We start from the raw sequence: 57,671 nt of genomic DNA, 5'->3' as shown, positions 1-57,671 counted from the left end.
TGCTTGGAAAAACTTAGGTGAAATTACTGGAGATACTCTAAATGAAGATATTATAGATAAAATATTTTCTGAATTCTGTTTAGGAAAGTAGGGGAAAAGATGAAATACTTAGCAGGAGAATTTGATGTAATAGTTATAGGAGCAGGACACGCTGGATGTGAAGCAGCATTAGCTACTGCAAGAATGGGATGTAAAACTTTAATTTGTACTATGAATTTAGATAGTGTTGCTCTTATGCCATGTAATCCTAATATAGGAGGTACTGCAAAAGGTCATTTAGTTCGAGAAATAGATGCATTAGGCGGGGAAATGGGAATAAATATAGATCATACTTTTATTCAATCTAGAATGCTAAATACATCTAAAGGTCCCGCAGTCCATTCATTAAGAGCTCAAGCTGATAAAAAAAGATATAGTGAAAGAATGAAACATATATTAGAAACTGAAGATAATGTTACATTAAGACAATTAGAAGTAGTAGAAATAGATGCTGAGGATGGTAAAGTAAAAGGTGTTTTAACTAAAAATGGAGGTTATTTTAAATCAAAAGCAATTATTTTATGTACAGGAACATATTTAAAAGGAAAAATAATAATTGGAGATATAAGTTACAGCAGTGGTCCAAGTGGTTTGTATCCTGCAAATGATTTATCTCAAAGTTTATTAGATTTAGGAATAGAACTTAGGAGATTTAAAACAGGAACTCCAGCTAGAGTAAATAAAAGATCTGTAGATTTTTCTAAAATGATAGAACAAGCAGGAGATAAAAAGATAATACCTTTTTCATTTACTAGTGGAAAGTTAGATAGAGATCAAATTTCATGTTATTTAACTTATACTAGCGAAGAAACTCGTAAAATAATACAAGAAAATATACATAGATCCCCCTTATATAATGGATCCATAGAAGGAATTGGTCCAAGATATTGTCCATCTATAGAAGATAAGGTAGTAAAATTCCCAGATAAAGAAAAGCATCAGATATTTATAGAACCAGAAGGTGAAAATACTGAGGAGCTTTATGTTGGTGGAATGTCAAGTTCACTACCTGAAGATGTACAAATAAAAATGTATAGGACTGTTCCAGGATTAGAAAATGTAGAAATTCTTAGAACTGCATATGCTATAGAGTATGATTGTATAGATCCTCAGCAGTTAAAATTAACATTAGAATTTAAGGATATAGAAGGATTATATGGAGCAGGCCAATTTAATGGTAGTTCAGGTTATGAAGAAGCGGCTGCTCAAGGTATTATGGCTGGAATTAATTCTGTTCTTAAGATTAAGGGATTAAATCCTGTAGTTTTAAAAAGATCTGAAGCATATATAGGGGTTCTTATTGATGATTTAATTACAAAGGGTACAAATGAACCTTATAGAATGATGACTTCAAGAGCAGAATATAGGTTATTATTAAGACAAGATAATGCAGATTTAAGATTAACAGAATTAGGTTATAAAGTTGGACTTGTTAAAGAAGATAGATATAAAAAATTTATAGAAAGAAAGAAAAATATAGATTTAGAGGTAGAAAGATTAAAAAACTCTCAAATTACAGGTAAAAAAGAAGTAAATGAATTTTTAATCTCAATGGGATCAGTGGAACTAAAAAAGCCTATTACTATGTATGAATTAATAAAAAGACCAGAATTAGACTATTATAAAATTGAAGCATTAGATAAATCTAGACCAGAACTAGAGGAAGATATAAAAGATGAAGTAAATATTATAGCTAAATATGAGGGATATATAAATAAACAATTAGAACAAGTAGAACAATTTAAAAAATATGAAAATAAATTAATACCTAAAGATATAAATTATGAAGATATAAAGGGATTAAGATTAGAGGCTATACAAAAATTAAATAATATAAGACCTTATAATATAGGTCAGGCATCTAGAATATCTGGAGTTTCTCCAGCAGATATATCTGTAATTTTAATTTATATGGAGAGAATAAAAAGACAAAATTAATAAGCCTTGGAGGTTATCTTATGGAGTATTTTGATATTTTAAAATCTTCTTGTAATGATGTTGATATAGAATTTAATGAAAAACAATACAATAGCTTTATTCTATATAAAAATTTAATTCAAGAATGGAATAATAAAATTAATTTAACAGCAATAATAGAAGATGAAGAAATAATAAAAAAGCATTTTATAGATTGTATAAAGATTTTTAAAGCATCTCCAATAAAAGATGCAAAAAATATAATAGATATAGGTACTGGTGCGGGTTTTCCAGGCATACCTATAAAAATATTAAGAGAAGATTTAGAGGTTACTTTATTAGATTCATTACAAAAAAGAGTTAATTTCTTAAATGAAGTAGTAACAAATTTAAAATTAGATAATATTGAATGTTTGCATGGTAGGGCAGAAGAGTTCGGAAGAGATAATATTTTAAGACAAGGATATGATGTAGCTGTTTCTAGAGCAGTAGCTAATTTAACGGTTTTAAGTGAATTTTGTATTCCTTTTGTAAAAAAAGGTGGATATTTTGTGGCTATGAAAGGTCCTTCAGTGGATGATGAAATAATTGAAGCTAAAAAGGCTATAGGAATATTAGGTGCTAAGATAGAAGATATAATTAAAATTAATATAGAAGGAACAGACTTAAATCATAATTTAGTTATATTAAAGAAAGTAAAAGATACTCCTAATACATATCCTAGAAAATCAGGTACAGCAAGAAAAAATCCTATAAAATAAATGTAAAAGAATGTCACATGAAAGCATGAAGAAAAAAGAGGAATTCTTATATTAATGAAGAAATCTAGAATGTAGATAAGTATATATTAGGAAGTTTAAGAGGGATGGTTTTTTTATGAATAAAATTATTAGTTATATTCCCACTAATGAAATAATTCCAAATACATATCAACCAAGAAAGTATTTTGATGAGGAAAGTATAGAAGAATTAGCTCAATCTATAAAAGTTTATGGAATAATACAGCCTTTATCTGTAAGACAGATAGATGATAAAAAGTATGAGCTAGTAGCAGGAGAAAGAAGACTAAGAGCTGCAAAGAAATTGGAACTATCAGAAGTCCCAGTTGTGGTTATTAATGTTTCAGATAGTGAATCTGCTGCCATTGCTTTACTTGAAAATTTACAGAGAGAGGATTTAAATTGTTTTGAAGAAGCAGAAGCTTATCATAATCTTATAAAGAAGCATTTTTATACGCAAGAAAAATTGGCTGGTGCAATAGGAAAGAAACAATCAACTATAGCTAATAAGATAAGATTATTAAAGTTACCAATTAAGGTAAGAGAAAAAATAATAGAAAATAATTTAACTGAAAGACATAGTAGAGCTCTATTACAAGTTGATGATGAGCATCTTCAATTGAAAATATTAGACATAGTTATAGAAAATAAATTAAATGTTAAAAAGACAGAAGAATTAATAAAGAAAGAAATTTTTAAAGAAACTGAGAAGGATTTAGCTAAGGACGGTAAAAAGAGAATTAAAGGTATTTTTACTCCAAGAGTATATATGAATACTGTAAAACAAGTTTTTGATAAGTATGGAGTAAAAGCTAAGTATAAGTCCAAAGATTTAGATGATAAAATACAAATTACTATAACTATACCTAAAAAATAGATGTTTCACGTGAAACATCTATTTTTTATAGTTAATTTTTTATAAAGTATCCATAAAGTACTTTAATTATTTAGCTTTAAAATATATAATTAATATAAGGTAAAATAAATATAGGGTGGTGAAGACTTGAAGGTAGTATGTATTTTTAATCAAAAGGGCGGAGTAGGAAAAACTACAACCAGTATAAATTTAACATCATATTTGGCCATGAATGGTTATAGAGTATTAAATATAGATATAGACCCTCAAGGTAATACTACGAGTGGTATGGGAATTGATAAAAGAGAGTTAAATTTATCAGTATATGATTTATTAGCATATGATGAAGTAACTATTAAGGATGTTATGAGAGAAAGTAAGCTTATAGAAAATTTCTATGTGATACCTTCAACCATGGAATTAGCTGGAGCAGAGGTAGAGTTAATTGATAAAGAAAATAGAGAGATGATATTACTAAATAAATTAAAGAATATTGAAGATGATTTTGATTATGTATTTATAGATTGCCCACCATCTTTAGGATTACTAACAATAAATGCGCTTACAGCTTCAGATAGTGTTTTAATTCCAATTCAATGTGAATTTTATGCATTAGAAGGAGTTGGACAACTAGTAAATACTATTCAGTTAGTTAAAAAGTCGCTTAATACTAATATAGATGTAGAAGGTGTAGTCTTATGTATGTATGATAATAGAACTAGACTATGTAATGAGGTAGCAGAGGAAGTAAAGAAATACTTTAAGGATAAGGTATATAATACAGTTATACCTAAAAATGTTAGATTAGCAGAAGCACCAAGTTTTGGACTTCCTATAATTTTATATGATAATAAATGCAAGGGTGCGGAGGCTTACGATAAATTATCAAAAGAATTTATAAAAAACCAAGGATAGGGGGAGAAAGTTATTTGAGTAAGAAGATGGGCTTAGGAAAAGGTTTAGGTGCATTAATACCAGAAGAAGACAATAAATCTTCTATAAAAACTGTATCTATAAATTTAATAAAACCTAATGAAGATCAGCCTAGAAAGAAATTTGATGAAGATAAAATATTACAGTTAGCTCAATCAGTAAAAAAGCATGGAATTATTCAACCTTTAATAGTTAATAAAAAAAATGATATATATATCATAGTTGCAGGAGAGAGAAGATGGAGAGCAGCTAAAATTGCAGGTATAAAGGAAGTACCTGTAGTTAATATGAACTTAGATAATAAAAATGTTTTAGAAATTTCATTAATAGAAAATATACAAAGACAAGACTTAAATTGCATTGAGGAAGCTAAGGCTTATAAGAAATTAATAGATAATTTTAAAATAACTCAAGAAAATTTAAGTGAAAGAATAGGGAAATCGAGAACTGCTATTTCTAATTGTATGAGATTAGTTAATTTAGATGAAAGAGTTCAAAGTTATTTAATTGATGAAGTTATAACAGAAGGTCACGGTAGGGCTTTATTGAGTATACAAGATAATGATTTACAATATGAAACAGCAAAAAAAATAATAGATGATTCGCTAAGTGTAAGAGAAACAGAAAAATTAATTAGAATATTAAACAAAGATTCAAATGAAAATAATAAAGAAAAAGATAATAAAGAAAAAGATAATAAAGAATTATCACCATATTACACAGATATAAAAAATAAATTAGAGAATGTGTTTAATACTAAGGTTAATTTAAAAAATAAAAAAAACAAAGGAAAAATTGAAATAGAATATTATTCACAGGACGATTTACAAAGGATATTAGAAATATTAAAAATATAATGTTTCACGTGAAACATTTATGGAGGAGAAAAGAAAATGACAAACGTAATAAATGCTATAAATACATATATACCATATATTCTTATTGGATTAGTTGCAAGTATAGTAATATTATTAATAATGCTTATATGTGTTATTTCTTCTTTAAATAAATTGAAACTTAAATATAAAAAGTTTATGAGAGGAACTAATAATACTAATATAGAAGAATTAATAAATAATTATTTAGATAAAATAGACAAGGCTAAGGAAGAAACAGAATATGTTAAAGAATTATATAGTGATTTAGATAAAAGAGTTAAAGGCTGCGTTCAAAAAGTTGCAATTGTTAGATATAGAGCCTTTGATGATGTAGGAAGTGATTTAAGTTATTCAATAGCTTTATTAGATAGTAATAATAATGGTGTTATACTTACTAGTATATTTGGTAGAAATGAAAGTACAACTTATGCTAAACCTGTAGATAAGGGAATTTCAAGATATGAATTATCAAGTGAAGAAAATCAAGTATTAGAAAATTGTATAAATAGTATTAAAGAATAGTAGAATAAAAACCTCCTTTTACGAAAATAATAAAATGTAAAAGGAGGTTTTTTTATGAATATTTTTGTATCAAGCAGTTTAGGCAATATTAAAGAGGAATTAAAAAAACGTGGTCACGAATTTTCTAAGGATAATGATAGTCCTTACGATGCTATAATATGTAATTTAAAAAATGAAGGATTACAAAGCAATAGTTTTCCTGATAATTTAAAAGATACAGGAACATTAATTATTGATGTTGGTGGAAAAAGTATAGAAGAAATAGAAAATATATTAGATAATAAAATTTATAGTTCTATATTTTAATTTATATATTTTTTACTTCTTTTTTACTATAATAATTGTTATGTTTACCACCAAAAGTTTTTATTATGGAATGATATATTCCTTTAGATATATATTCAGCTAAAGTCATAACAGTATAAAGGCGAGTATTTTGTAATACCATAAATTCTAAAGCACCAGACATGTTTACTATTCCAGTTATACTTAAGTCTCCGACAGGGGGTAAATTTTTATTTACTGCTGAACCAGGAAATATAGGTTTACAATCTATTATAATTTTACCTATGTTTTGTATATTACCTAAACATGCATCTATAGCAATTATATATGGGTTATTATATTTTGAATCAATTTCAGAAATAACATTAGATAAATTTTTAGCATGAACAGGATTTTCTAAATTACCATACAATTTCACTTTTTCCCTAATTAAAAATTTTAGTTTTTCACCTACTAATGGTCCTAAACTATCTCCTGTAGAACGATCACTGCCTATACAAATAATAATTATTTCTCTATTTCTTTTAATAGCAGGATATATTTCATTACAGATTAAGTCCCTTAATGTAGAAATAGTTTCAGGACAATTACAATCCAAAATTGTTTTATTAAGCATATTAAAACCTCCCATTAGGAATTATATCCATAGTAGGAGGTTTTATACTGTTATATCAAAAATTATATTGCGTCTGATTTTGAAAACACATTATAAAAGACTACAAAAAATATACAGAAGAACATACCAGAGAATCCATTAGCTTTTAGTCCTATGAAAATAGCAGCCAATACTGATACAGGATGTAGTCCTAATGAAGAAGACAATAATTTAGGTTCTAAAATTTGTCTTATTATAGAAATTGCAGCGAAAGCTATAAGTAATCCTATTCCTACTAGATAATTTTTATATATAAAAATATATATTAAAGCTAAAGGAATATATATAATACTTATACCTATTAAAGGAAGTATATCTGCTATAGCTGCTATTATACTTAATATTATAGAATATTTAATTTTAAATATTAAAAATACAAATAATGTTTCAATAAAGGTTATACCTATAAGAAACATATAAGATTTAATATAACTTATAAGCATTTTTTTTGCTTCTTCATATAATATAAAATATTTATTAAATTTTTCTTTTGATATAATTGAATCGATAGTGTTTTTATGATTACTTAAATCTTTAGTAAAAAAATAAGTACATAACAATGTAAATAAAACTACCATTAGTATATATGGTACAGAAGAAACTAAGCTTACTATTGAAGATGCTGCTTTACCTGTTAAAACTACTGCTAATTTAGAGATTTTAGAAAAGGAATTAGTTAAGGTTCTTTTTATAGAAGATGTAATAGAAGGATCTAATCCAACATAATACCCATAAAGTTTATTTACAAAATTAGTTATAGAATCTTCATTAGAGTATAAATAAGATTGAGTGTTTTTTCCAAGTTCTATAAGTTCTCTAACTAAAGAATTTATTCCAAAAGTTAATAATATAATTATTATAGAAAAAAATATAATTGTAACCATTAAGGATGCCGTAGAATTTTTAAAATTAAATTTTCTTACTAAATATTTAGTAGGTGATTTTAGTATCATAGCAAATATAAAAGCTAAAACAAAAGGTAGAGTATAAGGTAGTGTTTTGAAAAAAACTAAAAATGTAATAGTATATATTATAAAGAATATTATTAGTTTATCTAGTTTATTTAATATTAAATCCATAAAATAAAAAATCACATCCTATTAAGTAATTTATTCAAACTATATAAAGTGTAGTTTATATCTTTCATGTCATTAAAAGCACCAAAGCTAAATCTTAAGGTTCCTTGTGGAAAAGAGCCAATGGTTTTATGACCTAGAGGTGCACAATGAAGCCCTGTTCTAACCATAATTCCAAATTCGTCATCTAAAATAAAACCTAATTCTGAGTTATCTATTTTAGATGAGTTTATTGATATGGTAGCAGTTCTTAAAGAGGCATCTAAAGGACCATATATTTTTACTGATTCAATATTTAAAAGTCCTTCAATAAAATTTTTACATAGATATTCTTCTCTTTCTTTTATAGTGTTTATTCCTTCTTTATTTATATAGTTAATTCCCGCTAATAATCCAACAATACCAGGAGTATTCATAGTACCACTTTCAAATTTGTCAGGTAAAAAATCAGGTTGAATTGTGCTTTCAGATAAGCTGCCTGTACCACCTTCTATAAAGTTGGTTGCTTCATTATTCAAAATATCATCAATTATAAAACCACCAGTACCTTGAGGTCCAAGTAAAGATTTATGACCTGTAAATGCCAAAGCATTACAATTAAGTTTATTAAAATCTAAAGGTAGTATTCCTGCAGTTTGTGCAGAATCTATTATAAAATAAATATTTTTTTCTTTGCATATTTTACCTATTTTTTCCAGGGGCTGAATAGTTCCAACTATGTTAGAGGCGTGACTTAGAACTACAAGCCTAGTATTTTTTTTAATAGCATTTTTAAAGTCAGTTACGTTTAAAAGCCCTTCTTTTGAGCACTTTAATATGTCTAACTCTATTTTTCCGCTGTTTTTAAGAGATACGAGGGGCCTTAAAACTGAGTTATGATCCATAGAGGAAGTTATTACATGCCAACCTTGCTTTATTACTGATTTTATTAATATATTTAATGAACTAGTAATATTATGAGTGAAAATTACATTTTCTATTTTATTAAAATTGAACAAATTTATTATTTCACTTCTGCAGTTATATACTAGTCTATCCCCGATTAATGCATTAGTATAACCACCTCTTCCAGGACTAGCACCAATATTTTTCATGTAATCTAAGATGTCTTGATAAACTTTTTCAGGTTTGGGATATGTGGTAGCAGCATTATCTAAATAAATTTTCATAAAAAAATCCCCCTTATGTATTTATTAATATTTAATATTACATAATAGTAAATATACTTTAAACAATGCAAATAGTTATTTATTATTATAAACTAAACTCATATAATTGTATACGCACTTGCAAAGTTTTATAATTGTAATGTAAAATGGATTAAAGGTAGGTGATAAGCATGAAAACTTATGTAATAACATTTAATAATACTCATAATGCTATGGATGGAGAAGCGGTTTTAAAAGATAAAGGAATTAAGCTAAGAATCATACCAACCCCTACATATATTACCAAAAGTTGTGGTATAAGTATAAGAATAGATGACAAAGAATATGAAAAAGTAAAGCCTATTATGGACTCTAATGAAATAAACATAAAAAATGTTTATTTGAAGGAGGGGGGTAACTACGAATTAGTATTATAATGATGTCATTAAATTTTAAATTTGATTTATTTAATGAAGGAATAAGAATAGGAAATATAGTTATAAAACCTAAAATGATAGAGAATTTTATATCTTCAATTATAAAAATAATATTTATATTAGTTTTAATGTTTATTTTTATAAAAGTAGGTAATGGAATAATAACTAGATTTGTAAAAAGACAAAGAAAAATGAAATATTCTTTAGATGAAAAAAAAGCATTAACTATTGGAACTATATTAAAAAGTTTATTAAAATATAGTGTTTATTTTTTCGGGATAGTAAGTATATTTGAGGTTATATTTGGTGGAGTAGGATCTGTATTTGCAGGAGTAGGTGGAGTTGCATTAGGTTTTGGAGCTCAAAATTTAATTAAAGATGTAATAAGTGGCTTTTTTATTTTATTCGAAGAGCAATTTTCTGTAGGAGACTATATAAGTATAGATGATAAATCAGGTGTTGTAGATAAAATAGAATTAAGAGTTACTAGATTAAGAGATTTTAATGGTGATATACATATAATTCCTAATGGATTAATTACTAAAGTTACTAATCATACCAAGGGCAATATTAGATTTAAAGTGGAGATTAATATAGCATATGAAGAAAATATAGATAAAGCTATAAGTATAATAAATAGTGCATGTGATAGGTTTAAAATAGAAAATTCAGATATAATAGTAGAAGGACCTAAAGTGTATGGAGTTACCTCATTAGGAAGCAGTGGAGTGGGTGTTACTATATATGGAAAGACTACTCCTATGAATCAATGGTCGGCAGAAGTTAATTTAAGAAAGAATATATTAAATAAATTAAAAGAGGAAAACATAGAGATTCCATATAATAAATTAAATATAATAAAATAATAAAGGAGAGATAATATGCCTAAAGAGTTTGACTTAGGAGATGTAGTAGAAATGAAAAAGTCTCATCCTTGTGGAACTAATAGGTGGAAGATAATTAGGATGGGAGCAGATATAAAAATAAAGTGTTTGGGATGTAATAGAATAATTATGCTCCCAAGAAACACTTTTGAGAAAAGACTTAAAAATATATTAGAAAAAAGTGAATAATATAAATACATAAGAAAAGCTCTATTCTTTTGGAATAGAGTATTTTTTGTATGCTTATAATGAAAACAAATATATAAAATAGTTGCTATAAAAAACAAATATATGTGTACATGATTTAATACATACTGTGTTATTATTGGGGTATGAAAAAATAATATAAATTTACTATGCTTAAGAAAAGCATTTATAAATAGATGAGATACCAATAAGTTAATAATGAAATTATGGGGGTATTGTAATGAATAGTTTACCACAAGAATTTGAAGAGTTCAGTGATGCTCGAAGAAAAGGATTTGTAACAGTTAAAAATTTAAAAGATAAAGGAAAAAATGTAGTGGGAGTATTCTGTACTTATACTCCATGGGAGATAATAGCAGCTTCTGGAGCATTGCCAGTAGGTTTATGTGGAAAAAATGATGAAACTATACCTGATGCAGAAAAAGTATTACCAAGAAATTTATGTCCACTTATAAAATCTTCTTATGGTTTTGCTTTAACAGAAAAATGTCCATATACATATTTTTCAGATTTAATAGTAGGGGAAACAACTTGTGATGGGAAGAAAAAAATGTATGAATTTTTAAATGATATAAGACCTGTTCATGTAATGCAGTTACCACAAGTACAAAATACTAAGGATGCTTTTAACTTATGGAAAAATGAAATTGTAAGATTAAAGGAAACTCTAGAAAATAAATTTAATGTGGAAATAACAGAAGAAAAAATAAAGGAAATGATAAAAATAAGAAATGAGGAAAGAAAAGCATTAAAAGAATTTTACGAACTTGGGAAATTATGTCCTCCTCCAGTTACAGGACTTGAAATAATGAAAGTATTAACAGGTTCTGGATTTAAGTGGGATAAAAATGAAGAAATAAAATCTTTAAAATCTATGGTGATTAATGCTAAAGAGGATTATGAATTAGGAAGAAGAAAAGTATCAAAAAAAGATAAAAGAATATTAATAACTGGATGTCCTATGGGAGAAGGTGTACAAAAGATAATAGAATTAATAGAAGAAAATGGTGGGGTAGTAGTAGTTTATGAAAATTGTAGTGGAGTTAAAGAAATAGGAAAGTTGGTAGATGAAAATAAGAATCCAATAGATGCTTTAACTGAAAAATACTTAAGTATACCTTGTTCTTGTATGAGTCCTAACTATGATAGATTTGAATTGTTATCAGAACTTATAGATGATTATAAAGTAGATGGGGTGGTAGATGTAATATTACAAGCTTGTCATACTTATAATGTAGAGACTGCAGCAGTCAAAAAATTTATTAATGAAGAAAAAAATATTTCTTATATGAGTATAGAAACAGATTACTCACAAACAGATATAGGACAATTAAAAACAAGAATATCTGCATTTATTGAAATGTTATAAAATTGTTTGTTGATTTATATATTAGACTGTGATAAAATTATTAGATGTATGAATAATCCCTGCTGTACAAAGTACAGCCGTTAGTCCGAGGGGAGGAGGTGAACATAATGAGAAAATATGAAACTGTATTTATATTAAACCCATCATTAGATGAAGAAGGTTACAAAGCCAACGTTGAAAAATTCAAAGGTGTTATAGAAAACGCAGGTGGAACAATAGAAAATGTTGACTTATGGGGTAAAAGAAAGTTAGCTTATGAAATTAATAAAATTAATGAAGGTTACTATGTTTTAATTAATTTCTTAGCTGATACTGAATTACCAAAAGAATTAGATAGAGTATTTAGAATCACAGATACAGTTATGAGACACATGATCATAACATTAGAACAATAAGGTGGTGCTTTTGTTGAATAAGGTTGTTTTAATTGGAAGGTTAACTAAAGACCCAGAATTGAGATTCACCCCGGGAAATGGTACAGCTGTTGCTACTTTTACATTAGCGGTAGATAGAAGATTCCAAAGAGATGGTCAGAGGGAAGCAGATTTTATTCCTATAGTAGTATGGGGTAAACAAGCTGAATCTACGGCTAATTATATGAGTAAAGGAAAACTTGTAGCAGTTAACGGAAGAATTCAAACTAGAAGCTATGAGGCTAAAGACGGCACAAGAAGATATGTTACAGAGGTAATATCAGAAGAAATCCAATTTCTTGAATGGGGTAATAAAACCTCAACTGACTCACCATATGACAATATAGGAAGTTCGAATTATTCATCAGAAAGTAATCATAAAGATCAATCTTTCGATGATGATGTTATTCCAGTAGATGATGGAGACATCCCATTTTAGTTTAAAGGAGGGATAAACATGGGAGCTAGAGAAGGCGGAAGAAGACAAAGAAGACCTAAGAAAAAGGTATGTGCTTTTTGTATAGAAAAAGCTGGAGCTATAGATTATAAAGACATAAATAAGCTTAGAAAGTATGTAACAGATAGAGGAAAGATTCTACCAAGAAGAATTTCTGGAAACTGCGCTAAGCATCAAAGAGAATTAACAATAGCTATAAAAAGAGCAAGAAATATTGCTTTATTACCATTTACAACTGAGTAATATAAAATTTACATAAAAAGCTGATTACAATTTCGTAGTCAGCTTTTTTATTAGTATAATGTATAATATACATGTATATATTAAATAATGCAGGTATGACATATAAAACCAATTTAATATATAATTTTAATTATTTAACAGTTTTACTATCATTGCATAAATAATAAATTATAACTAAAATATAAGTATAGCTTAAAAGAGGGGATGTATGTTATATGAAAAAAAATAATTTTAATATAATGTATAATGTTAAAATTATAGAGGAACTAAAGGCGGAACTATTATGTATAATTGGTGATTTTTTCAAACTCTTAACAAAAGGTAGCAATGTAGCACATGAAGCTATATTAGATTGTATTTCCGGGGCAATTATGATCTTATATTTATTGTCAGAAAAATTAGGATATTCTTTTGTAGCAGTAGATGAAAATATGAAGAAAAAGTTAAAAGTAGGGATAATTGAAGAAGACCATATAGAAAAGGAAGGTAAGAGTTTAAGTAAATTATATAATTATTTAAAAGAAAAAGAATAGTGGAGGAAAATATGTATAATAGACAGGGAAAAACAAAGTCATTAGTGGAGGCAGGACTTACAGTTGCTTTAATGGTAGTATTGGTATTAGCTAATTTATATATACCGGTATTTGGGACAATAGTAAGCTTTATATTACCAATACCCATAACTGTTTTATATTTAAGACAAGACTGTAAAAATACTATATTATCTATAGTTTGTACTGGTGTAATAGTAAGTTTGTTGAATAATCCATTAATAGGAATAAGTACAACTATATCTTTTGGCATTATGGGAATTGTATTAGGATACTGTATAAAAAAAGATAAGAGTTTTTTAACAACAATAATATATTTGGCAATAGGATTTTTAATATCTACTATAATAAAATTTTCAATGTATTTTTTATTTGTAGATAGAAGAGGTATAATCGCTTTTATAAATGATTATATAAAAGTTTTAAACGAAACTATGGATATGTATAAACAAATTTATACAAAGGCAGGAGTACCTCAGGAAAAAATACAATATCTCGAGAAAAGTATGGCAATTTTTAAACCTGAATATATAGTTAAGTTTATACCTGGAGTTTTAATAGTAGCTTCATTTATATCTGGCTTTTTAAACTATATAATAACAAAGGCAATATTAAATAAGTTAGGATATAAAAATATAAAATCTCCAATACCATTTTCAAAAATATATATTAATGTTAGATTAGCTGCGATATTGTCAATAATATTGTTAATAGGAATATTACTTAATAGAAAAAATTTATCTATAGGAGATTATTTAATGGTCTCATCTCAAATAATTTTACAAATCCTATTTATTATAGATGGGTTATCTGTAGCAATCTATTATTTAAGAAATAAATTTAATATATCTAAAGGTCTTTTATTTGTAATAATATTATTTACTATGTTTTCAAATTTAAGTATCATATATATTTTTATAGGATTATTAGATATAGTAATGGATTTTAGAAAATTAGATCCCTACAGATTAAATAATAATAAAAATGGGGGACTATAAATGGATAATAAATATAAGAAATTTATTAATAGCAATAAGATACATATGCTAATAATAGCTTTGCTTATAGTTATTCTATTTCTATACAATCATATTAAAGTTGGTGTAATATCTATATTTTTATATTTAGTATTAGTATTATATAATTTAAAAACTATGAAATATAAAGAACAGCAATTTAGCGAGTTCATAGAAGAATTCTCCTTTAAAATGGATACAATCTTTAAAGGAGCTTTTACGAATATTCCTTTTCCCATGATAATTGTATCCAATACTGGTCAGATAATTTGGTATAATAAGGAGTTATCTAATATATTAGGAGAGGAAGTAATAGTTGGTCATATAAATGAAAAATTAAAGGGGTTTAATTTTAAGCAATCTATAGAAGGCAAAAAAAATGTTTTTGAGAAAATTAAATTTAAAAATAGATATTACAATATTTATACTAATGCTATATCGGATACTCATATAGACGACCAAATACTAATTTTATATTTTTATGATATTACAGATATATTGAATATAATGAATAACATAGAGGCAAAAAAAGAAGGAATTGTATTAATAGAAGTAGACAATTTTGATGATGTCATAACAGGATTAGATAATGATAAAAAGCCATTGCTTATTGCAGATATAGAAAGAAATATAAATAGTTTTGCTAAAGATATGAATGCAATGATAAAAAAATATGAACCCAATAAATATATATTATCATCACAAAATAAATATATACAAAAGCAAATGGAAAAAAAGTTTGATATATTAGATAAAATAAGGGATATAGATACAGGAAATAGAATATCTGCTACTTTAAGTATTGGTATAGGTAAAGATGCAGAAACCCCTATAGAAAATTATAATTATGCTGTGACAGCTAAAGAACTAGCTTTAGGTAGAGGTGGAGATCAAACTGTTGTAAAAGATAAAGAAAAGCTTTATTTCTATGGAGGAAAAACTAAGGAAGTAGAAAAAAGGACAAAAGTAAGAGCAAGAGTTATAGCCCATGCTTTAGTAAATTTAATCAATGAAAGTAGCAGGGTTTTTATAATGGGTCATATAAATGCTGATATAGATTGTGTAGGTTCAGCAGTAGGACTTCATAATATTATATTACAATTAAATAGAGAATGTAATATAATATTAAATAACATTAATAATAGCACTAAGTTTTTATTAGATAAAATAAAAAAAGAAGATGGTTATGAAAAAACTTTTATAGATAGTAAAAAGGCTAAAGAATTTGTAGACAAAAATAGTTTACTTATTATAGTTGATGCTCATAATAAAAGCCATGTTCAAGATATAAACTTAGTAGAAGAATTTAATAATATAGTTATAATAGACCATCATAGGCGAGCTACAGATTATATAGATAATGCTATCTTAAGCTATATAGAGCCGTATGCGTCATCTACTTCCGAGTTAGTATCGGAAATGATTCAATATATGGTTGAGAAACCTAATATATCGCCTATTATAGCAGAGGCATTATTAGCAGGAATATATGTAGATACCAAGAATTTTTATTTTAAGACAGGTGCTAGAACATTTGAGGCAGCTTCTTTCTTGAAAAAGCTAGGAGCAGATACTATCGATGTTAAAAAGATATTTTCAAGCGATTTAGATACTTATATAAAAAAGTTAGAAATAATAAAATCAGCTGAAATTAAAAATGAAATTGCTATAGCCATATGTCCACCTGATATTCAGGATAATGTACTAGCAGCTCAAGTAGCAGATGAACTTTTAAATATTACAGGTGTTCAAGCTTCTTTTGTTTTTGTAGAAATAAAGAATGAAATATTTATAAGTGGAAGGTCTCTTGGTAAATTAAATGTTCAATTAATATTAGAAATGTTAGGTGGGGGAGGTCATATGACTATGGCAGGAGCTAAAATGCAATCTATTAGATTACAAGATGCTATTAATAAACTTAAAAATGCCATAGGCAAATATTTACAGGAAGGTGAAGAATAATGAAGGTTATATTATTAAAAGATGTAAAGTCATTAGGTAAGAAGGGGGACTTAGTTAATGCTTCAGATGGATATGCAAGAAACTATTTAATACCTAAGAATATAGCGGAGGAAGCTACTGATTCCAACGTACATATATTAAACAATAAAAAAGAAGCTGAAAGAAGAAAAAAATTAAAAGAATTAGAAGAAGCACAAAAACTAGCTAATTCTTTAATGGGTAAAGAACTAAAATTTAAAGTTAAAACTGGTGAAAATGGAAGGCTTTTTGGATCAATAACATCAAAGGATTTATCAGATAAACTAAAACAACAATATAAAGTGAATATAGATAAGAAAAAAATAGTTTGTGAAACAATAAGGCAATTAGGAAATTATGATGCAGAATTAAAGGTTTATCCTGAGGTTTCAACTAAAATTAAAGTTGTAATTGAGGAGGAATAGGAGGAACATTGTGAAGTCTAAAATGTTAGATGAATTAGAACAAGAAGTGATTAACAATTTAGAGCAAGATACCGTAGAGAATATATCTTTAGATGTTCAAGTGGATATATTGTTTGAAATATTAAAAAAACTATTAAAAGATTCTATAATAAGGTCTAGAATAGTTAAATTTAAACTACAAAAATATATAGATAGTGATGATATATGTGAAAGACTTTATGCTATAAACAGGATAGCTAGTAATGGTGAAGGCGTCCAAATAATTCCTACAGAAAATAATGCTACACAAGTGTTAAAAGAGACTAGTGATTTGATTGTAGATATGTTAGCTAGAAGATACGTGGAAAATAATATTGAAAAAGAAGTAGAAAAGTTTTTAATAGATAAACAAGAAAAATATATAGAAGAAATCAAATTAAGTGTTATAAAAAAACAAAAGGGGTCTGAAAATACTAAGACATTAAATAAATATGAGGAATTAGAAAAATTAGATTCAAAGAAATTAAATAATGATATACAATATTTGCTAAGACCAAATTCTTTTTCTCAAATTATAGGCCAAGAGAGGGCTATAAAATCTCTTCTATCTAAGATATCATCACCATATCCACAACATATTATATTGTATGGGCCACCAGGGGTTGGTAAAACTTCTGCAGCTAGATTAGCTTTAGAAGAAGTTAAAAAATTAAAGTATACTCCTTTTGAGGATGAGGCTAAGTTTATAGAGGTAGATGGAGCAACTTTAAGATGGGATCCAAGAGAGATAACAAATCCGTTATTAGGATCTGTACATGATCCTATATATCAAGGATCAAAAAGAGATTTAGCAGAAACAGGGATACCTGAGCCTAAAGTAGGACTTGTAACAAAAGCTCATGGAGGAGTTTTATTTATAGATGAAATTGGAGAGTTAGATGATATGCTCCAAAATAAGCTTTTAAAGGTGCTAGAGGATAAAAGAGTAGAGTTTTCATCTTCTTATTATGATCCAGATGATGAGAATATTCCTAAGTATATAAAATATTTGTTTGAAAAAGGTGCACCAGCAGATTTTGTACTTATAGGAGCTACTACTAGGGAACCTTCAGAAATAAATCCAGCTTTAAGATCAAGATGTACAGAAGTATTTTTTGAACCATTGTCCTCCAAGGATATTGAAAATATAGTAGAAAATGCTGCTGAAAAATTAAATGTAGAACTTGAAGATGAAGTTCCAAACATTATAAGTAGATATACTATAGAAGGTAGAAAAGCAGTAAATATACTATCAGATGTATATGGTTATGCTTTATATAACGCAAAAGGCGAAAATAAAGATAATTTAAAGATAAGCACTAAGGATTTACAGGAAATTATATCTATAAATAGATTATCACCTTATGATACCCTAAAAGATAAAGAAGAATTACAAGTTGGACATATATATGGACTAGGAGTTAGTGGTTATATAGGTTCTACTATAGAAATAGAATCAGTTGTATTTAAATCAAGAGATAAAGGAAAAGGAACCATAAGATTTAATGAAACAGCTGGTAGTATGGCTAAAGATTCAGTGTTTAATGCGGCTTCTGTAATAAGAAAGATAACTAATAAAGATATATACGATTATGATATACATGTTAATGTAATTGGAGGCGGTAAGATAGATGGACCATCTGCAGGTACTGCTATAACCATGTGTATAATTAGTTCTTTATTAAACAAGCCTCTTAAACAAGATATAGCTATAACAGGTGAAATATCTCTTAAGGGAAATGTAAAACCAGTAGGAGGCATATTTGAAAAAATATATGGTGCTAGAAGAAAAGGTATAAAAACTGTTATAATACCTAAGGACAATTTAAAAGATGCGCCAGTGGATTTAAAAGATATAGAAATAATTGCGGTAGACAATATAGAAGAACTTAATAATATTGTATTTTAGTTTAAGAATGTTTTAAGGAGAGATGTTTTAATGGATGCACCTATAAAAAGTATGCCACAAAGTATTGATGCCGAACAAAATGTATTAGGTTCTATGATTATAGATAAAACTTCCATAGCAGATGCTGTGGAAGTTTTAAACACTGGAGATTTCTATAAAGATGCTCATAAAATTATTTTTGATGCTATAGTGGATTTATATCAAAAGGATGTAGCTGTAGATACTTTAACTCTTACAGAAAATCTTAGATCAAAAGAAAAATTAGAAGCAGCAGGCGGAATCACTTACATAACAGAATTATGTAGTTCAATAATTTCTACAGCTAATATAGAATCTTATATAAAAATAATAAAAGATAAATCTATATTAAGAAATCTTATAAAATCTTCTATGCAAATAATAGATGATTGCTATAGTAAGCAAGATAACGTAGAGAACGTTATAGATTCTGCAGAAAAGAAAGTGTTTGATATATCTAATAGAAATACTACCTCTGACTTTGAACCATTAAGCAATGTACTGGAAAGAGGATTTATACAAATAGAAAATTTATTTAAAAATAAAGGAGAAACAACGGGGGTGCCTTCTGGTTTTAGAGAATTAGATGCTAAAACTTCTGGATTTCAAAAATCTGATATGGTATTAATAGCAGCAAGACCTTCCATGGGAAAAACAACTTTTGCTTTAAATATAGCGGAGTATGCAGCACTTAGGGAAGGAAAAAGTGTAGCAATATTTTCTTTAGAAATGTCTAAAGAACAACTTTCCTATAAAATGCTCTGTTCTCAAGCAAATATAGATATGTTAAGACTTAGAACAGGAAATTTGGAAGATAAAGATTGGGAGAATATTGCTAGGGTTTCTGGGCCTTTGGCATCTGCTAAAATATTTATAGATGATACACCAGGTATATCTGTAATGGAAATGAGATCAAAGTGTAGAAGGTTAAAAATAGAGCATGGAATAGATATGATTGTAATAGATTATCTTCAGCTTATGTCAGGTAGTCGTGGATCTGAGAGTAGACAACAAGAAGTATCAGAAATATCAAGGTCTATTAAAGCATTAGCTAAAGAAATGAGTTGCCCTATTATAGCACTATCTCAGTTATCTCGTGCTCCAGAGGCAAGATCAGATCATAGGCCTATGCTATCTGATTTAAGAGAATCAGGCTCTATCGAGCAGGATGCAGATTTGGTTATGTTTTTATATAGAGATGAATATTATGATAAAGAAACAGAGGATAAAAATATAGCGGAATGTATTATAGCTAAGCAGAGAAATGGCCCTACAGGTACAGTGAAGCTTGCATGGATTGGTCAATACAGCAAATTTGGAAATTTAGATATAGTACATCAGGAATAAAAAAAATCTGGAGTTTAAAAATTCCAGATTTTTTTATTAACAAATTATTTATTGAATTTCTATTCTTTTAATATTAGAATTATTTTTTTCAAGTTTAGGTAAGTTTAGTTTTAAAACCCCATTGTTAAATTTAGCAGTTATATTAGTATCATCTACGTTGTGTATATAAAAGGTTCTTTTAAATTCTCCATATCTTCTTTCACGTTTTACATAATTTTGATTATTATTTTCAATAGAATCTTCTCGTTTAGCAGATATAGTTAAATAATTATTATTAAACTCTATATTTATGTCTTCTTTATTTATTCCAGGCAAATCACCCTCTATTAAATAAGAATCTTCTGTTTCTTTAAGATCTACTCTAAAATTAGTTTCAATGCTATTAGCATTTAATAATGAAAATAAATCATCATTAAAAATTTCGCTTAAAAATTCATCAAAAGCGTCATTTTTTCTTATTAATTTATTACTTCTTCTAAAAGGAACTATATCAAACATTTAAGTGACCTCCTTTATATATAATTTATTTATATAATAACATTAAGGTCAAAGAAAGTCAAGGTCAGTAATTAAATTTATTTATCAAGTTCCATTATTAATATTAAATATATTATATTTATAAATAAGTATAGGTATTGTTGAAATATCGTGAATACTATTTACAATAATACAAAAAATAATATTAATTTTTATTTATAATAGGATTAAGAAGGATTTATAAATAAAATATTGAAATTAATAATTAATATACTAATTGTTATATGGGAGAGGAGATAAGGAATGAACTATAGAAAAATATATGAAGAATGGTTAAGTAGTGCTTTCATTGATGAGGAAACTAAAAAAGAGCTTAAAAGTATAGAAAATGATGATAAAGAAATAGAAGATAGATTTTATAAAGAATTAGAATTTGGTACTGCTGGACTTAGGGGAAAGATAGGTGCAGGAGCAAATAGAATGAATGTATATAACATAGCGAAAGTAACACAAGGACTTTCTAATTACATAAAGGAAAAGGGGGAACAATACGTTAAAAGAGGAGTGGCTATAGCCTTTGATTGTAGACATTTTTCAAAAGAATTTGCTAAAACTGCAGCATTAGTTTTAAATGCTAATGGAATAAAAACTTATTTATTTGAAGATTTAAGGCCAACTCCAGAATTATCTTTTACTGTAAGAAGATTAAACACAGCAGCAGGAATAGTTGTAACTGCAAGTCATAACCCTAAAGAATATAACGGTTACAAAGTATATTGGGAGGATGGAGCACAAGTATTATCTCATATTGCTAATGGAATTACGGAAGAGATATTAAAGATACATAGTTTTAGTGAAGTAAAAAGTATTGAAGAAAATGAAGCCAAAAATTTAGGACTTTTAAAAATAATAGGAAAAGAATTAGATGATGAATATATAGAAAAAGTAAAAGGTTTAAGTATAAGAGATAATATAGACAAGGATATAAAAATAGTATATACACCTTTAAATGGAACAGGTAATATTCCCGTAAGGAGAGTTTTAAAAGAAAGAGGATTTAAAAATATAATAGTAGTACCGGAACAAGAAAACCCAGATCCAGATTTTAAAACAGTGGGATATCCAAATCCGGAAGATACTAGAGCTTTTAAATATGCAGAAAAGCTAGGTAAGAATGTAGGAGCAGAACTTTTAATAGCTACGGATCCAGATTGTGACAGATTAGCAATTGAAGTAAAAGATAAAAATGGAGATTATGTAGCTTTTAATGGAAATCAAACAGGAGCTATACTTATAAATTATATAGTAAGTAGTATGAAGGAAAAAGGAATATTACCTGAAGGATCTGCTATTGTTAAGTCTATTGTTACAGGGGACTTAGGAAAAGTTATAGCAAAAGACTATGGAGTAGAAACTTATGAAGCTCTTACAGGATTTAAAAATATATGCGGCAGAATTCCAGAACTTAAGGAAAAGAAAAAAGAATTTATATTTGGATATGAAGAAAGTATAGGATATGTAAGAGGTACATTTGTAAGAGATAAGGATGGAGTAAGTTCATCAATGCTTTTATGTGAAGCAGCTGCCTATTATAAGTCAAAGGGGAAAACTCTTTTAGACATACTAAATGAAATTTATAAAAAGTACGGATACTATAGAGAAAAACAAATATCTTTAATATTAGAGGGTATAGAAGGTAAAAATAGAATAAATAGAATGATGGAAGTTTATAGGGGAGATTTTCCAAGGGAAATTAAATCTTCTAAATTACAAAAGTATATAGACTTTGAAAGTAGAATAGAATACGATTTAAAAGATAATATGAAAAAGCCATGTCAAATTCCAAGATCTAACGTTCTAAAATTTTTCCTTGATGATGGAAGTTGGTATGCAGTTAGACCTTCAGGTACAGAACCAAAAATAAAGATATATATTTATACAAAGGGTAGTAATTTAAAGGAATCAGAAGAAAAAATAAAAGCAATTGAAGAGATTGTATTAGATAAGCTTAATTCAGTAAAATAATTCATTAAAAAAGAAATCTATAAAATTATAGATTTCTTTTTTGTAAATATGAAGAATAAAATTAATATGTAAGGAGTGTAATATTAATGAAGGGAATAATCGATAGATTTGAAGAGGAATTTGCTGTAGTAGAATTAGAAAGTGGAGAAACTATGAATATACCAATTAATAAAATGCCAAAGGGTATAAGGGAAGGAGTTGTAATAAACATATTTGGTAGAAGAATAAGTATAGATGAAAGTGAAACTAAAAAATTATCTAAGGATATAGATAAATTTATAGAAGATATGTGGGATGAATAAATAGTATACAATTTTGAAATACGAACTATATTAAGAATAATAACATAAATATTCGTAAAAACTATTGAAAACCTTATTTTATTTTGGTAATATAAAAAGGGAGGTGCTTTATGAATAATTATGATGTAATTATAGTAGGATCAGGTGCTAGTGGCATATTTGCAGCTTATGAAATTATTAGAATAAATCCGAATATTAATGTATTAATGATAGAAAAAGGACATAGATTAGAAAAAAGAAAATGTCCTATTAATGGTAAGGATATAAAGACATGTATTCACTGTAAAGTATGTAATATAATGAATGGTTATGGTGGAGCGGGAAGCTTATCTGACGGAAAGTACAATATAACTAATAATTTTGGTGGAGAATTATATAAATATGTAGGATCAGAAAAATCATTAGAACTTATGAATTATGTAGATGAGGTTTTATGCAAAATGGGTGGATCAGATGCTAAACTATATTCTACAGCTAATTCAAACTTAAAAAGGAAAGCCCTTCAGAGTGATTTACATTTATTAGATGCTAAGGTTAGACATTTAGGTACAGATAGAAATTTAAGTATACTAGGAAATATATATGATGTATTAAAAGATAAATTAAATATGAAATTTGATTGTGAAGTTTTAGATGTTAAGAAGAACGATAATGAATTTAGGGTATATACAAGTAATGGGGATTTTATAGGTGAGGATTTAATTTTAGCAACAGGTAGATCCGGATCTAAGTGGATTTCAAATGTGTGCAAAGATTTAGGAATAAAAACAGAAAGTAATAGAGTAGATATAGGTGTGAGGGTAGAGCTGCCAGCAGATATATTTTCACATATAACTGACGAGGTTTATGAAAGTAAGCTCGTATATAGAACAAAAAAGTATGGAGACTTAGTTAGAACATTTTGTATGAATCCTTATGGAGAAGTGGTAAGTGAAAATACTAATGGTATAGTAACGGTAAATGGTCATAGCTATTCTAGCGAGGATCTCCATACAGAAAATACAAATTTTGCTTTGTTAGTTTCTAATACATTCACAGAACCGTTTAAGGATAGTAATGAATATGGGGAATCTATAGCTAAATTAAGTAATATGTTGGGCGGGGGAGTATTAGTCCAAAGATTTGGGGATTTAGTAAAAGGTAGAAGAACTAATGAACATAGAATGTCTAAAAGTTTTACTAGGCCTACATTAAAGGCAACACCTGGAGATTTAAGTTTAGTTATTCCTAAGAGACAATTAGATGGAATAATAGAAATGATATATGCATTAGATAAAATAGCACCAGGTACTGCGAATGAAGATACTTTATTATATGGAGTTGAAGTTAAATTCTACAATTCAAATGTAGAAGTAGATAGTAATTTAGAAACAAATGTAAAAGGACTTTATGTTTTAGGAGATAGTTCGGGAGTAACTCATTCTTTATCTCAAGCATCAGCTAGTGGAGTATATGTAGGAAGATTATTGGGGGATAAATATAAATATAAAAACTAATAATAAAAGTATTGTAGTTTAATCTACAATACTTTTATTAAATTTTGCGAACGATATTAAAAAAATATATGGATATATTCGTATATTTTATTGATATTTTATTGTTCATTTGTTAATATAATAAATGTGCAAAAAATATTAATTAAGTATAATAAGTTTCTTAAGTGAAAGTGAGGAAAATATATGTCAGCATTTATAGTTTTAGGCGCTCAATGGGGCGATGAGGGAAAAGGAAAAATGACTGATTATTTGGCGGAAAAGGCAAACGTAGTAGTAAGATTTCAAGGTGGAAATAATGCAGGTCATACTGTAGTAGTAGGAGAAAAGGAATATAAGTTACATTTAATACCATCGGGTATACTTTATGAAGATAAGTTAAATGTAATAGGTAATGGTGTAGTTTTAGACCCGAAGGCTTTATTTGAAGAAATAAACTATTTAGAAGGCTTAGGTGTTAATATAACTCCTAATAACTTAATAATAAGTGATAGAGCTCAACTTATAATGCCTTATCATAAAGTACTAGATGGCATTAAGGAAAAAGCTAGAGGTAAGAGGGATATAGGTACTACAGGAAAAGGAATAGGTCCATGTTATACAGATAAAATGGAAAGAAGCGGTATAAGAGTATGTGATCTTATGCATGAAGATGTATTTAAAGAAAATTTAAAAGAAACTTTGGATATAAAAAATAAAATAATTACAGAAGTTTTTGGTGGAGAAGCATTAGATTTTGATAAAATATGTGAAGAGTACTTAGAATATGCTAAAAAAATGAAGCCTTTCGTTAAGGATATTTCTGTTATAGTAAATAAAAAAATAAAAGAAAATAAAGAGGTATTATTTGAAGGCGCTCAGGGTACACTACTTGATATAGATTATGGAACATATCCATATGTAACTTCTTCTAGTACTATAGCCGGGGGAGTTTGCATTGGAGCTGGTGTTGGCCCTACTGCTATCAATAGCGCAGTAGGAATTGCTAAAGCCTATACTACAAGAGTAGGTAAAGGACCATTCCCTACTGAATTATTTAATAATACTGGAAGTTGGATAAGAGAAAAGGGCCATGAATTTGGAGTAACTACTGGAAGAGCAAGAAGATGTGGATGGCTTGATTTAGTTATATTAAAAACTTCAGCTAGAATATCAGGACTTACGAGCTTTGCTGTAACAAAAATAGATACACTAGCAGGTCTTGAAAAAATAAAAATATGTGTAGGATATAAATTAAATGGAGAAATTATTGATTATGTTCCAGCAAGTCTTGAAGATTTAGCTAAGTGTGAACCTATATATGAAGAATTTGATGGTTGGGATGATGATATAGCTAATGCTAGAAGTTATAATGAACTTCCAGAAAATGCAAAAATATATTTAAGAAGAATAGAAGAGTTTACAGAAACAAAGGTTTCTATAGTATCTGTAGGACCAAAAAGAGATCAAACTATGATGGTAACAGACATATAGTTTAGTGAATATTTAAACTTTCCATATAACATCTTTTAAAACAACCGATTTGTTGATATAATAATATAAATAAATCTAAGAAAAAAGTGAGGTATAAGTTATGAAGATCACTAAAGATATGACTATAGGGGAAATAGTTAGAAATTTCGAAGGCGCAGCAGAAATATTAATGAGCTTTGGAATGGGATGCGTAGGTTGTCCTTCAGCACAAGCTGAAACTTTAGAAGAAGCAGCTATAGTTCATGGAATGGATATTAACGCATTATTAGAAGCATTAAACAAATAATTATAAATAAAAATCCCATGCATTTTACATGGGATTTTTATTTATAAACTTTAAAAAGGTTATTTTAATTTACTTTAGTTGTTGCTATGATATAACTATAAAATAATAAATTTTTAAATGGGGGAGATATATATGGATAGAGTAGTAACAGATAAAAAGTTTGATGTAAACTATCATGAAATAGATTATAAAAAAAGGGCATTGATTACTAGCATTATGAATTATTTCGAAGACGTTTCTATGGAGCAATCTGAAAAATTTGGTGTAGGGTTTGAGTATTTAAAAGATAAAGGAGTAGCCTGGGTATTATATAAATGGCATATAAAAGTAAAGAGATATCCAATATTTGGGGAAAAAATAGTATCTAGGACTATACCATTGTCATCTAGAAAATTTTATGCATATAGAAAATTTGAAATAATAGATTCTGAAGGTAATGTAATAATAGAAGGTGATTCAGTATGGCTTTTAATAGATACAAATAAAGGTAGGCCTATAAAAGTAACAAAAGACATGTTAGATGCGTATAAACTGGATGAGATAAAAAAGGAACCATTTAAAATACCTAAAATTAAGTTGCCAGAAGAGTTTTCTTATAGAAAAGAATTTGATGTAAGATATAGTGATATAGATACTAACTTACATGTTAATAACATAAAATATGTAGCTTGGATTATAGAAACTATACCTTTGGATATAGTTTTAAATTATAATTTATATGAGCTTAGTATATCTTATGAAAAGGAAGTTAAGTACGGTACTAGAGTTAATATATATACTGAATTAATTGAAGAAAATGAAAATAATATAGTTTGGGTACATAAAATAGAAAATGAAGAAGGAAAAAAATCTGCAGTAGCTAAAACTTATTGGCACAAATAATAAAAATCCCTTAAGGGATTTTTATTATTTACAAGCTGATTTAGAAGCTATATACCCAGATGCCCAAGCCCATTGGAGATTAAATCCTCCGCAGTCTCCATCTACATCAAGTATCTCACCACAAAAGAATAAATTTTTAACTTTTTTAGACTCTAAAGTTTTATAACATACTTCAGTGGTATCTATTCCACCAGCAGTAACTTGAGCATTACTGAAGGAATTTGTACCGATAACCTTAAATTTCCATTGTTTTAAATTTGTATAAATACTTTCTTTCTCTTTCCAACTTAACTCATAACAAGGTTTATGAATATTTTCTATACCAGAACACTTTAACAATATAGGTATTATTTTCTTATTAAGTATACCTATGAATGATTCATGTACGCTTCTATAAGAAAAGGTCCCCCAATGATTTTCTAAAAAGTTTTTTAACTTTTTTTCATTTAAGTTTGGAATAATATCTACATATATGTTCATATTTTTATTTTGGTTTCTTGATACTATACTGCTTAATTGAAGAATAGGTGGACCAGATATTCCGTAATCAGTAAATAGTATTTCTCCAAATTCTTCATGCACAGATTTATTATTAACATATAATTTTGCTAAACCATTGAATTTAACGCCAGACAAGGCTTTTAAATAGTTAAAATCTAATTTTATTTGTACTAAAGCAGGAGTCGGGTCTATGATATTATGTCCTAAAGAATTAGCTAATTTAAATCCAGAACCATCAGAACCACTTTTAGGTGAGGATTTACCACCACAAGCAATTATTAATTTGCCACATTCAAATGTCTCATTTGTAGAGGTTTTTATTTCAAATTTAGAATTAAAATTTTTTATATTAGTAACTTTATTATCTAAGTATATAGGAATATTTCTATCTTCTAATGCTAGTTTTAACATATCTACAACAGAAGAAGCTTGAAGGGACATAGGATACATTTTTCCATGCTCTAAAGTAATTAAAGGAAGTCCTATGGATTTGAAAAATTCTTCAGTATCATCTACAGTAAATGATTCTAAAGTATGATTAAAAAAATTATTATTATTACTGTGGTATCTTGAAGAATCAATAAATTTGTTAGATATATTACATCTACCGTTACCTGTAGCTAAAATCTTTTTTCCTATCCTATTGTTTGTTTCTATTATGGCTACATCTTTTCCCATATCTCTACAAGTTATGGCAGCCATAATACCAGAGGCACCTCCACCTATGACTATTATTTCATGATACACTTAAATCTCTCCTTGATATATATTTTATTCTTTATGTATTTTTATACTATAATTGTAAATTTTAACGTGATATAATTATTATAAGACTATTATTAAGGAAAATATTCTGTATTTAAAATTGTTCTTACGTTTATAATAAATATTATAATAAAAAAACTGAAAAAGGGGAATCTTTAAACACCCTTATGGAAAAATATGGGTGTTTAAAATAGTAAATAAAACTTAGGGGAGTGATTTTAAGTGTTTAAAATATATGCGGTATCTGACTCTATAGGCGAAACAGCAGAACAAGTAGCAAATGCTACTGCTTGCCAATTTGACGATTTAGTTAAAGTGGAAAGAGTTCCTTATATAAAGACTTTTGAAGATGTTAATGAATTTTTGGGAAAAATAAAAAATCCAAAGGAGGTATTAATTATATCTACTGTTGTTTTAGTTGATATAAGGGAATTCTTAGTGGAAAGATGTGTAGAGCGAGGAATTCATATTTCTAATGTATTAGGTCCATGTATAAGTTTGGTTTCTAGAATATTAAATGCAACCCCTGAATATAAACCGGGCGCTGTTTGGGATATGGATAGAAAATATTATAAAAAAATAGAAGCTATGGAGTTTGCTATAAGATATGATGATAGTAAGGATCATTCAGGCATAAAATATGCAGATGTAGTTCTTATAGGACTCTCTAGAACTTCAAAAACTCCTTTAAGTATATATTTAGCAAACAAGGGAATTAAGGCATTAAATGTTCCTCTAATGCCAGAAATACCTGTACCACAAGAATTATTTGAAATAGATAGAAAAAAAATTATAGGACTTACTATAGACCCAATACATTTAATGGATATAAGAAGGCATAGAATAGATAGCATGATGAGGTTTACAAAGGATATACAGTATGCTAATGGGGAGAGGGTTCTTAAAGAGCTAGAATATGCAGATAAAATTATGAGAAGGTTAAAGTGCAAGGTTATAGATGTAACAAAACGTGCCATAGAAGATACGGCTCTTATTGTTATGGAGAGTATAAATGTTTTATAAATAAAATTTAGGGAAAATGTTGATTTTTAAACATTTATAAATAAAAGTAAAAAAAATTTAAAAAAAGTGTTGACACTTTATTATTTTTAATGTATTATAGTCTATGTTAGGTCGCAAGAGAGACCAAACAGATGAAAAATATTTAATAAGGCCCCTTGGTCAAGCGGTTAAGACACCACCCTTTCACGGTGGTAACATGGGTTCGAATCCCGTAGGGGTCACCACATTTTTATGGGCGCATAGCTCAGCTGGGAGAGCATCTGCCTTACAAGCAGGGGGTCACAGGTTCGAGCCCTGTTGTGCCCACCATAAAAAGTGGCCCAGTGGCTCAGCTGGTTAGAGTGCCGGCCTGTCACGCCGGAGGTCGAGGGTTCGATCCCCTTCTGGGTCGCCAAATGCTGGCATGGCTCAATTGGCAGAGCAGCTGACTTGTAATCAGCAGGTTGTAGGTTCAAGTCCTATTGCCAGCTCCATTGTGTAATAAAAATGCTATATATAAGGCCCCTTGGTCAAGCGGTTAAGACACCACCCTTTCACGGTGGTAACATGGGTTCGAATCCCGTAGGGGTCACCAATTATTTTTTATGGGCGCATAGCTCAGCTGGGAGAGCATCTGCCTTACAAGCAGGGGGTCACAGGTTCGAGCCCTGTTGTGCCCACCATAAAAAATGGCCCAGTGGCTCAGTTGGTTAGAGTGCCGGCCTGTCACGCCGGAGGTCGAGGGTTCGAACCCCTTCTGGGTCGCCATTATTTTTTATATAGCTTAACAAAAAAATAGCTAATGTAATATTAGCTATAAAATAATATTAAAATGGTGAGAATGAGGCCCCTTGGTCAAGCGGTTAAGACACCACCCTTTCACGGTGGTAACATGGGTTCGAATCCCGTAGGGGTCACCATTTATTTTTTTATGGGCGCATAGCTCAGCTGGGAGAGCATCTGCCTTACAAGCAGGGGGTCACAGGTTCGAGCCCTGTTGTGCCCACCATAAAAAATGGCCCAGTGGCTCAGCTGGTTAGAGTGCCGGCCTGTCACGCCGGAGGTCGAGGGTTCGAACCCCTTCTGGGTCGCCATAAATGCTGGCATGGCTCAATTGGCAGAGCAGCTGACTTGTAATCAGCAGGTTGTAGGTTCAAGTCCTATTGCCAGCTCCAGTAGAGAAGACTATGTACTTTCAAAATTGATTGTACGTAGTCTTTTTAATTTTTATATCAGATAATATAAAAATAATAGGCCATTTAAGCCTATTATTAATTATTTTATGTTATTTTGTATTCTTATATCATCACAATAAAATTTACATAAAGTAAAATTACCTAATAACCTAGAAGAAATTCTTTCAGAATAATTTTTTAATATCATTTCTATACTATAATTTGTAGATATTATCATGTTTTTATTCATTAGTAATTTTTTATTTAAGAAATTAAAGAATTCTGACTTAGAAAATTCATTTATAGGTTCTGTACCCAAATCATCAATTATAATAAGATCACAGTTTAGGAGTATATCTTCTAAATTTTTATCATTATTAAATCGTATATGTTTTAGATTTTGTATTAGTTCATCAGCTGTTCTATAAACTACAAGTTTCCCTCTATCTAATAATTCCTTTGCTATGCAATGAGATAAAAATGTTTTTCCAGTACCAGAATTTCCAATAAACATAAAATTTTCATTATTATCTTCAAAGTTTTCAATAAATCCCCAAGATTTAGACACTATTTTTTCAATGTTTTTTCTTGGTGTATCGCTATGAAAGTCCATTTGTATATTAGGATAGTAGTCAAAATTGAAGTTGGCGAAGTTATTAGTTTTTAGTATATATTTTAAGTCAGAATTATCATAGTATAATTTTACTAATTTTTGTTTATAACATGGACATCTTTTATTGTTAATGTATCCAGTATCCTTACAATTAGGACAAGTGTAATGAAGTTCTAAATAATCTAAAGGATATCCTTTACTTACTAATAGTTCTGATTTTTTTATTCTTAATTCGGTTATAGATTTTTTTACTTTTTTTATATATTCTTTAGAACGAGTTGGATCTTTTAAAATATTCATAGACATTTCTAAACTCAATTTTGCTATTTTTGTTTCTATATCAGAGACTTCGGGTAAAATTTTAGCTATTTCCTGTTTTCTATTTTTTAAAGATATTGTTTCTTGATCTCTTATTTTTTCATATTGTTTTAGGATTTGTGATTCATATTTTTTAATCATTATTATCCCATCCTAATAATTTTTTTTCTAATTCTTCAAAGTTGTAGTTTCTTTGTTCAAAATCATTAAATTTATCTACAGATTTATTGTTGTTGTAGTTAGAGGATTTACCTTTTTTATAATTAGATTTCTTTTTATCTTTTACTACTATGTCTTCTAAAGTTTTTATTCCATCTTTATACCAACTAGTCAAAATGCCGTCAATATATCTAAAATCTGCTTTGTTAATTCTCTGGAAGCAAATATCGCAAGCTTTATATATTATATCTAAAGGGAATTTGTAAATATTAATCCACTTATCTAATATATCTTCCTGGGGTTTCATAATATCAGCATTTTTTATGCCTAAATAATTTAAAATTTTTCTTATATTAATCCACTTATCTTCATGTTTTTTTATGTACATTTGGGCCTCATCCACTGACTTTATACTAGCATCAAACCAGCATAAAGCTATTTTTTCTATATACCTCCAATCTGTTTTGCCTTTTGATACACAATACTGTATTAGTAGCAGAATTATTTCTGGAGTAAAGTTGTATTCTTTTAGCCATTGGATGTACATACTCATTTCTTTTGAAGATAAAGGCCTTCCCAATAATTTTTCTATATCTTGTAACATATCTTTTATAGATTCATTATTTAGTTCTTCCAATAAATTTATATCATTGGAAGGGGCTGGGGCTGATTCTAAGTTTAAAAATTCTATGTTATAGTTACCCATGTTATCTATGGTGTTTATTTTTATTACACCTTCATCATTCCAATAATTCCAAGCATTCATTACATCAGTTTCTAGCAAGTGTAGAGTGCTAGATAGAATTTCTGAACTAACACCTATTTCGCCAGAAGTACAATATTTTAGCCCCAGAAGATATACTTTAACGAATTCCCCTCGGGCTTTAGGCATAAATTTATCTATGAAAACATTGCTTACAGGAGTATATTTTGAATTATGATTTTTGAAAACAAAAGTACTCAAAGGTTATTCACCTACCTTTTGATTTATATTATATAATATTAAAATTATATCAAAGTACAGAGCTTATTACAATAATCAAAGGATTTAGCATGTTTTTTAGATATATTTTTATAATCTTTATGGAAGAACAAAACAGTATGGCTATGTTGACACATAAATATTTTTATTATATACTTTGATTATCAAAATATTTGATAATCAAAAAGGAGTAATGATAATGAAATTGAACCCTTTAAAAATAGGCAACATTATTGCTAAAATTCCTATAATTCAGGGAGGAATGGGCATAGGGGTTTCAGGATACAGGTTAGCTTCTGCAGTGGCTAATGAAAATGCCATAGGTATAATATCTGCAGCACAAATAGGATACAAAGAACCAGATTTTAAAGTTAATCCACAAAAAGCAAATATTAGAGCTTTAAAAAGTGAAATAAAGAAAGCAAGAGAAATATCTCCTAAAGGAATAATTGGTGTTAATGTTATGGTGGCTATGACACAATATGATGAAATGATAAAGGTTGCTTTAGAAGAAGATGTAGATTTAATAATTTCAGGAGCAGGACTTCCAATGAATCTACCTAAATTGATTGAAGGTCATGATATAAAAATTGCGCCTATAGTATCGTCTAGAAAAGCTGTATCCATTATATTAAGATCTTGGGCTAAAAAATATAATAGATATCCGGATTTTATAGTGATAGAAGGACCAAAGGCAGGAGGTCACTTAGGATTTAATAAAGATAAATTAAGTAATAAAGAAGATATTTCATTAGAAAAAATATTACAAGATGTAATAGATGAAGTTAATAAATATAATAAGGATATACCAATAATTGCAGCTGGGGGAATATATGACAAAGAAGATATTAAAAGATTTTTAAATTTAGGGGCAAGTGGAGTTCAAATGGCTACTAGATTTATTGCAACAGAAGAATGTGACGCCCATATAAATTTTAAAAATGCGTTTATAAACTGTTATAAAGAGGATATAACTTTAGTAAAAAGTCCAGTAGGACTTCCAGGAAGGGCTATAAGGAATAACTTTTTAAATTTAGTTAATAATATAGAGAATTTAAAACCTAATATTTGTTATAACTGTATAAAATTTTGCGATCCTGGTAAAACACCATATTGTATATCAGATGCTTTAATAAATGCAGTGAATGGACATGTAGATGATGGTTTAATATTTACAGGTAGCAATGGGTATAGAATAAATAAAATTATTACAGTTAAAGAACTTATAAAGGAATTAATTGAATAAAGTGGTGATAGTAAATGAGTGAATCTATAAATATTTTAAATGAGCTTTTAGTGGATACATTTAATGATATATTGGCAATAGAACAACAAGCGTTACAATCTGGTATATTCAAAGATTTATCTGTTACAGAAATACATACTATAGCAGCTATAGGTATGTATAAGAGTAGGACTATGTCTCAGGTAGCCATTGATCTAAATATAACAGTAGGTACCCTTACTACAGCTATTAATAATTTAGTAAAAAAGGGTTATGTAGAAAGAAACAGAAGTAATAAAGACCGAAGAATTGTTGAAATAAAATTAAATAAAAGGGGTAAGTTAGCCTATAGAGTACATGAAAAATTTCATTCAGATATGATAAAAGCAACTATAGAGGGTATTACTAAAGAGGAAGAGAAGATTCTTATAAGTTCCTTAGATAAATTAAATAATTTCTTCAAGGAAAAATATCATTTAAAGGATAAAAAGGAGAAATAAAATGAGCAATATTCAGATTATAGGAACAGGAAGTTATTTACCTGAAGGTATTATTACAAACGATGATTTATCAAATATAGTAGATACTAATGATGAATGGATAACAGCCAGAACTGGCATAAGTAAAAGAAGAATATCTAAAGGAGAGAATACTGTATATATGGCATGTAAAGCTGGAAAAATGGCATTGGACAGTTCTAAGTTATGTTCTGAAGATTTGGATTTAATAATAGTAGCTACATTAACTCCAGATAATTTTATGCCATCTACAGCTTGTAGTGTACAAAAAGAGTTAAAGGCCAAAAATGCTATGTGCTTTGATATATCTGCGGCTTGTTCAGGCTTTGTATATGCTCTAGAAGTGGCATATTCCCTTATAAATTCTACAAGTAGAAAGAATGCATTAATTATAGGGGCTGAAACTTTATCAAAGATAGTAGATTGGAAGGATAGAAGTACTTGTATTTTATTTGGAGATGGTGCTGGTGCTGCTGTTATTTCTAAAAAAAATGAAAAGGGAATTGTAGATTTTTCAACAGGTTCCCAAGGAGAATTAGGAGAATTTTTAACATCTAAGGCACTACCGCTTAAAAATCTATATATAAGTAATGATAATGAGAGACACAATAGTTATATAAGTATGTCTGGTAAGGAGATATTTAAATTTGCAGTAAATTCTATAACTAATGTAGTTAAGGAATTATGCATGAAATCAAATTGGAAACTTGAAGATGTAGATTATATAATACCACATCAAGCCAATATGAGAATAATAGAGTATACTTCTAAGAAATTAGGAGTGCCTAAAAACAAATTTTATACTAATTTAAAAGACTGTGGTAATACATCAGCAGCTAGTATAGCAATTGCCCTAGATCATATTAATAAGAATGGTCTTTTAAGAAAGGGCAGTAAAATAATTTTAGTAGGTTTTGGTGGAGGATTGACTTATGGAGGAGTATCTATTTATTGGTCAATTTAACATATAAAAAATAAACTTTATTTTAGGAGGATTAAAATTTATGGTATTTGAAAAAATAAAAAATATAATAATAGAACAATTAGATTTAGGAGAGGAAGAGGTAACATTAAATACTTCTTTTGAAGAGTTAGGAGTAGATTCTTTAGATTTATTTCAAATAATAATAGAGATAGAAGAAGGATTTGGAATAGAAGTACAAGATGCTGAAAAAATTACAACAGTTGAAGAAGCAGTAAGATATGTAGAAAATAAGATAGAAAAATAAATTTTAGATATAAGGTAACATTATTAATATATACAAATAGGTTTTGTTTTGAGGAGGAGTAATAGATGAAGGATTCCATATTTTGCGATATGGTAGGTATAAAATACCCTATTATTCAAGGGGGAATGGCTTGGATAGCAGATAGTTCTTTGGCTGCTGCTGTATCCAATGCTGGAGGACTTGGAATTATAACAGGAAATGCTCCAGTGGAATGGGTTAGAAATGAGATAAGGAAGGCAAAAACTATGACGGATAAACCTTTTGGAGTTAATATAATGCTTTTAAGTGAAACATCAGATGAAATAGCACAAATGGTTTGCGATGAAGGAGTTAAAGTGGTTACTACGGGAGCAGGAAGTCCCGGGAAATATATAGATAAGTGGAAAAAACATAATATAGTAGTTATTCCTGTGGTTGCATCTGTTGCATTAGCTAAAAGAATGGAGAGATCAGGGGTAGATGCCATAATAGCAGAGGGATGTGAATCAGGAGGTCATGTAGGAGAGTTAACTACTATGACATTAATACCACAAGTTGTAGATGCTGTGAAGATCCCAGTTATAGCAGCAGGAGGCATAGGAGATGGAAGAGGAATAGCAGCTTCTTTTATGTTAGGTGCTTCGGGAGTGCAGGTTGGAACTAGATTTTTAGTAGCTAAAGAATGTACTGTCCATAAAAATTATAAAGAAAAAGTGTTAAAGGCAAAAGATATAGATACACAGGTTACGGGGAGACCTACAGGACATCCCGTTCGTATTATAAGAAATAAGCTGTCAAGAAAGTTTCAACTTCTTGAAAAAGAAGGAGCAAAACCTGAGGAATTTGAAAATCTAGGAAGAGGTGCCTTAAGTAAAGCTGTTAAAGAGGGAGATATAGAAAATGGTTCTATAATGGCTGGACAAATAGCAGGTCTTATAAATAAGGAGCAAACTTGTAAGGAGATTATAGATGAGATGTTTAGTGAAGTAGAAGATTTATTAAAATAATACCTTCGGAGGATATCTATGGGAAAAATTGCTTTTATATTTTCAGGACAAGGAGCACAATATAAAGGAATGGGAAAAGATCTATATGAAAATATAGATGAATGTAAAGAAATTTTTAGTATAGCGGATAAATCTTTAGGATTTTCTTTAAGCAAAATGTGCTTTGAAGATCCAGAAAATAAATTAAATGAAACAGAAAATACTCAACCAGCCATCTTAACGGTTAGTATAGCAACTTTAAAAGCTTTAGAATCTGAAAAAATTAAAGCAGATGTAGTTGCGGGATTAAGTTTAGGTGAGTATTCAGCTCTTGTATGTAGTGGAGTTATAGATTTTTCAACTGCAGTAAAGTTAGTTAGAAAAAGGGGAAAATATATGCAGGAGGCTGTGCCGTATGGTATAGGTACCATGGCAGCTATAATAGGATTAAAAACACAACAGGTTTTAAATATATGTGAGGAAGTTGAGGGCTTAGTGGAAATTGCCAACATAAACTGCCCAGGTCAAATAGTTATTTCAGGAGAAATAAATGCTGTAGAGAAGGCATGTGTTATGGCAAAGGCACAAAATGCTCTTAAATGTATACCTCTTTCTGTAAGTGGGCCATTTCATACATCTATGTTAGAAGAGGCTTCACACAAACTTTGTAAAGAGCTTGAATATGTAAATATAAGGCCTATGAATATTTCTATGGTTGCAAATGCTACAGGTGATTTCATAAAGGATGAAGGAGAAATAAAAAACTTATTAACTAAACAGATTATGTCTACAGTATTATGGGAACAATCTATAAGGTCTATGATAAGTTTTGGTGTAGATACATTTATAGAATTAGGACCATCTAAGGTTTTAAGCAGTTTTGTTAAGAAAATAGACAGAAAAGTAAAAATATTCAATGTGGAAGATATAAAATCTTTAAATAAAACAGTATATAGTCTAAAAAATGAAACCAGATAGGAGCGTTGAAATATAAATATGAAATGTTTAGAAGGTCAAACAGCTATAGTTACAGGAGCTAGTAGAGGAATAGGTAAAGCCATAGCAATAAAATTAGCTTCACTTGGTGCGAACTTAGTATTAAATTATAGAAAAAGTTCAAAAGAAATAGAGAATGTGGCATCGGATATAGAGAAATTTGGTGTAAAAACTTTAATAGTTCAAGGTGATATAAGTTCTTTTGAAGAAACTAAAATAATCATAGAAAAGGCTGTAGAAGAGTTTAAAGCTATAGATATATTAGTAAATAATGCAGGTATAACTAGGGATAGTTTAATGCTTAGGATGAGTGAGGAAGACTTTGATAGGGTTATTAATGTTAATTTAAAAGGAACTTTTAATTGCATAAAACATGTTACCCCTATAATGTTAAAACAAAAAAGTGGAAGAATAATTAACATTTCTTCTGTAGTTGGATTAGTAGGAAATCCAGGTCAATGTAATTATGCAGCATCAAAATCCGGTGTAATAGGTATAACAAAATCTTTGGCTAAAGAACTTGGAAGTAGAGGAATAACTGTTAATGCTGTGGCACCAGGTTACATAAAAACAGATATGACAGAGGTTTTATCAGATAGAATAAAGGAAAGTATAAAAGGCACTATTCCACTAAAAAAATTAGGAAATCCTGAAGATATAGCAGAAACAGTGGCTTTTTTATCATCCACAGGAGCTTCATATATAACGGGTCAAGTTATTAATGTAGATGGTGGAATGGTAATGTAGATTTAAGGGGGTAAATTAAATGAAAAATAGAGTAGTAATTACAGGATTAGGAGCGATAACTCCTTTAGGAAATAATATAGATTCTTTTTGGAACAATATAAAGAACGGAGTAGTTGGAATAGATTTTATAAAAGGATTTGATACTGCTAATTTCAAGGCAAAGTTAGCAGCGGAAGTTAAGGATTTTAATCCAGAGGAATATATAGAAAAAAAAGAAGCAAGAAGAATGGATAAGTTTTGCCAATTTGCTATAGCAGCTTCTCAGCAAGCTGTGGATGATAGTAAATTGGATTTAGATCATATTGATAAAAATAGATTTGGAGTAATAGTGGGTTCTGGTATAGGTGGTATAGGAACCATAGAAAAGGAAGAGGAAAAACTTTTAAATAAAGGACCCAATAGAATAAGTCCTTTATTTATACCTATGATAATAGGAAATATGGCAGCAGGAAATATAGCTATAAGATTTGGAGCTAAAGCTATATGTAATGCTATAGTAACAGCATGTGCTACAGGAACCAATTGTATAGGTGAAGCATTTAGGGTTATAAAAAATGGAGAAGCAGATATAATGATAGCTGGTGGAGCAGAAGCATCTATAACTCCTGTTGCTGTAGCAGGGTTTACATCTCTTACTGCATTATCAAAAAGTACAGATCCTAAAAGGGCATCTATTCCTTTTGATAAAGAAAGAGATGGTTTTATAATGGGTGAAGGCTCAGGAATTCTAATTTTAGAATCCTTAGAACATGCTAAAAAAAGAGGTGCTAAAATATATGGCGAGATAGTAGGTTATGGGGCTACTTGTGATGCATATCATATGACGTCTCCAGCTCCTAAAGGTGAAGGAGCCTCTAGAGCTATGAATATTGCAATAAAAGAAGCTGATATAAATAAAGAAAAGATATCATATATAAATGCTCATGGAACAGGTACTTTTTATAATGATAAATTTGAAACAGAGGCAATAAAAGAGGTATTTGAATCTCATGCGTACAATATACCTATAAGTTCTACAAAATCTATGACAGGGCATTTATTAGGAGCAGCAGGGGCAGTAGAGGCAATAGTATGTGTTAAGTCATTAAAGGAAGGTTTTATACCACCTACTGTAGGATATAAGGTAAAAGATGAAGAATGTGATTTAGACTATGTAATAGAAGGTGGAAGACAAAAGGATATAGAATATGCTATGTCTAATTCATTAGGTTTTGGTGGACATAATGCAATAATATTGTTAAGAAGGTGGAGTGAATAATATGGATTTCAAGGAGATTGAAGGCATAATAAAAGCTGTGAGCGAATCAAATCTCTCTTCACTAGATATTGAATGTGATGGCGTGTCTATAAAAATGAAAAAAGAAAAGGATATTGTATGCGACAAGATTATATCTAAAGATCAATTACCTCTCACTGAAGATAAATATAATGTAGAAGAAATTGTAGAGGAAGAGATAGAGGATGAAAATTATGTAACAGTTGTATCCCCAATAGTAGGAACTTTTTATGAATCTTCTGGAGTTGGAAAAGAACCTTATGTAAAGGTAGGAGATAAGATAAAAAAAGGGGATATATTGTGTATTGTAGAGGCTATGAAAGTAATGAACGAAATAGAATCAGAAATAGATGGAGAAGTTGTTAGTATATTAGTTAAAAATGAGGATATGGTTGAGTATGGTGAAGATTTGTTTAAAATAAGACCTTTATAATAATGTGAGTAAAGAGGAGATATTTATATGGGAAATAAAATATTAAATATAAAAGATATACAAAAAATTATACCTCATAGATATCCATTTTTATTAGTAGATAGAGTAGTGGAACTAGAAGAAGGAAAAAATGCTACAGGATATAAAAACGTTACTATGAATGAATATTTTTTTCAAGGACATTTTCCTGAGGAGCCAGTAATGCCAGGAGTACTTATAATAGAAGCATTAGCTCAATTAGGAGCTGTAGCTATTTTAAGTTGTGAAAAATTTAAAGGAAAGATAGCTTATTTTGGAGGTATAAACAAGGCTAAATTTAGAAAGAAAGTAGTACCTGGAGATATACTAAAATTAAATGTAGAGATAATTAAAATAAAAGGAAATGCTGGTATAGGTAAGGCAGTAGCCACAGTAAATGGTAAGGCAGCAGCTGAGGCTGAATTGCTTTTTATGATAGGTTAGTAGTTTTATAAAAAACTATAAATTAAGAATGGAGAAGATAGTAGTGTTTAGAAAAATACTAATCGCAAATAGAGGTGAGATTGCAGTTAGAGTAATAAGAGCATGTAGAGAAATGGGAATTGAAACTGTAGCAATATATTCAAAAGCGGACAAAGAAGCTTTGCATGTTCAAATGGCTGATGAATCAGTGTGTGTAGGAGGTTCATCTCCTAAAGATAGCTATTTAAATGTATATAACATTATAAGTGCTACAGTACTTACAGGAGCACAGGCTATACATCCTGGTTTTGGATTTTTATCAGAAAACAGTAAATTCGCTAATATGTGCAAGGAATGTAATATAGCATTTATTGGTCCTGATTCTAACATCATAGATAAAATGGGTAATAAGTCTAATGCAAGAGAAATAATGATTAAAGCAGGGGTACCAGTTATACCAGGATCTGAAGGAATAATAAAAACAGAAGAAGAGGCTAATTTAATAGCTTCAAAAATGGGTTATCCAGTAGTAGTAAAAGCATCAGCTGGTGGTGGTGGAAGAGGTATTAGAATAGTAAACTCAAAAGAGGAAATGAAAACAGCATTTAATACTGCAAAGACAGAGGCAAGAAGTGCCTTTGGTGATGATAGTATGTATGTAGAAAAATTTATTGAAAATCCTAGACATATAGAGTTTCAGATATTAGGAGATAACTATGGCAATATAATACATCTTGGAGAGAGAGATTGTTCTATGCAAAGGAGAAATCAAAAGATATTAGAAGAATCACCTTCCCCTAAAGTAAATGATGTATTAAGAAAAAAAATGGGTGATGCAGCAATTAAGGCAGCTAAGGCTGTTGGATATAAAAATGCTGGAACTATAGAGTTTTTATTAGATGATAATGGGCATTTTTATTTTATGGAGATGAATACTAGAATACAGGTAGAACATCCTATAACTGAAATGGTAACAGGAATAGATTTAGTAAAAGAACAAATAAAAATTTCTTATGGTGAAAGATTGAGTATAAAACAAGAAGATATAATTCTAACAGGACACTCTATGGAGTGTAGAATAAATGCAGAAGATGTAGAAAGTGGGTTTAGGCCTTGTCCTGGAACTATAAATAATTTATATGTTCCGGGAGGATTAGGTGTTAGGTTAGATAGTTCAGCTTATTTAGGATATACTATACCACCATATTATGATTCTATGATAGGAAAACTTATTGTACATGGAAGGGATAGGCAAGAATCTATACAAATAATGAAAAGAGCTTTAGGTGAATTTATAATTGAGGGAGTAAATACAAATATAGATTTTCAATTTAGTATATTAAATGATAAAAATTTTCTTCAGGGAAAATATCACACTAAGTATATAGAGAATTTACTTAATAAAAAGTAATCAGTCAGGGGGAATAAGAGTTGAAAGGATTTTTTAAAAAAACACAGTATATAACAGTAAACTCTGACAATTTAAATAATTATAAAGAAGAACAAAAGCCTGTAATACCTGATGGAATGTGGACTAAATGCTCCAAATGTGGAAAGATAATTTATAAACGTGATCTACAAAAAAATTATATGATATGTGACTTTTGTGGGTATCATTTTAGAATAAGTTCTAAGGAAAGAATTAATTATTTATTAGATAAAGATAGTTTTGAAGAATGGGATAAAAACATAAAAACAAAAAATCCTTTAACGTTTGAAGGGTATGATAAAAAAATAAACACTTTAAGAGAAAAAACAGGTCTGAATGAAGCTGTAACTACAGGTCGCGGAAAAATATGTGATTTGGATGTAGTTATATGTGTTATGGATAGCAGCTTTATGATGGGAAGTATGGGTTCCGTGGTAGGAGAAAAAATCACAAGAGCCGTTGAAAGAGCTATTGAGCTAAGACTTCCTGTTATAATTTTTACAGTGTCTGGTGGAGCTAGAATGCAGGAAGGCATATTCTCTTTAATGCAGATGGCAAAAGTTAGTGCGGCTTTAGCAAAATTAGATGAATCAGGACTCTTATATATATGTGTATTAACAGATCCAACTACAGGAGGAGTTACAGCTAGTTTTGCCATGCTTGGAGATATAATATTAGCAGAACCAGAAGCGTTGATAGGTTTTGCTGGTAAACGTGTAATAGAACAGACTATAAATGAAAAATTGCCAAATAACTTTCAAAAATCTGAATTTCTATTAGAACATGGTTTTATTGATAAAATAGTACCTAGAAATGAAATGAGAAAAGTGATAGCTAAGATTCTTTATATGCATAAGATTTAATGATTAAGTTGTAACTTAACCTAGATTGGAGATATGTTATGCAAATTAAAAAAAATAAAAAATTAATTCATAATATAAAAAAATATAAAGTGAAATCTGCTTGGGATAAAGTTACTCTGGCAAGATTAAAAGAAAGACCTACAGCATTGGAATATATAGAGTTAATATTTCAAGATTTTATCGAGTTTCATGGAGACAGAAATTTTAGTGATGATAAATCTATAATATGTGGTATTGGACTTTTAAATAATACAAGTGTAACTATAATAGCTCAACAGAAAGGAAGGAATACTAAAGAAAATATAGAAAGAAATTTTGGTATGCCTAAACCTGAAGGTTATAGAAAAGCTATAAGAATAATGAAACAAGCAGAAAAATTTAAAAGGCCAATTATATGTTTTATAGATACTCCAGGCGCGTTTTGTGGTGTAGATGCAGAAGAAAGAGGACAAGGGGAGGCCATAGCTAGAAATCTTTTAGAAATGTCTAGACTAAGAACTCCTATAATATCTTTAGTTATAGGAGAAGGAGGTAGTGGTGGTGCTTTAGCGTTAGGAGTAGCAGATAGAGTTTTAATGTTAGAGAACTCTATATATTCAATTTTATCACCAGAAGGATTTTCTAGCATATTGTGGAAAGATGCTAGTAGAGCAAAAGAAGCAGCGGAGGTTATGAAGATAACTTCTGAGAATCTAAAAGAATTTGGTGTAATAGATGATATAATAAAGGAACCTTTTGGAGGGGCTCATAAAAATTCTACAAATATGGCTCAAAATATAAAAGAAGTTATTATAAATGAAATAAATATATTAAAAAATTATAATATGGAACTATTATTACAAGAAAGATATGATAAGTTCAGAAATATTGGAATGTTTATGGAGTAAATAAGTTACTCCTTTTCTATTTGGGGTTTATTGAATTTTAAGTATATTAATGATAAAATAGGTAAACGAATAAAGTAGGGTAGGTGTAGATATATTTGGGTATAAAAGCTTTATTTACTTATGATTATGGCAAAGATAATATGAAAAAAATTCAGGAATTAGGATATGATATAAAAATTATACATGAGAAACAAATAACTTATACTAAGGAATTAGAGGATACAGAAGTTCTAGTTTGTTATAATCCATTTAATAATTTAGATATAAGTCTTATGAAAAATTTAAAATGGATACAATTGTCTAGTGCGGGTATAGATCAATTACCTATAGATAAAATCAGAAATGGAAATATAAAGGTTACTAATAATAATGGGTCTTATTCTATACCTATAGGGGAATGGATTGTTTTAAAAACGTTAGAACTTTTTAAAAATAGTAAAAAATTTTATGAAAAACAACAAAATAAAATATGGAAATTAGATACTGATATTTTAGAAATATATAATAGAACTATAGGATTTATAGGCACAGGGAGTATTGCTAAAGAAGCAGCTAAAAGGTTTCAGGGGTTTGGTGTGAAAATTTTAGGAATCAATACAAAAGGTAGGCCAGTTAAGTATTTTGATAAATGTTATGCTAAAGAAAACATGAATGAAATGCTTCCACAATGTGATGTAGTTATAGTAACGCTTCCATATACTAAAGAAACTGATAATTTTGTTAATAAGGAAGTTTTTAATTATATGAAAAATGATATAGTTTTTATAAATATATCTAGGGGTAATATAGTAGATCAAGAAGAACTTATAAATAATATAAAGGCTAGAAAAATAAAATCTGCAGCGTTAGATGTGTTTAATGAGGAACCATTGACACCAGATAATTATATATGGAGTTTAGATAATGTTATAATAACACCACATAATTCGTGGTTATCAGATAGAAGAAATGAGAGAAGATTTGAAATTATATATAAAAATATGAAAAGATATGTGGAACAAAAAGATCTTATAGGAGTTATAGATATAAATAAAGGGTACTAAATATACATATAAGGTTATTATATAGGTGATATTTATGAATGAAAGAAAACTTAGAATATTTTATGAAGTAGCGGAAAGGCTCAATATGACAGAGGTTGCTAATAAATTATATATAAGCCAACCAGCAGTAAGTCAAACCATACAAGAATTAGAAAATGATTTAGGGGTTAATCTTTTCGATAGAATAAATAGAAAGCTTTATTTAACTAATGAGGGAGAAGTTTTTTTAAATTATGTAAGAAGAATTTTGAATCTATATGATGATTCAATAAGAACTTTAAAGGACATAAATAATTTACAATCCGGAAGTTTGAAGATAGGTGCTAGTACTACTATAGGAATATATATTTTACCACGTATTATAGGAAGTTTTACAAAAAAGTATAAAGGTATAGATATATCTTTAGGCATAGAAAATACAAAGCTAATATCAAATATGATATTAGAAAATATAATTGATTTTGCTTTTGTAGAAGGACCCGTATATAATGAAGAAATTGTAAAAGAAGATTTTTGCTCAGATGAGTTAATAATAATAACTTCATCTGAACATCCATGGGCTAAAAAGAGAGTAATAAGTGCAGAAGATTTATGTAAAGAAAGAATAATTATGAGAGAAAAGGGTAGTGGTACTAGAGAAGTTTTTGAAAGTTATATGACAACTAATAATATAAATTATGAAATAGCTTTTGAACTTGGAAATACGGAGGCTATTAAGAAAGCTGTAGAGGCAGGGTTAGGGGTTTCTTGTATATCAAAACGATGTGTTATAGAAGAAGTTAAGTCTAATAGGATATCTATAGTTAAGTTAAGAGAATTTGATATAAAAAGAAGGCTATTACTTATATATCATAAAGATAAATTTCTATCAAGACTATTTAAAACATTTATAGTGTTTGCTAGGGAAAAAGTTTAAATAAAAGACCTGTAGTTAAATACAGATCTTTCTATTATGGAAGTAGTTTATTAATATCAATGACTCCAGATCCTTGTATCCATTTTGACATGTTCAAAAGTTTACAGGATATTTTTATAAGGGATAAGATATCATTAAAGGTTAGGTTTTCATTATTTTCTAATAATAAAGCACAAATACCACTAACATAAGCAGCAGCACAAGAAGTACCACTATAAGTTACATAAGGTTCTTCTAAGGGCCTTGGGTATATTTTTTTACCCATTCTTTCTGAAATATAGTTTGTATTAGAATTTAAAGAACATAAATTTACTGCAGCAGCACAAAGATTTGGTTTTTCATTATTTAAAAAGGGTCCAGAAGATGAAAAGATATATGGTTTCTCTTCTGTACTAGTAGTATCTATGCCACCTACAGTTATACAATTGTTTAAAGTAGCTATTCCAGTTATAGAGCCTTTCTCGTTACCATTATGCCCTGATGGTACAACTGTTATAATATTATTTTTACAAGCTATTTCAAATAATTTTGAAAAGAGACCTAATACATAATAATTATTAAAATTTATTTCAAAAGGAAGACATATAACTTTTATATTAAATTCTTCATGTTCCTTTAAAATACTTTCTATACCATATAAGATATCCGAAATGTAGCCTTTCCCCAATTTGTTAAAGGCTTTTACTGAATAAATATGGCTATTAGGGGCTATTCCTTTATATATTCCTTTAGATAGATTGCCATTACCAGATATTAATCCAGAGATAAAGGTTCCGTGTCCATTATCATCATAAGGGTATTTATATCCATTTATTAAATCTAAAAATTTTTTGATTCTATTCTTAGGACTTAACAAGTCTGTGTGTGGATACACTCCACTGTCCACAATTCCAATACCAATATTTTTACCTGAAAGATAATACTTTTCTGACACAATTACATTATTAGAAGAAATTACACTATTCCCACATAGGTATGCAAAAAAATCTAAAGTTATATATGAAACTTGAGGAAGTTCTAATAATCTTTCTATAGCATTTCTTGATACATACGCACAAACACAATTACATAAGCTTAAGGAATATAATATTTTACCTCTATAGATTTTAATTTTTTTTTCTATATCTTTTTGAAGGTTTGTACAAATAATAAGTACTCTATAATTTTTATAGTAGTTGTTTTTTAAAGAAATTTTTAAATTATTGTCTAACTTTTTTTTGAAAGAAAACATAAAATTTTAAAATACCTCAATAATGCTTACAATATATATTATAATAAGCTTATGTAAAATTGTGATTATATTAATCTATAAATTTATATGAATATTATTTAGAAGAATTATGTATATCAAAATAGTCTAAGGAAAAATCAAAGAAAGCTTTTGCTGTAGGAGTAAGGGTTCTTTTAGAACATACAGCTAAGTAAAGACTTCTCTTTAAAGGTAAGTCTATGATTCTACTTTTTTTAATACAGTCTATACCTAAGTAGCTATTATAAACCTTTTCAGATACTATAGAGATACCAACATTAGCTTTTATAAATTGGAATATAGTATCTAAATTATTGACTTCACAACATACATCTAAGCATGAGGGATCAATAGATTTTTTCTTTAAATTATTTTCAAAAGTTTTTCTAGTAGCAGAACCTTTTTTTCTTAAAACAAATTTATATTTAATTATATCTTCAGCCTTCACTTCATTAGGTAAATTTAAAGATGGATTTGATATTATCAATAAATTATCCTCTACTAATTTGTAGGTTTTTATTTTATCATCATTTATTAAATTACCTACAAGTCCTATTTCTGAATTGAAATTTAGTAAATTTTCTATTACTTCATCAGAACTTTGCTCTAAAATATTAAATGATACCTCTGGATATTTTTTTTCAAATTCCTTTACCATTTCTGGAATTATCGTATTACAGGGGGTACTACTAGCAGTTATGGTTAACTTACCGGATATTGTATTATTAAAGGTAGAAAGACATGAAATAGCATCATCCCTTGAACCTAATATTTTTAGAGCGTATTTTAAAAATGAATGTCCAGCTGGAGTTAATAAAACTTCTTTAGAAGTTCTATCAAAAAGTTGAACATTAAGTTCTTTTTCTAAGCTTGATATATGGGAGCTTATTGCAGGTTGAGACAAAAAAACTGAGTTAGCAGCTTTGGAAAAACTTTTATGCTTGGCTACGCTTATAAAAGCCTCTATTTGCTTAAAGTCCATTTATTTACCTCCTAAAATTGCTATAATAAATATTTATATATATTATAGCAATTTGAATATTTAAAGTAAAAGCAAATAAATGTAAAGAAATTGCTATTTAAAAATTTTATTAGATTTATAATTAAATATAATACTAATAAAATTTTTAATTAGCCCTTCCATTTAAATAGAATAATACCAGCTATCATCATAATTAATCCAATGATTTTACTAGTTCCAAATTTTATAATTTTTGTATCAAAAATACCAAATCCATCTACCAGTGCAGCTGATGATAATTGAGATATTAATATTATTGCTATAGCATAGGTGGGACCTAGGGATTTAATTCCTTTCATAACGGTATATATTATTATTAAACCTAATGCTCCTCCTAATAAGTAAAGTTTTTTGCAGTGTTTAATATTTTTAAAATTTCCATTACCAATTATAAGACATATTATAAGAGTTAATATAAATCCAGTGCCTTGAACAAAGGTATTGGTTTCCCATAAACCTATTTTTTCAGATAATTTAGTATTAAAAACTCCCTGTAAAGTCATAGCTAAGCCAGATATGATAGAGTATATTATTCCCATTTTTAAAACCTCCTTACGATTTTAGTGTAACCAAAATTAATTGTTATTATTAAATAAAAAAAGCTGCATTACTATAGAAACAAAATCTAATAGTAACGCAGTCTTGTTTATTTAATACGCATTTAACATATTTCATAATTCATAGTGTTTTTTTTCATATAATATTTTTCGACATCTTCTTCAGAAAATCCTAATTCCATACCAAGACTTAAAAAATCTTCAAATAAAGTTACATAATGATCTTTTGAAGAACAAATTATAAAATCATTTATATCTATATACAGATTTAAAAATTGTTCTGTTATATCAAAGTTTGATTTTTTAGGTTGTAGAGTTAAGTCATTAAATTTAGATTCTAATCCTAATGTTAAAATAAAGTGTAAACACCCTACATATTTTTCAAGGATAATATCTTTACGTGAAGAGGATTTAGTACTCCAGTATTTGAAACATCGGGTTTCATTAGCAAGTTCACCAAGTTCAACCTGTAGTGCGAGCATTTTCTTGCTTATTAGGGATTCACCTTCTATAGAGTGGTATTCTATTATATGTTCATCTAATTTTTCTTGTAATTCAAACAATCTATTTAAATTCATACCTAAAAGCCGCCTTTCCGTAGTTTTTTACAAAACACAATTTAGCTTTACTATATATATATTTTATCGAAAAGTAACAAATTTTAAAAGAACGTGGAATCGGTTACATGAAATTTTTTTAAAATTATTAAATATTTTTAATATTATAAACGGAGTTAAAGAATAAATTAGTATATTAATAAATTTTTTTTATAGGAATATCATATAATTATTAATATATTTAATAATACAACAAAAAAATATTTCAAATGATAATATTAATATGTTATTTATAGTATTTTAATTATGGAGGATTTTATGATAATAGATACTCATATACATGAAAGTAAGTATTCATTAGATAGTGAAATATCATTAACGGATATAGTTAAAAGAGCCAAGCAAATTGGATTAGATGGTGTATGTATAACAGATCATGAAAGTAATGAGATACAAGACGAGGCTCATAGATTATCTAAAGAAACTGGATTTTTGATATTAGTTGGTGCAGAAATTCTTACTTTTGAAGGAGATGTATTAGTATTTGGTTTAGAAAAATTACCTAAAGAAAAAATGCATGCTAAAGATTTATTAAAGATAGTATGTGAGAATAATGGTGTAGCCATAAGCGCCCATCCGTATAGAAACAACAATAGGGGAATGGGAGGCTATATAAGAGAAGCGAGTAAGATTGGGCTTACTGGAGTTGAATGTTTCAATGGTAGTACAGAACCATATGAAAATTTATATTCTTATGCTTTGGCTACAGAATTAAATCTTCCATGTATAGGTTCAAGTGATGCTCATGTAATAGAAAACGTGGGAAAGTATGCAACTGTATTTCCAGATGGAATAAGAGATGAGATAGATCTAATTCAGGCAATTAAAAGTGGCAATGTATATCCAGCTAAGTATGAGGGGGATTACTATAATCACATAAATATTTATAATGATATATGCGAATCTTATAAAAAAAATTATAAGATTTTTTAAAAATAAGCTGTATGATAAGTAAAAATAAACTTTACATACAGCAAAAATATTTTAATTAAATAGTGCTTCAATAGATTCAAAAGCGCTTTTCCAAGATTTATTTTTAATTGCGTTATTTAATTCATTTGACCAGTGAATAGAATTATGTATTTGATGTTTTATAGATTCACTTAATCTAGTTTCGAAAATTGGCAAGTCTTCTTCTACAGGAATATCAATATCTTTTAATTCAGGAAGAGGTACATACTTTATAATACCACTTTCATTTATGGTATTTCCCATCCATTCTTTTATGCCAGGTAAATCTGTACAAACAATTTTTAAACCACAGGCTATGGCTTCTATAACTACAAGAGGTAATCCCTCATAAAACGAAGGTAATATAAATAAATCACATTTTCTAAATACGTTCCCTAAATCTTTTTGGGAAATAGATCCTAAAATATGTATTTTAAAATTAAAATTTTTGTGTTTGCAAAGCTCTAGTATGTTATAAGCTTCCTCACCGGACCCAGAACCAGCAATGTAAAGATTAATATTTTTATGATATTTTTTTAATAGATCTATAGATTTAATTAATGAAATAACACCTTTTGAATAACTTAGTTTGCCTGCATAAACTATATTTATAAAGTTATGATTTCTTAATGAATTTTCTTTATAAAAAATATCTGGATTAAACCCTGTTCCAGCTATTTTCACAATATTTTTATTAACATTATATAGTTTTATAACTTCTTCTTGTTCTGCCTTATGAGAAACTATAATTGTTTTTAATTCACTACAATTTTCAATAACAAATTTTATTATTTTTTTTGAAAAATTACTAGAATTATTTTTAAAGGATTTTAATTGTCTTAAATCTGTACCATGACAAAATGCAATAATATTTCTATTAGGGTAAAGTTTTTTAACTAAGGCAGTTAAAATCCAAATGTGATGACATATTATTATATCAGGATTAAATTCATCAATAGCTTGTTTCAAAACTATGGAAAAAGCATTTTCCCATTTTATAAACATGTCTTCAGTTAAGTCTTTATATTTGGTACTTTTATAAGGCATAACATCGCTCATGCCTACAATAGAAAAAGGTATATTAGTGTTATTAAAAACTACAGGATAAAATTCAACCTTTTCTTTAGTATCAAAATATATATCATTATCTTCAGATGAAATTCCAGCAATGACAGCTTGTCTATAATTTTTTTTATCTGCTTCTTTAACTAAAGATTGTAGATATATGCCACTACCTGTTTTATCTGGTCTTTGAGCTATAATGTTTAATATCTTTTTCATAGAAATCCCCCTAGGGTTTTATTATAACTTATAATATAACAACATTAAAGTATTTGATATTATCCCATCAATTTACATTTAAAATTAAAAAAGCATGAAAATTATAAGTTATTTTCATGCTTTTTAATATTATTTTGTTTCAGGTATATTAGGTACGTCCTTTTTTCTTTTCTTTTTTGGATCTTTATTATTTTCAGAAGGTGAAGGTCTTTTCATGCCTTTTTTAGCCATATTGTATTCCTCCTTTATTTTTTGTACCTAATATTATTTTAGCTAATTTTTTTTATTTTATTAAATTTCCTATTAGTTATCCACAATGTTAATAAACTTATTAATATTCCTACGTAAATAGATTTTATGCTATCAAGTCCTAAGCAAATCCATAATATACTTGCTACTGGACCTGAAATTATGGAATATATTCCTGATTCCTTATTTATAGATTGCTTAAAGAACATAGCTGCTACTACAGGAATAAATATAGGAGTAGCTCTAAAACTCATAGATACAAATCCCCAATTAAGTATCATAGAATTTGTGTTGTTTATTACTATTATCAAGGTGAAAATTCCTATTACTATGATAGAAAGTCTTAAATATAGAATTTGTTTTTTATCTGTAAACTTTTTTTTCACAATAGAAGGAATAATATCTTTAATAAACATTGTAGCAATTCCTAAAGCAAGACCTGCGCCAGTAGCTACAGAAGATATTAATACTGTAGCTATAGATACACCAGCTAATATAGGGTTTAAATAGTTAATTAAAAATAATGGAAAGGCTTCTCTTGGAGCAATATTGGGAAAATGAATTCTCATATACATTCCTATAAATGTACATACTATTCCCACAGGAAAAACTAAGAATGCTACAATAAAAGCACTAATTTTTGAAGTCTTGGAATTCTTTCCGGCCATAATGGCTTGAAAATAAGTTTGGGTGGATAAAATACCTAAAATAGTTGAAAAAAATGATCCTAAATCTTTTGTTATTCCATTACTAAAAATATTAAACCAAGGGTTTTTTGGAAAGAAGTTTAAAATTTCTTTTGTAGCGTTTAATCTACATACTAATATAACTCCACATAATATAGTTGTACCGTATAACAATATAGTTTTAATAGCACCTACCATAGTGCTACCCCAGAAGCCACCAAATACAATATATAAAACTAATAGAAAAACAACTAAAGTAGAAGATATTTTTATATCTATGGAGAAAATAGCTGTAAAGAGGGCAGTACAAGCAAGTACTTGCCCACTTATATGTATAAACATACCTATAGATAATAAAATACTAGATGAAGTTCTGGCTTTTGACCCATAGGTATTACCTATAATTCCAGGTATAGTATAAGAGTCTTTTTTATCTACTTGTTTTGAATATAAAATACCTAAAATTATACTAGCAGAGCAAACACCTAATATAAACCAAATGGCAGATATTCCATGAGTATATGCCATTTGAGTAGTTCCAACGGTAGAGGCACCACCAATAATTACACCCATAAGCATACTTGTAACACCTAATATGCCAAATTTATTACCTCCACTTATAAAGTCCTTAGCAGTATTAATTTTTAATTTACCAAGATAACCTGCTATTGCTGTTAAAATTAATGTAATTATTATACTTGTTATAAGCAAAATATTCATCTCCCTAGATAGAATCGCTTTATATATTATATAAATAATTAAATATAAGTATGTAGGATGCTATAATATTATTACATCTCTACAGCCATTTTTAATTGCTATTTTTCTTAAGTTTTCCATGTAATCTTCAGAAGGAGATAGTATAGAAGGATCTATTTTATTTTCTCTAACTCCCATAGGTCTATATTTTATAATTTTATATCTTATGTTTGGATTTAAGGAGGAAATTAACCTACTTATTTCATTAACATTTCTTTCGTTATTTAATAATTCAGGTACAATTACAGTTCTTATTTCATATAGTTTATTTATACTAGCTAGATATTTAGCATTTTTAAGTACCAAGGTATTGTCTCTGCCAGTTAACATTTTATGTTCTTCATTATCAAAGGATTTAATATCTAACATAGCCTTATCTATAAGGTTAGTAAGTTGTTCATTTTTACTAAAATCAAGAGAACCATTTGTGTCTACAAATATAGATAAATTTAATTTATTAATTTTCTCAAATAAGTCTATTAAAAATTTATTTTGTAGAGTACATTCTCCCCCAGATACAGTTATACCAGATATAAATGGTTTTGATTTTAGTATTTCTTTAAGAATTTCACCTACGCTCATATATTTAGCTCTAGGTCCACAATTATTTTTACATTTTTTTATACATAATCCACAGTCCATACATTTATCTTCATTCCATTTAACTCTATCACCTAAAAATTCTACTGCATCATAAGGACATACAAAAGCACAAGTTCCACATGCTTTACAGATATTTATAGTTTCTGGATTGTGACAGTATAGGCAATTAAAGTTACATCCTTGAAAGAATATGGCAGTTCTATTACCAGGTCCATCTACAGAACTAAAAGGAATAATTTTACGTACAAGTCCTCTAATCATTATGTCTTACCTTTCTTTCTAATATTTTTGAGTTTTTTACTGCTCCTAAGCCTAATGCAACTGTATCTTGAAGTACTTGAGCACCATTGTCCAATTTTTTAATATCAGATAATTTAACTAAATAACCAGTTATTCTTATTACATCACTGTCAGAGGAATATAGAGAAAAGTATCTCATACCTTCATTAAAGGCACCATTTATTATATCTAATATAGACTGAGGATTTTTTTTAGATGTAGATTCAAAAGGAAATATATCACCTATACCAGATGGAAAATATTTATGAAATCTGGCACTTTGTAATAAGTGGTTAGGTAAATCAGGTTCTTCACCTATAGGAATTCTACAACCAGGGCTTATACCTTTATCAGAATCAATTCCCACTTGAGCGTGTAGTAGGAATTTATCATTTGTTATACTACAATTAGGATTGTGTCTTTTATTTAATATTTTATGCATTTCATCTATTATTGTAACACCTAAATCATCGGCTTTTTTATTATGGCCAAATCTATCTTTTAATTCAGTAGCTTTAAGTAGATTATTAACACATTCAGCTAAACCAAACATACCAAACATTGCAGTAAACTTATCCATATTTATAAGATTTTCTTTTACTAGAAAACTATTTTGGAAGAAACCGCTTTCATTAACTATGAAGTTTATTCTTTCATCTATATATTCACACATATTTTTCATAGCATAAGGAAGTATATTATTAAGAAAATCTTCAATATTTTTTGCTTTTTTGGACAAGTCAGCTAGGTTTAATCTAACTAATGTATAACTACCTCCACCTATGTATAGTCCATTATAACAACTAGCTATGGCATAATTATGAGTATCAAAATCCTTAGAAAAGATTTCATCATTAGCAAAGCTTGGTTTAGCTGTTACTAGAGCTGTATTTATACAATCTATAGCAAAATCTTTTGGTGTATCTTTGCTATATTTTACAGTTATATTTGGAGTGGCAGTCTCAAGTTCTCTTTGAACTTTTAATATAATTCTTCCTGCTTTAGTATCCATAGGACCTATGTTTGCGTGACAAAAAGAATCTGTAATAGTTCTATCTATATGTAATAAAAATAGTTTTATAGCTTTATAAGCTTCTTCTTCATCTTTTATAAAGGGATCTAATAATGTATCTATATTTCCTATATAAACAGGCATGGATGTAATGGATGGTACATGTTTATATAAAATAAGTAAATTATTAGTAGCTTCCCATATATCCTTTGGAGGATTTAATTGAAGAAAGTTGCTACCTTGTTTTATGAATTTTTCATAATCAGGCACTATGTATCGAGGTCTATACGGTGCATTACCCTCATTTAAATCACATATAATACCTTCATCTCTCAGCTGTTGAGTTTCTTTACTTATATTAAGTACGTTTAAAGAATTCTCAGCTGTACGAGCTAAACATAAGACTTTTTGTTCGTAAGTTAAGGAATTATTTTTTACTATTTCTAAAATATTATTCAAATTAATCAACTCCTGTATATGGATTTTAATATATATTAATAATTTTATCTTTAAATATTACATTATGCAAATTTTTAGTAGACGAAATTTATAGAGATGGAATGAATAAATGAAGAGCTAATTTATAGAATAATTTTTAAAGATATATCATATATAGAAAGATTAGTATTACAATTTAAGGTTTAAGATGTATAAAATAAATTACATCTTAAACCTTTTAAATTTTAAAGTATATGAATAATATTTAGTTATTTACCAATACTTTTATCAATTAAGTTTTTTACTTCTTCTGGATTTAATCCATCAGCATTTATTATTGGGGCTATAGTTGTGGTAGTTTGATCACCCATCATATTAATATTATAATCGGCTGCTACGATAGCATCAAAGTTATCTAAATTTGAATAATTATCCTCAATAAATTCACCTAACATTTTAACAGAATAGCCTTCTTTACTTAAAAAATCGGCTACATTTTTTAGACCTTTTTGTACTCCAATTTTTTTCATAAATAAATCACCTCATAGTTAGTGTACACTCCTATATATGATGCTATACCTTTTAAAATATTCCTTAGTTGTATAGGATTTGGTTGATAGATATACTTTTATAATAACTACGAAATTGAATAAAATCATTCTCAATAGCTAATATTATATTTATAAAAATGAGGTGATTATAATTGAATATAAAGGTTAGAAGGTATGTTTCAAGCATATTAATATTATTTTTAGCGATTTGCTCCATTTTTATATTAAAGAATAAAACAGTTAATGCACAAGATAAATACGTAAATTTAGTTTTAGATTCATTAAGATATGATGAGTTGCCAGATAATTTTCGCTCATCTTCTAATCTAACAAACATAAAAGGTAATAAAAGTCTAAATATTAATGGTTTAGAATCATTGAATATTTCAGGAAGTGAGCAATTTTCTAAATATAATCTCTCTATTATAAAAAAGAATATAAATACATCACTACCTATTACAGTGATTGATTTAAGGCAAGAATCTCATGGATTTATTAATGGATTTCCAGTTAGCTGGCAGAATAAAAAAAATAATGCTAATATGGGGTTAACGAAAGAGCAGGTACTATTAGATGAAGCTAATAAATTAAATAATATAAGATTAAATACTCCTTTTACCTTTTATAATTGTCCCGATAAAACTATAATACCAAAAGAAGTACAAAATGAAGAGAAACTTGTAAAGTCTAACTCATTGTCCTATGTACGCATTCCTGTTACAGATGGCAAGATACCTACAGATGATATGGTAGATTATTTTGTTAATCTTATAAACAATCAATCTGAAAAACAATGGTTACATTTTCATTGCAAACGTGGTATTGGAAGAACATCTACATTCATAATTATGTATGATATGATGAAAAATTATAATAAAGCTACTGCAGATGAAATAATAAAAAGACAATTGGCATTATCAAATTTAAAAGAAGATGATATTAAATCTTTTTATAGAAGTAAGAAGAGAATGACTTTTTTGCAACAATTCTATATATACTGTAAGGAAAGTGGAAATAATTTTAATATAAAGTGGAGTGAATGGAAAAAGACACATAGTAATGTGTCTTTTTATTTAAATTAATTATGCTAGGTTGGATTGATGAATATACTAATAAGTTATTTATAATTTATAATATGGATGATAAATTTATTGGTATGGTATGTAGAATCCAAAGTTATAATTCAAATAATATTAATATATGTGCTCTTTGTAATCATGTAGGTATAAGAGATGAGGTAGCCTTTGTTTCATCTCTATGCAAAATTCATAATTCTAAAGAGGAAGCTTATAAATCTATAGCATTTAATGTATGTTTAGATAGCAAGCAGTGTAATGAAAGACTTACATCTATAAAAAAACTTGAAGAGATCTTAAAATGTGTTAACAATATAAAATAATATCTATTAGTTAAAGAATTTAACTATTAACTAGCCTTAACAATTAATTTAATTACTAAGGCTAGTTTTTTATTCCAAATTAATATTTTATTAGTTAGCATGATGTTTTTAAAAATAGATATGGTTTTAGATAGATTATATCAATAAGTATATAAATCGTTCTTATTTATGGTATGGTTCACCACATATTATTCTAAAGCTTCTATAAATTTGTTCTAGAAGCATTACTCTAAAAA

The 57,671-nt window shown here is 28.2% G+C and carries 62 protein-coding genes, 11 tRNA genes and 1 pseudogene (2 of these 74 cut by a window edge); 57 read left to right on the top strand and 17 right to left on the bottom strand.

The annotated features are described in order from the left end of the window. From mnmE to BN1711_RS00865, 8 genes are all read left to right on the top strand, one after another. A protein-coding gene (gene mnmE, locus BN1711_RS00900; RefSeq protein ID WP_050606331.1) for a tRNA uridine-5-carboxymethylaminomethyl(34) synthesis GTPase MnmE crosses the window boundary here: on the top strand, nt 1–91 show its end. Its footprint begins 1,298 nt before the window's first position; only the last 91 of its 1,389 coding nucleotides appear in the window; its start codon lies beyond the left edge, outside the window; its stop codon occupies nt 89–91. Between the two features lie 8 nt (nt 92–99). Next, on the top strand, nt 100–1,977 hold the full coding sequence (mnmG, locus tag BN1711_RS00895; RefSeq protein WP_050606330.1) for a tRNA uridine-5-carboxymethylaminomethyl(34) synthesis enzyme MnmG: 1,878 nt from the start codon (nt 100–102) through the stop codon (nt 1,975–1,977). Between the two features lie 20 nt (nt 1,978–1,997). Then, the gene (rsmG, locus tag BN1711_RS00890; protein ID WP_050606329.1) at nt 1,998–2,717 is read left to right on the top strand and encodes a 16S rRNA (guanine(527)-N(7))-methyltransferase RsmG; all 720 of its coding nucleotides are present in this window, start codon (nt 1,998–2,000) and stop codon (nt 2,715–2,717) included. Between the two features lie 115 nt (nt 2,718–2,832). Then, nucleotides 2,833–3,612: a nucleoid occlusion protein gene (noc, locus tag BN1711_RS00885; RefSeq protein WP_050606328.1), complete on the top strand. Its 780-nt coding sequence runs from the start codon at nt 2,833–2,835 to the stop codon at nt 3,610–3,612. A gap of 126 nt (nt 3,613–3,738) precedes the next feature. Then, nucleotides 3,739–4,506, top strand: coding sequence for a ParA family protein (locus BN1711_RS00880; RefSeq protein WP_050606327.1), 768 nt, complete (start codon nt 3,739–3,741; stop codon nt 4,504–4,506). Between the two features lie 14 nt (nt 4,507–4,520). Then, entirely contained in the window at nt 4,521–5,381 is an 861-nt protein-coding gene (locus BN1711_RS00875) for a ParB/RepB/Spo0J family partition protein (protein WP_050606326.1), read from the top strand. 36 nt (nt 5,382–5,417) lie between these two features. Continuing rightward, nucleotides 5,418–5,924: a DUF4446 family protein gene (locus BN1711_RS00870; protein ID WP_050606325.1), complete on the top strand. Its 507-nt coding sequence runs from the start codon at nt 5,418–5,420 to the stop codon at nt 5,922–5,924. A gap of 54 nt (nt 5,925–5,978) precedes the next feature. After that, the gene (locus tag BN1711_RS00865) at nt 5,979–6,230 is read left to right on the top strand and encodes a YkuS family protein (protein WP_050606324.1); all 252 of its coding nucleotides are present in this window, start codon (nt 5,979–5,981) and stop codon (nt 6,228–6,230) included. A gap of 1 nt (nt 6,231) precedes the next feature. Here BN1711_RS00865 and yyaC read toward each other — a convergent pair whose 3' ends face one another. The 3 genes from yyaC to BN1711_RS00850 form a co-directional block, all read right to left on the bottom strand. Then, nucleotides 6,232–6,825, bottom strand: coding sequence for a spore protease YyaC (gene yyaC, locus BN1711_RS00860; protein WP_050606323.1), 594 nt, complete (start codon nt 6,823–6,825; stop codon nt 6,232–6,234). A gap of 62 nt (nt 6,826–6,887) precedes the next feature. Beyond that, nucleotides 6,888–7,943 carry a sporulation integral membrane protein YtvI gene (ytvI, locus tag BN1711_RS00855; protein ID WP_050606322.1) on the bottom strand — a complete coding sequence of 352 codons (1,056 nt, stop codon included), beginning with the start codon at nt 7,941–7,943 and terminating at the stop codon, nt 6,888–6,890. A gap of 11 nt (nt 7,944–7,954) precedes the next feature. Then, complete coding sequence (locus BN1711_RS00850; protein WP_050606321.1) at nt 7,955–9,109, bottom strand: aminotransferase class V-fold PLP-dependent enzyme; 1,155 nt, start codon at nt 9,107–9,109, stop codon at nt 7,955–7,957. Nucleotides 9,110–9,279: 170 nt separating this feature from the next. Here BN1711_RS00850 and BN1711_RS00845 point away from each other — a divergent pair, with 170 nt between their 5' ends. The 13 genes and pseudogenes from BN1711_RS00845 (at nt 9,280) to BN1711_RS00785 (ending at nt 20,362) form a co-directional block, all read left to right on the top strand. Beyond that, nucleotides 9,280–9,525, top strand: a complete 246-nt coding sequence (locus BN1711_RS00845) for a putative Se/S carrier protein (RefSeq protein ID WP_050606320.1) — start codon at nt 9,280–9,282, stop codon at nt 9,523–9,525. After that, nucleotides 9,522–10,391, top strand: a complete 870-nt coding sequence (locus BN1711_RS00840) for a mechanosensitive ion channel family protein (protein ID WP_423243695.1) — start codon at nt 9,522–9,524, stop codon at nt 10,389–10,391. The genes BN1711_RS00845 and BN1711_RS00840 overlap by 4 nt, the downstream gene beginning before the upstream one ends. A 15-nt stretch (nt 10,392–10,406) precedes the next feature. After that, nucleotides 10,407–10,598 carry a DUF951 domain-containing protein gene (locus tag BN1711_RS00835; RefSeq protein ID WP_050606318.1) on the top strand — a complete coding sequence of 64 codons (192 nt, stop codon included), beginning with the start codon at nt 10,407–10,409 and terminating at the stop codon, nt 10,596–10,598. Between the two features lie 238 nt (nt 10,599–10,836). Continuing rightward, nucleotides 10,837–11,985, top strand: coding sequence for a double-cubane-cluster-containing anaerobic reductase (locus BN1711_RS00830; RefSeq protein WP_050606317.1), 1,149 nt, complete (start codon nt 10,837–10,839; stop codon nt 11,983–11,985). A 107-nt stretch (nt 11,986–12,092) separates the two neighbouring features. After that, nucleotides 12,093–12,380: a 30S ribosomal protein S6 gene (gene rpsF, locus BN1711_RS00825; RefSeq protein ID WP_050606316.1), complete on the top strand. Its 288-nt coding sequence runs from the start codon at nt 12,093–12,095 to the stop codon at nt 12,378–12,380. 13 nt (nt 12,381–12,393) lie between these two features. After that, nucleotides 12,394–12,721, top strand: a pseudogene (locus BN1711_RS00820) (single-stranded DNA-binding protein); the annotation flags it as partial. 134 nt (nt 12,722–12,855) lie between these two features. Beyond that, nucleotides 12,856–13,098, top strand: a complete 243-nt coding sequence (gene rpsR, locus BN1711_RS00815) for a 30S ribosomal protein S18 (RefSeq protein ID WP_050606314.1) — start codon at nt 12,856–12,858, stop codon at nt 13,096–13,098. Between the two features lie 215 nt (nt 13,099–13,313). Continuing rightward, nucleotides 13,314–13,631 (top strand): MazG-like family protein, encoded by a 318-nt coding sequence (locus BN1711_RS00810; protein WP_050606313.1) that lies wholly within the window; start codon nt 13,314–13,316, stop codon nt 13,629–13,631. 11 nt (nt 13,632–13,642) lie between these two features. After that, a complete protein-coding gene (locus BN1711_RS00805) occupies nt 13,643–14,647 on the top strand; it encodes a YybS family protein (RefSeq protein ID WP_050606312.1) in 1,005 nt (334 codons plus the stop codon). Beyond that, complete coding sequence (locus BN1711_RS00800) at nt 14,648–16,627, top strand: DHH family phosphoesterase (RefSeq protein ID WP_050606311.1); 1,980 nt, start codon at nt 14,648–14,650, stop codon at nt 16,625–16,627. Next, nucleotides 16,627–17,070, top strand: coding sequence for a 50S ribosomal protein L9 (gene rplI, locus BN1711_RS00795; RefSeq protein WP_050606310.1), 444 nt, complete (start codon nt 16,627–16,629; stop codon nt 17,068–17,070). Before BN1711_RS00800 ends, rplI begins: the two co-directional genes overlap by 1 nt. 10 nt (nt 17,071–17,080) lie before the next feature. Continuing rightward, on the top strand, nt 17,081–18,997 hold the full coding sequence (lonC, locus tag BN1711_RS00790; protein ID WP_050606309.1) for a Lon family ATP-dependent protease: 1,917 nt from the start codon (nt 17,081–17,083) through the stop codon (nt 18,995–18,997). Nucleotides 18,998–19,027: 30 nt separating this feature from the next. Beyond that, nucleotides 19,028–20,362 (top strand): replicative DNA helicase, encoded by a 1,335-nt coding sequence (locus BN1711_RS00785; protein ID WP_050606308.1) that lies wholly within the window; start codon nt 19,028–19,030, stop codon nt 20,360–20,362. A 48-nt stretch (nt 20,363–20,410) separates the two neighbouring features. Here the strand turns inward: BN1711_RS00785 and hsp18 are convergent, their stop codons facing one another. After that, nucleotides 20,411–20,860, bottom strand: coding sequence for a heat shock protein Hsp18 (gene hsp18, locus BN1711_RS00780; RefSeq protein ID WP_050606307.1), 450 nt, complete (start codon nt 20,858–20,860; stop codon nt 20,411–20,413). A 282-nt stretch (nt 20,861–21,142) separates the two neighbouring features. On the opposite strand from hsp18, the gene BN1711_RS00775 reads away from it, so the two are divergent. From BN1711_RS00775 to BN1711_RS00750, 6 genes are all read left to right on the top strand, one after another. Next, nucleotides 21,143–22,864, top strand: a complete 1,722-nt coding sequence (locus BN1711_RS00775; protein WP_050606306.1) for a phospho-sugar mutase — start codon at nt 21,143–21,145, stop codon at nt 22,862–22,864. Nucleotides 22,865–22,950: 86 nt separating this feature from the next. Further along, a complete protein-coding gene (locus BN1711_RS00770) occupies nt 22,951–23,166 on the top strand; it encodes a DUF3006 domain-containing protein (protein ID WP_050606305.1) in 216 nt (71 codons plus the stop codon). A 110-nt stretch (nt 23,167–23,276) separates the two neighbouring features. After that, the gene (locus BN1711_RS00765) at nt 23,277–24,662 is read left to right on the top strand and encodes an NAD(P)/FAD-dependent oxidoreductase (RefSeq protein ID WP_050606304.1); all 1,386 of its coding nucleotides are present in this window, start codon (nt 23,277–23,279) and stop codon (nt 24,660–24,662) included. Nucleotides 24,663–24,845: 183 nt separating this feature from the next. Further along, nucleotides 24,846–26,132, top strand: a complete 1,287-nt coding sequence (locus tag BN1711_RS00760; RefSeq protein WP_050606303.1) for an adenylosuccinate synthase — start codon at nt 24,846–24,848, stop codon at nt 26,130–26,132. 100 nt (nt 26,133–26,232) lie between these two features. After that, nucleotides 26,233–26,418, top strand: a complete 186-nt coding sequence (locus BN1711_RS00755; RefSeq protein ID WP_050606302.1) for a DUF1858 domain-containing protein — start codon at nt 26,233–26,235, stop codon at nt 26,416–26,418. Between the two features lie 132 nt (nt 26,419–26,550). Further along, nucleotides 26,551–27,300 (top strand): acyl-[acyl-carrier-protein] thioesterase, encoded by a 750-nt coding sequence (locus BN1711_RS00750; RefSeq protein ID WP_050606301.1) that lies wholly within the window; start codon nt 26,551–26,553, stop codon nt 27,298–27,300. Nucleotides 27,301–27,324: 24 nt separating this feature from the next. Here BN1711_RS00750 and BN1711_RS00745 read toward each other — a convergent pair whose 3' ends face one another. Continuing rightward, the gene (locus BN1711_RS00745) at nt 27,325–28,548 is read right to left on the bottom strand and encodes a BaiN/RdsA family NAD(P)/FAD-dependent oxidoreductase (protein WP_050606300.1); all 1,224 of its coding nucleotides are present in this window, start codon (nt 28,546–28,548) and stop codon (nt 27,325–27,327) included. 240 nt (nt 28,549–28,788) lie between these two features. Here BN1711_RS00745 and BN1711_RS00740 point away from each other — a divergent pair, with 240 nt between their 5' ends. The 12 genes from BN1711_RS00740 to BN1711_RS00685 all read left to right on the top strand — a co-directional run bounded on the left by BN1711_RS00740 (nt 28,789) and on the right by BN1711_RS00685 (nt 30,743). Beyond that, a complete protein-coding gene (locus tag BN1711_RS00740) occupies nt 28,789–29,589 on the top strand; it encodes a pyruvate, water dikinase regulatory protein (protein WP_050606299.1) in 801 nt (266 codons plus the stop codon). Between the two features lie 149 nt (nt 29,590–29,738). Next, nucleotides 29,739–29,813, top strand: a tRNA-Glu gene (locus BN1711_RS00735). Nucleotides 29,814–29,822: 9 nt separating this feature from the next. After that, a tRNA-Val gene (locus tag BN1711_RS00730) sits at nt 29,823–29,898 on the top strand. 8 nt (nt 29,899–29,906) lie between these two features. Further along, a tRNA-Asp gene (locus BN1711_RS00725) sits at nt 29,907–29,983 on the top strand. A 3-nt stretch (nt 29,984–29,986) separates the two neighbouring features. Further along, a tRNA-Thr gene (locus BN1711_RS00720) sits at nt 29,987–30,062 on the top strand. A gap of 26 nt (nt 30,063–30,088) precedes the next feature. Beyond that, nucleotides 30,089–30,163 (top strand) — tRNA-Glu (locus BN1711_RS00715). A gap of 12 nt (nt 30,164–30,175) precedes the next feature. Then, a tRNA-Val gene (locus BN1711_RS00710) sits at nt 30,176–30,251 on the top strand. Nucleotides 30,252–30,259: 8 nt separating this feature from the next. After that, a tRNA-Asp gene (locus BN1711_RS00705) sits at nt 30,260–30,336 on the top strand. A gap of 77 nt (nt 30,337–30,413) precedes the next feature. Then, nucleotides 30,414–30,488, top strand: a tRNA-Glu gene (locus BN1711_RS00700). Between the two features lie 13 nt (nt 30,489–30,501). Then, nucleotides 30,502–30,577 (top strand) — tRNA-Val (locus tag BN1711_RS00695). 8 nt (nt 30,578–30,585) lie between these two features. Further along, nucleotides 30,586–30,662 (top strand) — tRNA-Asp (locus BN1711_RS00690). A gap of 5 nt (nt 30,663–30,667) precedes the next feature. After that, a tRNA-Thr gene (locus tag BN1711_RS00685) sits at nt 30,668–30,743 on the top strand. A gap of 100 nt (nt 30,744–30,843) precedes the next feature. On the opposite strand, the gene BN1711_RS00680 is transcribed toward BN1711_RS00685, so the two are convergent. Together BN1711_RS00680 and BN1711_RS00675 are read right to left on the bottom strand one after the other, a co-directional pair. Next, on the bottom strand, nt 30,844–31,815 hold the full coding sequence (locus BN1711_RS00680) for an ATP-binding protein (protein ID WP_050606298.1): 972 nt from the start codon (nt 31,813–31,815) through the stop codon (nt 30,844–30,846). Next, on the bottom strand, nt 31,808–32,797 hold the full coding sequence (locus BN1711_RS00675) for a DnaD domain protein (protein ID WP_050606297.1): 990 nt from the start codon (nt 32,795–32,797) through the stop codon (nt 31,808–31,810). Before BN1711_RS00675 ends, BN1711_RS00680 begins: the two co-directional genes overlap by 8 nt. Nucleotides 32,798–33,014: 217 nt before the next feature. Here BN1711_RS00675 and BN1711_RS00670 point away from each other — a divergent pair, with 217 nt between their 5' ends. The 15 genes from BN1711_RS00670 (at nt 33,015) to BN1711_RS00600 (ending at nt 45,783) form a co-directional block, all read left to right on the top strand. After that, complete coding sequence (locus tag BN1711_RS00670; protein WP_050606296.1) at nt 33,015–34,061, top strand: NAD(P)H-dependent flavin oxidoreductase; 1,047 nt, start codon at nt 33,015–33,017, stop codon at nt 34,059–34,061. A gap of 14 nt (nt 34,062–34,075) precedes the next feature. After that, on the top strand, nt 34,076–34,540 hold the full coding sequence (locus BN1711_RS00665; RefSeq protein WP_050606295.1) for a MarR family winged helix-turn-helix transcriptional regulator: 465 nt from the start codon (nt 34,076–34,078) through the stop codon (nt 34,538–34,540). 1 nt (nt 34,541) lies between these two features. Beyond that, nucleotides 34,542–35,522, top strand: coding sequence for a beta-ketoacyl-ACP synthase III (locus BN1711_RS00660; RefSeq protein WP_050606294.1), 981 nt, complete (start codon nt 34,542–34,544; stop codon nt 35,520–35,522). A gap of 40 nt (nt 35,523–35,562) precedes the next feature. Next, entirely contained in the window at nt 35,563–35,787 is a 225-nt protein-coding gene (locus BN1711_RS00655) for an acyl carrier protein (protein WP_050606293.1), read from the top strand. A gap of 65 nt (nt 35,788–35,852) precedes the next feature. Continuing rightward, nucleotides 35,853–36,773, top strand: coding sequence for an enoyl-[acyl-carrier-protein] reductase FabK (gene fabK / locus BN1711_RS00650; protein WP_050606292.1), 921 nt, complete (start codon nt 35,853–35,855; stop codon nt 36,771–36,773). Between the two features lie 18 nt (nt 36,774–36,791). Further along, entirely contained in the window at nt 36,792–37,730 is a 939-nt protein-coding gene (gene fabD, locus BN1711_RS00645) for an ACP S-malonyltransferase (protein WP_050606291.1), read from the top strand. An 18-nt stretch (nt 37,731–37,748) separates the two neighbouring features. Then, nucleotides 37,749–38,495 (top strand): 3-oxoacyl-[acyl-carrier-protein] reductase, encoded by a 747-nt coding sequence (fabG, locus tag BN1711_RS00640; protein ID WP_050606290.1) that lies wholly within the window; start codon nt 37,749–37,751, stop codon nt 38,493–38,495. A 19-nt stretch (nt 38,496–38,514) separates the two neighbouring features. Next, nucleotides 38,515–39,753, top strand: coding sequence for a beta-ketoacyl-ACP synthase II (gene fabF, locus BN1711_RS00635; RefSeq protein WP_050606289.1), 1,239 nt, complete (start codon nt 38,515–38,517; stop codon nt 39,751–39,753). Between the two features lies 1 nt (nt 39,754). After that, entirely contained in the window at nt 39,755–40,204 is a 450-nt protein-coding gene (gene accB, locus BN1711_RS00630) for an acetyl-CoA carboxylase biotin carboxyl carrier protein (protein WP_050606288.1), read from the top strand. A gap of 27 nt (nt 40,205–40,231) precedes the next feature. Beyond that, nucleotides 40,232–40,666, top strand: coding sequence for a 3-hydroxyacyl-ACP dehydratase FabZ (gene fabZ / locus BN1711_RS00625; protein ID WP_050606287.1), 435 nt, complete (start codon nt 40,232–40,234; stop codon nt 40,664–40,666). A gap of 43 nt (nt 40,667–40,709) precedes the next feature. Beyond that, nucleotides 40,710–42,056 carry an acetyl-CoA carboxylase biotin carboxylase subunit gene (locus tag BN1711_RS00620; RefSeq protein ID WP_050606286.1) on the top strand — a complete coding sequence of 449 codons (1,347 nt, stop codon included), beginning with the start codon at nt 40,710–40,712 and terminating at the stop codon, nt 42,054–42,056. A gap of 20 nt (nt 42,057–42,076) precedes the next feature. After that, entirely contained in the window at nt 42,077–42,937 is an 861-nt protein-coding gene (gene accD, locus BN1711_RS00615) for an acetyl-CoA carboxylase, carboxyltransferase subunit beta (protein WP_050606285.1), read from the top strand. A gap of 38 nt (nt 42,938–42,975) precedes the next feature. Further along, a complete protein-coding gene (locus BN1711_RS00610) occupies nt 42,976–43,824 on the top strand; it encodes an acetyl-CoA carboxylase carboxyltransferase subunit alpha (protein WP_050606284.1) in 849 nt (282 codons plus the stop codon). A 95-nt stretch (nt 43,825–43,919) separates the two neighbouring features. Next, complete coding sequence (locus tag BN1711_RS00605; RefSeq protein WP_050606283.1) at nt 43,920–44,867, top strand: phosphoglycerate dehydrogenase; 948 nt, start codon at nt 43,920–43,922, stop codon at nt 44,865–44,867. Between the two features lie 34 nt (nt 44,868–44,901). Continuing rightward, nucleotides 44,902–45,783, top strand: coding sequence for a LysR family transcriptional regulator (locus BN1711_RS00600; protein ID WP_050606282.1), 882 nt, complete (start codon nt 44,902–44,904; stop codon nt 45,781–45,783). 34 nt (nt 45,784–45,817) lie between these two features. On the opposite strand, the gene BN1711_RS00595 is transcribed toward BN1711_RS00600, so the two are convergent. From BN1711_RS00595 to BN1711_RS00580, 4 genes are all read right to left on the bottom strand, one after another. After that, nucleotides 45,818–47,014, bottom strand: coding sequence for a S8 family serine peptidase (locus BN1711_RS00595; protein WP_050606281.1), 1,197 nt, complete (start codon nt 47,012–47,014; stop codon nt 45,818–45,820). Between the two features lie 94 nt (nt 47,015–47,108). Next, nucleotides 47,109–48,014 carry a selenium metabolism-associated LysR family transcriptional regulator gene (locus tag BN1711_RS00590; RefSeq protein WP_050606280.1) on the bottom strand — a complete coding sequence of 302 codons (906 nt, stop codon included), beginning with the start codon at nt 48,012–48,014 and terminating at the stop codon, nt 47,109–47,111. A 149-nt stretch (nt 48,015–48,163) separates the two neighbouring features. Next, nucleotides 48,164–48,592, bottom strand: a complete 429-nt coding sequence (locus BN1711_RS00585) for a DMT family transporter (RefSeq protein ID WP_050606279.1) — start codon at nt 48,590–48,592, stop codon at nt 48,164–48,166. A 122-nt stretch (nt 48,593–48,714) separates the two neighbouring features. Further along, entirely contained in the window at nt 48,715–49,188 is a 474-nt protein-coding gene (locus BN1711_RS00580) for a dUTP diphosphatase (protein WP_050606278.1), read from the bottom strand. 297 nt (nt 49,189–49,485) lie between these two features. On the opposite strand from BN1711_RS00580, the gene BN1711_RS00575 reads away from it, so the two are divergent. Beyond that, nucleotides 49,486–50,160, top strand: coding sequence for a PHP-associated domain-containing protein (locus BN1711_RS00575; RefSeq protein WP_050606277.1), 675 nt, complete (start codon nt 49,486–49,488; stop codon nt 50,158–50,160). Between the two features lie 51 nt (nt 50,161–50,211). Here the strand turns inward: BN1711_RS00575 and BN1711_RS00570 are convergent, their stop codons facing one another. The 5 genes from BN1711_RS00570 to BN1711_RS00550 form a co-directional block, all read right to left on the bottom strand. Continuing rightward, nucleotides 50,212–51,459, bottom strand: a complete 1,248-nt coding sequence (locus BN1711_RS00570) for a glycosyltransferase family 4 protein (protein ID WP_050606276.1) — start codon at nt 51,457–51,459, stop codon at nt 50,212–50,214. A 269-nt stretch (nt 51,460–51,728) separates the two neighbouring features. Then, nucleotides 51,729–53,105 (bottom strand): sodium:solute symporter family protein, encoded by a 1,377-nt coding sequence (locus tag BN1711_RS00565; RefSeq protein ID WP_050606275.1) that lies wholly within the window; start codon nt 53,103–53,105, stop codon nt 51,729–51,731. Between the two features lie 69 nt (nt 53,106–53,174). Beyond that, entirely contained in the window at nt 53,175–54,017 is an 843-nt protein-coding gene (locus BN1711_RS00560) for a YjjW family glycine radical enzyme activase (protein ID WP_050606274.1), read from the bottom strand. Beyond that, nucleotides 54,010–55,506 carry a YjjI family glycine radical enzyme gene (locus BN1711_RS00555; protein WP_050606273.1) on the bottom strand — a complete coding sequence of 499 codons (1,497 nt, stop codon included), beginning with the start codon at nt 55,504–55,506 and terminating at the stop codon, nt 54,010–54,012. Before BN1711_RS00555 ends, BN1711_RS00560 begins: the two co-directional genes overlap by 8 nt. A 248-nt stretch (nt 55,507–55,754) precedes the next feature. Next, the gene (locus BN1711_RS00550; protein ID WP_050606272.1) at nt 55,755–56,015 is read right to left on the bottom strand and encodes a YkuS family protein; all 261 of its coding nucleotides are present in this window, start codon (nt 56,013–56,015) and stop codon (nt 55,755–55,757) included. Nucleotides 56,016–56,188: 173 nt separating this feature from the next. On the opposite strand from BN1711_RS00550, the gene BN1711_RS00545 reads away from it, so the two are divergent. Then, nucleotides 56,189–57,118, top strand: coding sequence for a fused DSP-PTPase phosphatase/NAD kinase-like protein (locus BN1711_RS00545; RefSeq protein ID WP_050606271.1), 930 nt, complete (start codon nt 56,189–56,191; stop codon nt 57,116–57,118). A 53-nt stretch (nt 57,119–57,171) separates the two neighbouring features. Next, nucleotides 57,172–57,435: a hypothetical protein gene (locus BN1711_RS00540; protein ID WP_243128186.1), complete on the top strand. Its 264-nt coding sequence runs from the start codon at nt 57,172–57,174 to the stop codon at nt 57,433–57,435. A gap of 162 nt (nt 57,436–57,597) precedes the next feature. Here BN1711_RS00540 and rlmH read toward each other — a convergent pair whose 3' ends face one another. Then, nucleotides 57,598–57,671, bottom strand: partial view of a 23S rRNA (pseudouridine(1915)-N(3))-methyltransferase RlmH gene (gene rlmH / locus BN1711_RS00535; RefSeq protein ID WP_050606269.1) — the 3' portion only. Its footprint extends 406 nt past the window's final position; 74 of the gene's 480 nt are visible here — the last part of the coding sequence; its start codon lies off the right edge, out of view — the gene reads right to left on this strand; it ends in the stop codon at nt 57,598–57,600.

This window comes from Clostridium niameyense, assembly GCF_001243045.1.
Lineage (GTDB): Bacteria > Bacillota > Clostridia > Clostridiales > Clostridiaceae > Clostridium_F > Clostridium_F niameyense.
The sequence above is the reverse complement of the archived record's forward strand: the minus strand, read 5'-3'. Positions and strand labels throughout refer to the sequence as shown.

Bases quoted from the DNA above. Each gene is read 5' to 3' on its own strand.
- mnmG (WP_050606330.1), top strand. From the start codon at position 100: ATGAAATACTTAGCAGGAGAATTTGATGTAATAGTTATAGGAGCAGGA.
- rsmG (WP_050606329.1), top strand. From the start codon at position 1,998: ATGGAGTATTTTGATATTTTAAAATCTTCTTGTAATGATGTTGATATA.
- noc (WP_050606328.1), top strand. From the start codon at position 2,833: ATGAATAAAATTATTAGTTATATTCCCACTAATGAAATAATTCCAAAT.
- BN1711_RS00870 (WP_050606325.1), top strand. From the start codon at position 5,418: ATGACAAACGTAATAAATGCTATAAATACATATATACCATATATTCTT.
- BN1711_RS00865 (WP_050606324.1), top strand. From the start codon at position 5,979: ATGAATATTTTTGTATCAAGCAGTTTAGGCAATATTAAAGAGGAATTA.
- yyaC (WP_050606323.1), bottom strand. From the start codon at position 6,825: ATGCTTAATAAAACAATTTTGGATTGTAATTGTCCTGAAACTATTTCT.
- ytvI (WP_050606322.1), bottom strand. From the start codon at position 7,943: ATGGATTTAATATTAAATAAACTAGATAAACTAATAATATTCTTTATA.
- BN1711_RS00850 (WP_050606321.1), bottom strand. From the start codon at position 9,109: ATGAAAATTTATTTAGATAATGCTGCTACCACATATCCCAAACCTGAA.
- BN1711_RS00845 (WP_050606320.1), top strand. From the start codon at position 9,280: ATGAAAACTTATGTAATAACATTTAATAATACTCATAATGCTATGGAT.
- BN1711_RS00835 (WP_050606318.1), top strand. From the start codon at position 10,407: ATGCCTAAAGAGTTTGACTTAGGAGATGTAGTAGAAATGAAAAAGTCT.
- BN1711_RS00830 (WP_050606317.1), top strand. From the start codon at position 10,837: ATGAATAGTTTACCACAAGAATTTGAAGAGTTCAGTGATGCTCGAAGA.
- rpsF (WP_050606316.1), top strand. From the start codon at position 12,093: ATGAGAAAATATGAAACTGTATTTATATTAAACCCATCATTAGATGAA.
- rpsR (WP_050606314.1), top strand. From the start codon at position 12,856: ATGGGAGCTAGAGAAGGCGGAAGAAGACAAAGAAGACCTAAGAAAAAG.
- BN1711_RS00810 (WP_050606313.1), top strand. From the start codon at position 13,314: ATGAAAAAAAATAATTTTAATATAATGTATAATGTTAAAATTATAGAG.
- BN1711_RS00805 (WP_050606312.1), top strand. From the start codon at position 13,643: ATGTATAATAGACAGGGAAAAACAAAGTCATTAGTGGAGGCAGGACTT.
- BN1711_RS00800 (WP_050606311.1), top strand. From the start codon at position 14,648: ATGGATAATAAATATAAGAAATTTATTAATAGCAATAAGATACATATG.
- rplI (WP_050606310.1), top strand. From the start codon at position 16,627: ATGAAGGTTATATTATTAAAAGATGTAAAGTCATTAGGTAAGAAGGGG.
- BN1711_RS00785 (WP_050606308.1), top strand. From the start codon at position 19,028: ATGGATGCACCTATAAAAAGTATGCCACAAAGTATTGATGCCGAACAA.
- hsp18 (WP_050606307.1), bottom strand. From the start codon at position 20,860: ATGTTTGATATAGTTCCTTTTAGAAGAAGTAATAAATTAATAAGAAAA.
- BN1711_RS00775 (WP_050606306.1), top strand. From the start codon at position 21,143: ATGAACTATAGAAAAATATATGAAGAATGGTTAAGTAGTGCTTTCATT.
- BN1711_RS00770 (WP_050606305.1), top strand. From the start codon at position 22,951: ATGAAGGGAATAATCGATAGATTTGAAGAGGAATTTGCTGTAGTAGAA.
- BN1711_RS00765 (WP_050606304.1), top strand. From the start codon at position 23,277: ATGAATAATTATGATGTAATTATAGTAGGATCAGGTGCTAGTGGCATA.
- BN1711_RS00760 (WP_050606303.1), top strand. From the start codon at position 24,846: ATGTCAGCATTTATAGTTTTAGGCGCTCAATGGGGCGATGAGGGAAAA.
- BN1711_RS00755 (WP_050606302.1), top strand. From the start codon at position 26,233: ATGAAGATCACTAAAGATATGACTATAGGGGAAATAGTTAGAAATTTC.
- BN1711_RS00750 (WP_050606301.1), top strand. From the start codon at position 26,551: ATGGATAGAGTAGTAACAGATAAAAAGTTTGATGTAAACTATCATGAA.
- BN1711_RS00680 (WP_050606298.1), bottom strand. From the start codon at position 31,815: ATGATTAAAAAATATGAATCACAAATCCTAAAACAATATGAAAAAATA.
- BN1711_RS00670 (WP_050606296.1), top strand. From the start codon at position 33,015: ATGAAATTGAACCCTTTAAAAATAGGCAACATTATTGCTAAAATTCCT.
- BN1711_RS00665 (WP_050606295.1), top strand. From the start codon at position 34,076: ATGAGTGAATCTATAAATATTTTAAATGAGCTTTTAGTGGATACATTT.
- BN1711_RS00660 (WP_050606294.1), top strand. From the start codon at position 34,542: ATGAGCAATATTCAGATTATAGGAACAGGAAGTTATTTACCTGAAGGT.
- BN1711_RS00655 (WP_050606293.1), top strand. From the start codon at position 35,563: ATGGTATTTGAAAAAATAAAAAATATAATAATAGAACAATTAGATTTA.
- fabK (WP_050606292.1), top strand. From the start codon at position 35,853: ATGAAGGATTCCATATTTTGCGATATGGTAGGTATAAAATACCCTATT.
- fabD (WP_050606291.1), top strand. From the start codon at position 36,792: ATGGGAAAAATTGCTTTTATATTTTCAGGACAAGGAGCACAATATAAA.
- fabG (WP_050606290.1), top strand. From the start codon at position 37,749: ATGAAATGTTTAGAAGGTCAAACAGCTATAGTTACAGGAGCTAGTAGA.
- fabF (WP_050606289.1), top strand. From the start codon at position 38,515: ATGAAAAATAGAGTAGTAATTACAGGATTAGGAGCGATAACTCCTTTA.
- accB (WP_050606288.1), top strand. From the start codon at position 39,755: ATGGATTTCAAGGAGATTGAAGGCATAATAAAAGCTGTGAGCGAATCA.
- fabZ (WP_050606287.1), top strand. From the start codon at position 40,232: ATGGGAAATAAAATATTAAATATAAAAGATATACAAAAAATTATACCT.
- BN1711_RS00610 (WP_050606284.1), top strand. From the start codon at position 42,976: ATGCAAATTAAAAAAAATAAAAAATTAATTCATAATATAAAAAAATAT.
- BN1711_RS00600 (WP_050606282.1), top strand. From the start codon at position 44,902: ATGAATGAAAGAAAACTTAGAATATTTTATGAAGTAGCGGAAAGGCTC.
- BN1711_RS00595 (WP_050606281.1), bottom strand. From the start codon at position 47,014: ATGTTTTCTTTCAAAAAAAAGTTAGACAATAATTTAAAAATTTCTTTA.
- BN1711_RS00590 (WP_050606280.1), bottom strand. From the start codon at position 48,014: ATGGACTTTAAGCAAATAGAGGCTTTTATAAGCGTAGCCAAGCATAAA.
- BN1711_RS00585 (WP_050606279.1), bottom strand. From the start codon at position 48,592: ATGGGAATAATATACTCTATCATATCTGGCTTAGCTATGACTTTACAG.
- BN1711_RS00580 (WP_050606278.1), bottom strand. From the start codon at position 49,188: ATGAATTTAAATAGATTGTTTGAATTACAAGAAAAATTAGATGAACAT.
- BN1711_RS00575 (WP_050606277.1), top strand. From the start codon at position 49,486: ATGATAATAGATACTCATATACATGAAAGTAAGTATTCATTAGATAGT.
- BN1711_RS00570 (WP_050606276.1), bottom strand. From the start codon at position 51,459: ATGAAAAAGATATTAAACATTATAGCTCAAAGACCAGATAAAACAGGT.
- BN1711_RS00560 (WP_050606274.1), bottom strand. From the start codon at position 54,017: ATGATTAGAGGACTTGTACGTAAAATTATTCCTTTTAGTTCTGTAGAT.
- BN1711_RS00550 (WP_050606272.1), bottom strand. From the start codon at position 56,015: ATGAAAAAAATTGGAGTACAAAAAGGTCTAAAAAATGTAGCCGATTTT.
- BN1711_RS00540 (WP_243128186.1), top strand. From the start codon at position 57,172: ATGGATGATAAATTTATTGGTATGGTATGTAGAATCCAAAGTTATAAT.